Source organism: Methylobacterium iners, assembly GCF_022179305.1.
In the GTDB taxonomy this organism is placed as follows: Bacteria; Pseudomonadota; Alphaproteobacteria; order Rhizobiales; family Beijerinckiaceae; genus Methylobacterium; species Methylobacterium iners.
This window is the reverse complement of sequence record NZ_BPQP01000033.1, coordinates 55,289-110,205: the sequence shown is the minus strand read 5'-3', so window position 1 is coordinate 110,205 and position 54,917 is coordinate 55,289. Positions and strand designations below refer to the sequence as shown.

Genomic DNA, 54,917 nt, shown 5'->3' with positions numbered 1-54,917 from the left:
GAGCGTCACCATCTACGTTCCCCGCGACGCAGTCGCTCTCGGGCTCGGCGCCAACCGGGTCGCCAGGGCCATCTTCGCCGGCGCCGAGCGCCGCGGCCTCGACGTGGAGATCATCCGCACGGGGTCGCGCGGCCTGCTCTGGCTGGAGCCGATGGTCGAGGTCGCGACGCCGGAGGGACGCATCGCCTACGGGCCCGTGACCCCGGGCGACGTCGAGGCGCTGCTCAATGCCGGCCTGGCGGAGGGCGGCGCCCATGCGCTCCGCCTCGGCAAGCCGGAAGACATCCCCTACCTCGCCCGCCAGCATCGACTAACCTTCCAGCGCTGCGGCGTCGTCGATCCGGTCTCCGTGGTCGATTATCGCGAGCATGGCGGCTATCGCGGCCTCGAAGCGGCGCTCAAGCTCGACGCCGAAGGCATCGTCGCGGCGGTGCGCGAGTCCGGCCTGCGCGGCCGCGGCGGCGCCGGCTTCCCGGCGGGCATCAAGTGGAACACGGTGATGCTCGCCAAGAGTGAGCAGAAATACGTGGTCTGCAACGCCGACGAGGGCGATTCCGGCACCTTCGCCGACCGGATGATGATGGAGGGCGACCCCTTCAACCTCATCGAGGGCATGACCATCGCCGGCATCGCGACCGGCGCGACGCGGGGCTACATCTACCTGCGCTCGGAATATCCCCAAGCCTTCGAGACCCTGAAGGAGGCCATCGCCAACGGCGTAAAGGCCGGGGTGCTCGGCGCTAATGTCTTAGGGTCCAGCAAAGCGTTCCATCTGGAAGTCCGGCTGGGGGCCGGCGCCTATATCTGCGGCGAGGAGACCTCGCTCCTGGAGAGCCTGGAGGGCAAGCGCGGCATCGTCCGCGCGAAGCCTCCGATCCCAGCGCTCAAGGGCTTCCTGGGCCAGCCGACGCTGGTCAACAACGTCATGACCTTCACCGCCGTGCCCTACATCCTAGAGCACGGTGCCAAGGCCTATGCGGATTACGGCATGGGCCGCTCGCTCGGCACGCTGGCGATCCAGCTCGCCGGCAACATCAAGCGGGGCGGCCTCATCGAGTACGCCTTCGGTATCACGCTTCGCGAGATCATCGAGGATTTCGGCGGCGGCACGGCCTCCGGCCGGCCGGTGCGCGCGGTGCAGGTCGGCGGGCCGCTCGGCGCCTATTTCCCCGATCACCTCCTCGACACGCCCCTCGATTACGAGGCCATGGCGGCCAAGAAGGGCCTCGTGGGGCACGGCGGCATCGTGGTGTTCGACGACACCGTGGACATGGCGAAGCAGGCCCGGTTCGCCTTTGAGTTCTGCGCGGTCGAATCCTGCGGCAAGTGCACGCCCTGCCGCATCGGTGCGACCCGCGGCGTCGAGACCATGGACAAGGTCATCGCCGGCATCCGCCCGGCCGAGAACCTCGCCGTCGTCGCCGACCTCTGCGAGGTCATGACTGACGGCTCGCTCTGCGCCATGGGCGGGCTGACGCCGATGCCGGTGATGAGCGCGATCACCCATTTCCCGGAAGATTTCCAGCGGCGCGGACCGATGTCCGTGGCGGCTGAGTGAGAGGCGCGGCGCCATGGCCCTGATCAAAGAGATCGACTACGGCACCCCGATCCGGGTGTCCGAGCAGAACGTGACGCTCACCATCGACGGCGTCAGCGTCACGGTCCCGGCCGGCACCTCCGTCATGGCGGCGGCCATGCAGATGGGCACGCAGATCCCCAAGCTCTGCGCCACGGATTCCCTGGAGCCCTTCGGCTCCTGCCGGCTCTGCCTCGTCGAGATCGAGGGACGGCGCGGCACGCCTGCCTCCTGCACCACGCCGGCCGAGAACGGCATGGTGGTCTCGACCCAGTCGGACAAGCTCGCCAAGCTCCGCAAGGGCGTGATGGAGCTCTACATCTCCGACCACCCGCTCGACTGCCTGACCTGCGCGGCGAACGGCGATTGCGAGCTGCAGGACATGGCAGGCAGCGTGGGCCTGCGCGACGTGCGCTACGGCTATGACGGCGCCAACCACGTCAAGCCGGATTCCGACCTCTACCTCTCGAAGGACACCTCGAACCCGTACTTCACCTACGATCCGTCGAAGTGCATCGTCTGCAACCGCTGCGTCCGCGCCTGCGAGGAGGTGCAGGGCACCTTCGCGCTGACGATCGCCGGCCGCGGCTTCGACAGCCGCGTGGCCGCGGGCCCGACCGACTTCTTCAACTCGGAATGCGTCTCCTGCGGCGCCTGCGTCCAGGCCTGCCCGACGGCGACGCTCCAGGAGAAGTCGATCATCGAGCACGGCCAGCCCGATCATTCCGAGATCACCACCTGCGCCTATTGTGGTGTCGGCTGCTCGTTCAAGGCCGAGATGCAGGGCATCCGCATCGTGCGCATGGTGCCCTACAAGGGCGGCAAGGCGAATGAGGGCCATTCCTGCGTCAAGGGCCGCTTCGCCTACGGCTACGCCACCCACAAGGACCGCATCACCAAGCCGATGATCCGCGAGAAGATCACGGACCCGTGGCGCGAGGTGACCTGGGAGGAGGCGATCAGTCGCGCGGCCTCCGAGTTCAAGCGCATCCAGGCCAGGTACGGCAGGGATTCGGTCGGCGGCATCACCTCCTCGCGCTGCACCAACGAGGAGGCCTACCTCGTCCAGAAGCTGGTCCGCACCGCCTTCGGCAACAACAACGTCGATACCTGCGCCCGCGTCTGCCACTCGCCGACGGGCTACGGCCTGATGTCGACGCTCGGCACCTCGGCCGGCACGCAGGACTTCGCCTCCGTGGCGCATTCCGACGTGATCCTCGTCATCGGCGCCAACCCGACCGACGGCCACCCGGTCTTCGGCTCGCGGATGAAGCGGCGTCTGCGCGAGGGCGCCAAGCTCATCGTTGCGGACCCGCGCAAGATCGACCTCGTGAAGTCGCCTCACATCAAGGCCGATCATCACCTGCCGCTGAAGCCCGGCTCGAACGTCGCCTTCATCAACGCGATGGCCCACGTCATCGTGACGGAAGGCCTCGTCGACGAGGCCTATGTCCGCGAGCGATGCGACCTCGGCGACTTCGAGTCCTGGGCCCGCTTCGTCGCGGAAGAGCGGCACTCTCCCGAAGCGCAGGCCGCGCAGATCGGCGTGGACCCGACGCAGATCCGCGAGGCCGCGCGCCTCTACGCCAAGGGCGGCGCCGCGGCCATCTATTACGGCCTCGGCGTCACCGAGCACAGCCAGGGCTCGACCATGGTCATGGGCATGGCCAACCTCGCCATGGCCACCGGCAACATCGGCATGCTCGGCGCCGGCGTGAATCCGCTGCGCGGCCAGAACAACGTCCAGGGCTCCTGCGACATGGGCTCGTTCCCGCACGAGCTGCCGGGCTACCGGCACGTCTCGGACGACGCCACCCGCGAGACCTTCGAGTCGCTCTGGGGCGTGCCGCTCAACGGCGACCCGGGCCTGCGCATCACGAACATGCTCGACGAGGCCGTCGATGGCGCCTTCAAGGGCCTGTACATCCAGGGCGAGGACATCGCGCAGTCGGACCCCGACACGCACCACGTCACCGCCGGCCTCATGGCGATGGAATGCATCGTCGTCCAGGACCTCTTCCTGAACGAGACGGCGAAATACGCCCACGTCTTCCTGCCCGGAGCCTCGTTCCTGGAGAAGGACGGCACCTTCACCAACGCCGAGCGCCGCATCAGCCGCGTGCGCAAGGTGATGCCCCCGATGGGCGGCTACGGCGACTGGGAGGGCACGATGCTGCTCTCGAACGCGCTGGGCTACCCGATGAACTACGCGCACCCCTCCGAGATCATGGACGAGATCGCGGCGCTCACCCCGAGCTTCAAGGGCGTGAGCTTTGCCAAGCTCGAGGAACTCGGCTCGATCCAGTGGCCCTGCAACGACGCGGCCCCGCGGGGCACGCCGATGATGCACGTCGACCGTTTCGTGCGGGGGCTGGGCAAGTTCATGATCACGGAGTACGTCGCCACCGAGGAGCGGCCGGGGCCGCGCTTCCCGCTAATCCTGACCACGGGGCGCATCCTCTCGCAGTACAATGTCGGCGCGCAGACGCGGCGCACCGAGAACTCGCGCTGGCACGAGGAGGACGTTCTGGAGATCCACCCGTTCGACGCGGAGGTGCGCGGCATCGTCGACGGCGATCTCGTGGCGCTGGAGAGCCGCTCGGGCGACATCGCCCTGAAGGCCCGCGTCTCGGAGCGGATGCAGCCCGGCGTGGTCTACACGACCTTCCACCACGCCAAGACCGGCGCCAACGTCATCACCACCGACTACTCCGACTGGGCCACGAACTGCCCCGAGTACAAGGTGACGGCGGTGCAGGTGCGGCGAACCAACCGGCCTTCCGATTGGCAGGCGAAGTTCTACGAGGAGGATTTCTCGCTGACCCGCATCGCGACGCAGTTGAATGCAGCCGAGTAGCCTGCCCGGACCCGAACGACCCGAGAGCGCGCCGGCCGAGACGGCCCGGCGCGTTCCGACCTCCGTCATTGCCTATGACGATCCGAACCCTCGGGAGGGGGAGCGTCCCCTCGCCGTCGAGATGCCGGTCAACCTCGTCTACGGCAGCGTGCCCTACGCCGTGATGATGACGACGCCCGCCGACCTCGTCGATTTCGCCTACGGCTTCAGCCTGACCGAGGGAATCGTCGCCTCGGCCGACGAGATCCGCGGTGCGGCCGTCGAGGAAGGTGACGGCGGCCTGCGGCTCCTCGTCGACCTCGTTCCCGGGCGCCTGCGCGAGCACCTCGCCCGCAAGCGCGCCATCAGCGGTCGCACCGGCTGCGGCGTCTGCGGCATCGACGATCTCGCGGCCCTGCCCAAGGCCGAGCCCCGCACCGATGTCGGGCAGCAGGTCTCGCTCGCCGCGATCCGGACGGCGCTGACGGCGCTCAGTGACGCCCAGGTGCTGAACCAGGAGACCCGCGCGGTCCATGCCGCGGCCTGGGCCGATCTCGACGGGTCGCTCGTCGCCGTGCGCGAGGATGTCGGCCGCCACAACGCCCTCGACAAGCTGATCGGCGCGCTCCTGCGCGCCAGGATCGATCCGAGTCAGGGCTTCCTCGTCATCACGAGCCGGTGCTCGTTCGAGATGGTGGAGAAGGCCGCCTCGTTCGGGGCGGCGGTGCTCGTCGCGATCTCGGCGCCGACCTCGCTGGCCATCGACCGGGCGGCCTTGCACGCCATGACGCTGTGCGCGATCGCCCGGTCCGACACCCTGACGGTCTTCACGGGCGGCGAGCGCCTGATCCTGACCGCGGAAGCGCAGTCTCACGCCAGCCCTCAGAGCACCGACCGATGAGCGCCACATCCAGCAACGACAAGCTCGTCCGCATGGCGAACCAGATCGCGACGTTCTTCCGCTCCTACCCGGAGGACGAGGCGGTGGCCGGCATCCACAAGCACATCGTGGCGTTCTGGACGCCGAAGATGCGCCACGCGCTGGTCGCCTACGGTCCGACGGCGGGCAGCGGGCTCGATCCGCTGGTCATGCAGGCGTTCCGCGGACAGCCGCAGGCCGAGAGCCCGATCCGCGCGGCCGCCCGCGATCCGCACTTGCTCGGGGCGGGTGCGAGCGACGCCGGCTGATAACGCTTCCGTTTGTCGCCCCCGTTCGGTGCGCGTCGCCCTCTCCCCGCCCGGCGGAGAGAGGGTCGCATGGACCTCGTCGTCCATGCGACGAGCGGAGCGAGGGTGAGGGGGTCCCTCCGCGTGTGGCACTTTCAGAAACGCCCCCTCACCCTCGGCTGCCGCCTCGCTTTGCCGACGACAAGGTCGGCAAAGCCCTCTCCCCGCGAGCAGGGCGAGGGGATGCGCACGACCGTTGAAACCGGTCGGAACCGCAGGAAGCGTCACCTTTCAAGCGTCCAGCCGCAGGCTTCGAGAGCTTGGTGGAGATGGGCTGGCACCGGCGCCTCGGCAGTGATCGCCGGCTTCTTCGGGTAGAGCGGCAGACTCAGGCTGCGGGCGTGCAGGTGCAGGCTCGGCTCCGATCCGCGCCGGGCGCTGCCGTAGATCGGGTCGCCGAGGATCGGCCAGCCCATGGCCGCGCAATGAACGCGAAGCTGGTGGGTGCGTCCGGTGACGGGCTCCAGGCCGAGCCAGGTCCGCCCCCGGTTGGGCGTGCGGCCGAGCACCCTCCAATGCGTCAGCGCCGGGTCGCCGGCGGGGTCGGCCTTCATCCACCAGCTTCGTGGGTCGTCCGAACGGCGCGCGAGGGGAAGGTCGATGCTGCCGGTCTCCGCCTCCGGGCCGCCCTCGACGAGGGCCCAGTAGGCCTTCCTCGCCGCCCCGGTGGCGAAGAGGCGGTTCAGGCGGGCGAGCGCCTTGGCGTGGCGGCCGAGCGCGAGGCAGCCCGAGGTGTCGCGATCGAGGCGGTGGGCCGCCTCGGGGCGACGAGGCAGCCCGAAGCGCAGGGCATCGAGATGGTCGGTCAGGGTCTCGCCGCCCTTCGGGCCCGGATGCACGGGAAGCCCCGCCGGCTTGTCGATGACGAGCACGAGGGCATCGCGGTAGAGCAGGCGCGCGCCTATGTCTGTGGGAGTGACGTCCGACGGCATGGTCGCCGGGGTTAGAGCATGATGCGGAAAACGGGAAACCGGTTTTCCGGACACATCGTGCGGCCGCGAAGAGATTGAGCGCAGCGTCCGGGAGCGAGTGCCGCATGAGCGACGACGACAAGCCGGGCTGGTTCGGCCGCCTGTTCGGACGAAAGGGCGAGGCCGCCCCGAAATCCGAGCCCGAGGCGGTGCCGCCCGTCGCGCCGGCCTCGCCCTCCGAGGGAAAGCCGGACTTCGCGACCGCCGCCGACGACGTCGCTCACGTGCCGGCGCCGTCGACCGAAGGCGCGGCCGAGGCACCGGACCGGAACCAGGTTCCCGACGAGCTCGAGGGCGCGGATCTTCAGCCCATCGAGGGTCAGACCGAGCTGCCGCCGGCCGGCACGGCCGGCGATCCCCCGGAGCGCGGCGCCGAGCCCGCCCACACGACGACCCAGGCCTTCGCCCCCGAACTCGCGCCCGTCGAGACCCCGCCCGCCCGGCCCGACCCCGACATCCAGCCCATCGATGCGGCGGCCGCGCTCGCCAGCGACGCCGCCAAGGCGCCGGGGCAGCGCGGCTGGTGGAGCCGCCTCACCGGCGGGATGAAGCGAACCTCCTCCGCCCTGACCGAGCGGGTCACGGGGTTGTTCACCAAGCGCAAGCTCGATGCGACGACGCTGGAGGACCTGGAGGACGCGCTGATCCAGGCCGATTTCGGGATCGAGACGGCGACGCGGATCTCCGAGGCGGTGGGCCACGGCCGCTACGAGAAGGGCATCTCGCCCGACGAGGTCCGGGCCATCCTGGCGGCGGAAGTGGAGCGGGCGCTCGCACCCGTCGCCGTGCCGCTGACGATCGACGCGGCGAAAAGGCCCTTCGTGATCCTCACCGTCGGGGTCAACGGCGCCGGCAAGACCACGACGATCGGCAAGCTCGCCCTGAAGCTCAAGGCGGAAGGGCGCAGCGTCATGCTGGCGGCCGGCGACACCTTCCGAGCGGCGGCGATCGAGCAGCTCAAGGTCTGGGGCGAGCGCACCGACACGCCTGTGATCGCCCGCCCGCAAGGGTCGGACGCAGCGGGGCTCGCCTTCGACGCGCTTGAGGCCGCCAAGGCGAAGGGCAGCGACGTGCTCCTGATCGACACCGCCGGGCGGCTTCAGAACAAGACCGGCCTCATGGCCGAGCTCGAAAAGATCATCCGCGTCATGCGCAAGGTCGACCCCGAGGCGCCCCACGCCGTCCTGCTCGTCCTCGACGCCACCGTGGGCCAGAACGCGATCAGCCAGGTCGAGCTCTTCTCGAAGGCGGCCGACGTCACCGGCCTCGTCATGACGAAGCTCGACGGCACCGCGCGGGGCGGCATCCTGGTGGCGCTGGCCGCCAAGTTCGGCCTGCCGGTCCACTTCATCGGCGTGGGCGAGGGGATCGAGGATCTGGAGCCCTTCACGGCCCGCGACTTCGCCCGTGCCATCGCGGGGCTCGATGCCGATTAAATGGCTGGGCCTGCGACCTCGTCGCCCGGATCGCACCGGCTTCCTTGGGCCCGAAGTTGGCTGATATGATCGCGACGCGGCGGAAGGCCAGGAGGGCCGACCTTGTTCCGAGACGGGCCTTCGGGCCATGACGTCGCTGCCATCCGACCGCTCCGGTCGGCCGCATCGCGCGAGGCGAAGCGAGTTCCCATGATGCAGATCGAAACCGTTCCCCCGCACCGCCACCTCGCACCCCTGCCCAAGCTCGTCCTTGAGCTCGGGCCGCTGGTGCTGTTCTTCCTCGCCAACGCCTATTCCGAGCGCTTCGGCGTGGCGGCCGAGCAGAAGCTCTTCGTGGCGACGGGCGTGTTCGTGGTCGCGACGGTGATCGCGCTCGCCATCCATTACGGGTTGGTGCGCCGGCTTCCCGTCATGCCGCTCGTCTCCGGGGTGGTGGTCGTCGTCTTCGGCGGCCTGACGCTCGCGCTGCAGGACAAGACCTTCATCATGATGAAGCCGACGATCGTGAACACGCTGTTCGGCCTCGTGCTGCTCGGCGGTCTCGCCTTCGGCAAGCCGCTCCTGTCCGTCGTCCTCGACAGCATGTTCGCGCTCACCGACGAGGGCTGGCGCAAGCTCACCCTGCGCTGGGCGCTGTTCTTCCTGTTCCTCGCCGTGGTGAACGAGGTGGTCTGGCGCACGCAGACGGAGGATTTCTGGGTCAATTTCAAGGTGTTCGGCATCATGCCGATCACCGTGATCTTCGCCCTGTCGCAGACGCCGCTGCTGATGCGCTACGAGCGCAAGGACGCGCCAGGGGCCTGACGGTCAGGGCTTCGCGGCCACCCCTCCGGCGGCGCGGATCTTGTCGAGCACCTGGCCGTAGTTCTCGTTCGTCAGGATGCCGACGAGCTTGTCGCGGATGATCCCGTCGGGCCCGATGATGAAGGTCTCGGGCACGCCGTAGACGCCGAAATCGATGCCCGTGCGCCCCGTCTGATCGACGCCGAGCGCCGCGAAGGGCACCCCGTTGCGGGTCAGGAAGCGGCGCCCGTTCTCGGGCGCGTCCTTGTAGTCGATGCCGACGAGGGTCAGGCCGGGTTCCCGGGCCAGCCGCGTCAGGAGCGGGTGCTCGATCTGGCAGGGCGCGCACCACGACGCCCAGAAGTTGATCACCGTGACCCGTCCCTTGAGATCGGCGCTGGAGAGGCCGGGCACGGGCTTTCCCTCCCGCTCGATCCCGGGCAGCGGTTCGAGGCTGAACGCCGGCGCCGGCTTCCCGATCAGGGCCGAGGGCACGGCGGCGGGATCGACCCCGGAGCGCAGGCGCACGAAGAAGATCGCGGCGAGGACCGCGAAGGCCACGAGCGGAAGGACGACGAGGAGCGAGCGGCGGGCAGGCTCGGGCGTCGATCCCTGAGCAGGGTTCGTCACCGGCCCTCCCCGGTCTCACCCTGCAGGGTGGCGAGAGTCCGCTTCTGCGCCCGGTGATCGCGCAGGGCGTTCAGGATCAGTCCGCCCACCACGAGGGTGGTGAAGGCGTAGGCCGCGACGATGAAGCCGGCGTGAGGTCCGAGATCCATGGGTGCTCAGAAGCCCTGCACGGCTTGGCCGACCGGCAGGGAGCCGGTGGAGGCCGGTCTTGCATCGAGCCGCTCCGCCTCGCGGATCGTCAGCGCCCGCACGCGGCGGCGCAGGATCTCCGTGCGCATCCCGTAGAGATGCAGCGTCACCCCGAGCAGGGTGAAGGCGAGGATCATCAGCAGCAGCGGGTAGAGCATGCTCGGGTCGATCGAGGAACCGCCCATGCGCAGGATCGAGGCCGGCTGGTGGAGGGTCGACCACCAGTTCACCGAGAACTTGATGATCGGCAGGTTCACGGCGCCGACCAGGGTGAGGATGGCGATGGCGCGGGCCGCCCGGTTGGGGTCCTCGATCGTCCGCCACAGGGCGATGATCCCGCAATAGATGAGGAACAGCACCAGCATCGAGGTCAGGCGGGCATCCCAGACCCAGTAGGTGCCCCACATCGGCTTGCCCCAGAGCGAGCCGGTGACGAGGCAGATGATGGTGAAGGCCGCCCCGATCGGCGCCGCGGCGCGCTGCGCCACGTCGGCGAGCGGATGGCGCCAGACCAGCGTTCCGATAGCCGAGAACGCCATCGATCCGTAGAAGAACACCCCGAGCCAGGCCGCCGGAACGTGGATGTACATGATCCGCACGGTCTCGCCCTGCTGGTAGTCGGGCGGCACCACGAACCAGGTCAGGTACAGCCCGATGCCGAGCAGCAGCGCCGAGAGCCCGGCGAGCCAGGGCATCAGCGGGCCGGTCCAGCGCATGAAGTGGCCGGGATGGGCGATGCGGTTCCACATGGTTCTTCGGAAATAGCCCAGGGTGCGGTGCAGCAGCAATGCGGGTGTTGCGCGCAGGATCGCGTCCTCAACTACTCCGACCACCGCAAGGCCGCCGCCGCCGCGAAGGTGCCGATCACGGCCGCGATCAGGCTCAAGGCGCCGAGGATCATCAGCGGGGTCGCGAAGGGCACCGTTCCGCTCGAGGCCGCCTCGCTCGCCGAGACGCCGAAGATCAGCGTCGGGATCATGAGGGGCAGCACCAGCACGGCGAGGATGAGGCCGCCGCGGCGGATCGAGGCCGTGAGCGCGGCGCCGACCGCGCCGACGAAGGTGAGCGCCGGCGTGCCCACGAGGAGGGTGAGCGCCGTGGCGAGCATCGCGGTGCCGTCGAGGGCGAGCAGCAGGCCGAACAGGGGGGAGACCAGGGCAAGCGGCAGGCCGGTCGTGAGCCAATGCGCGAGGACCTTGGCGAGCACCACCCCTTCGAGGGGGACGGGAGCGCCCGTCATCAGGTCGAGGGAGCCGTCCTCCTCGTCGGCCTGGAACAGCCGGTCGAGGCCGATGAGCGTCGCGAGCACAGCCGCGAGCCACAGGATCGCCGGCCCGATCCGCGAAAGGAGGTTGAGGTCCGGCCCAAGAGCGAAGGGGACCAGCACCACGATCATCAGGAAGAAGACGAGCGAGAGCGCGCCCGAGCCGCCGACGCGGGCGGCGAGGGTCAGGTCCCGGACGAGGAGGGCGAGGAGCGCGCGGGTCACCACCAGGCCTCTGCGGTGACCGGAGCCTCGGGCGCGGACGCGGTCTCACCGATGCGGAGCTCGCGCGCATCGTCGAGGCCGAGGCTCTGATGGGTGGCGGCGATGATCAGGCCGCCCTCCGCGCGGTGGCGGGCCATCAGGCCGGCGAGCACCGCCTGCGACGCAGTGTCGAGCGCCGCCGTCGGTTCGTCGAGGAGCCAGAGCGGCCGTCGGCAGACGAGGAGGCGGGCCAGCGCCACCCGGCGGCGCTGGCCGGCCGAGAGGTAGGCGACGGGGAGCTTGAGGGCATGGCCCAGGCCGAGCTCGGCCAGCGCCTCGCCCGGGCTCATGCGCGCCGCGCCGAGGAGGTCGCGGGCGAAGGCGAGGTTCTCTTCCGCCGTGAGCGGGCTCTTGAGGCCGTCGCGGTGCCCGACGACGTGGAGGCATTCGGGCAGCGTCGCCTCGCCGACCTCGGTGACTGCGATGGTGCCGGCATCCGGCTTCAGCCGGCCGGCAAGGAGGGCGAGCAGGGTGGATTTCCCGGCGCCGTTCCGCCCCGTCACCATCAGGGCTTCGCCGGGCTCGAGGGCGAAGGAGAGCCGAGAGAAGATGCGGCGGCCGGAACGGCGGGCGGCAAGGTCGTCGACGGTCAGCCGCACGCGTTCGCTCGAGCCAAAGCTTGTGTCCCTGTCGCAAGGGGCATGACACCTCGCCCCAGCCCTGCCCAGCTAGCAGGCAGTTTCGAAGTGTTCTATACCCAGGTCAGGCTGCGCCGCGCGACTCCAGGGCGTCCAATTCGCCCCTCGCGCAACATCCTGTCCGGGCACCCCCGGAGCGGCGTGCGACCGATCAGGCGCTACCAGCCGAACACGAATCCGTGGCGCAGGTTATGCCTGCGCGTGTTCGACAAACGCTCGCGAGGACGAACCCGTGGCATCCATCGACAGCTTCCGCTCCCGCCAGACCCTCACCGTCGGGGACAAGTCCTACACCTATTACGCCATTCCGCATGCCGAGAAGGCCGGCCTCGCCGACGCGACGGCGCTGCCCTTCTCGATGAAGGTGCTGCTGGAGAACCTGCTGCGCTACGAGGACGACCGTTCGGTCAAGAAAGCCGACATCGAGGCCACCGTCGCCTGGCTCGGCAATCGCGGCAAGGTCGAGACCGAGATCGCCTTCCGCCCCTCGCGCGTGCTGATGCAGGACTTCACCGGCGTGCCGGCGGTCGTCGATCTGGCCGCGATGCGCGACGCCATGGTCGCGCTCGGCGGCGACCCGCAGAAGATCAACCCGCTGGTGCCGGTCGACCTCGTCATTGATCACTCGGTGATCGTCGACGAGTTCGGCACCCCCAAGGCGCTCGCCGACAACGTCGCGCTCGAGTACGAGCGCAACGGCGAGCGCTACACCTTCCTGAAATGGGGCCAGTCCGCCTTCGACAACTTCTCCGTCGTGCCGCCCGGCACCGGCATCTGCCACCAGGTGAATCTGGAATTCCTCTCCCAGACGATCTGGACCAAGACGGAAGACGGCGCCGAGCTCGCCTATCCCGACAGCCTCGTCGGCACCGATTCGCATACGACCATGGTCAATGGACTCGCCGTGCTCGGCTGGGGCGTGGGCGGCATCGAGGCCGAGGCGGCCATGCTCGGCCAGCCGCTCTCGATGCTGATCCCCGAGGTCGTCGGCTTCAAGCTCTCGGGCAAGCTGCCGGAGGGCACCACCGCCACCGACCTCGTCCTCACCGTCACGCAGATGCTGCGCAAGAAGGGCGTGGTGGGCAAGTTCGTGGAGTTCTACGGCCCCGGCCTCGACGACATGGCGGTCGCCGACCGCGCCACGATCTCGAACATGGCCCCCGAATACGGCGCCACCTGCGGCTTCTTCCCGATCGACCAGAAGACCATCGACTTCCTGCGCGTCACCGGCCGCGCGGACGAGCGCATCGCTCTCGTCGAGGCCTATGCCAAGGCGCAAGGCATGTGGCGCGACGCGGCGACGCCGGACCCCGTCTTCACCGACACCCTCGAACTCGACATGGGCGACGTACGCCCCTCGCTCGCCGGCCCGAAGCGTCCGCAGGACCGGGTGCTGCTCGATGCCGCCAAGCCCGGCTTCGCGCAGTCCATGGAGACCGAGTTCCGGCGCGCCGCCGACATCGCCAAGCGCTATCCCGTCGAGGGCGCGAACTACGATATCGGCCACGGCGACGTGGTCATCGCCGCGATCACGAGCTGCACCAACACCTCGAACCCGAGCGTCATGATCGGCGCGGGCCTGCTCGCCCGCAACGCGGTCGCCAAGGGCCTGCGCTCGAAGCCCTGGGTCAAGACCTCGCTGGCGCCCGGCTCCCAAGTCGTCGCCGAGTACCTGGAGAAGGCCGGCCTGCAGCAGCCGCTCGACGCGCTCGGCTTCAACCTCGTCGGCTTCGGCTGCACCACCTGCATCGGCAATTCCGGGCCGCTGCCGGCGCCGATCTCGAAGGCGATCAACGACAACGACGTGGTCGCGGCGGCCGTGCTCTCGGGCAACCGCAACTTCGAGGGCCGGGTGAACCCGGATGTCCGCGCCAACTACCTGGCCTCGCCGCCGCTGGTGGTGGCCTACGCGCTCGCCGGCTCGATGCAGGTCGACATCACGAAGGAGCCGCTGGGCACGGGCTCCGACGGCAAGCCGGTCTACCTCGCCGACATCTGGCCTTCGAGCGCGGAGGTCCAGTCCTTCATCGAGGCCAACATCACCTCGACCCTGTTCAAGTCGCGCTACGCCGACGTGTTCGGCGGCGACCATTACTGGAAAGCCGTCGAGGTGACGGAGGCCGAGACCTTCGCCTGGGACTCGACCTCGACCTACGTGCAGAACCCGCCCTATTTCGAGGGCATGCAGAAGACGCCCGCACCCGTCACCGACATCGTCGATGCGCGCATCCTCGGGCTCTTCCTCGACTCGATCACCACCGACCACATCTCGCCGGCCGGCAACATCCGGGCGAACTCGCCGGCTGGCGCCTACCTGCAGGAGCATCAGGTCCGGGTGCAGGACTTCAACCAGTACGGCACGCGGCGCGGCAACCACGAGGTCATGATGCGGGGCACCTTCGCCAATATCCGCATCAAGAACCAGATGGTCCGCGACGAATCCGGACAGGTCGTCGAGGGCGGCTGGACGCTGTTCCAACCGTCGGGCGAGCGGATGTTCATCTACGACGCCGCGCAGAAATATGCGGAACAGGGCACCCCGCTCGTGGTCTTCGCCGGCAAGGAATACGGGACCGGCTCGTCCCGCGACTGGGCGGCCAAGGGCACGAAGCTGCTCGGCGTGCGCGCCGTGGTGGCCGAGAGTTTCGAGCGCATCCACCGTTCGAACCTCGTCGGCATGGGCATCGTGCCGCTGGTGTTCCAGGGCGAGACCTCCTGGGCCTCCCTCGGGCTCAAGGGCGACGAGACCGTCAGCCTTCGGGGGCTCTCGGGCGAGCTCAAGCCGCGCCAGACGCTGATCGCGGAGATCACCTCGGCGGACGGTGTGAGGCAGGAGGTGCCGCTCACCTGCCGCATCGATACGCTCGACGAACTCGAATACTTCCGCAACGGCGGCATCCTGCCCTACGTGCTGCGCTCGCTCGCGGCCTGACGGTCGGCCCGACTGGATGGGGTCCCGAGCCCGAGGTGCGGCCCAGCCGAGCACCTCGGGGAAGCGTCGGTTTGGACGTGGTCGGACCCCCTTGGCTGAGCCGGCTCGGCGGAGCGCAGGCATCACTTCATTGTGCACAAGCCTGTTTCCGCGGGGCCGCCGCTCCATTCTCCCCGGCGACAGCACAGGGAGAAACCCATGACACGCTCGGTCCCGCTCGCTTTGGCGAGTCTCGTCCTCTTCGTAGGTACGGTTTACGCCGCGCCGCGGCCCGAGCGCCTGCGCGGGACGATCGAGAGCGTCGACGCAGGATCCGTGACGATTCGGACGAGGGACGGAAAGTCCGAGACGGTATCGATCGGCGGGACCAGACTCGTCTCGGTGGTCCCTTCGAGTCTCGACGCGGTCAAGGACGGCGCGTTCATCGGAACGGCGACGAAGGGGGAGAACCCGATGACGGCCCTTGAAGTGGTCGTCTTCCCCGAATCCATGCGCGGCACGGCCGAGGGCTATTACGGCTGGGACACGATCCCGGACACGCTCGCCGGCGGTACCGCGGTGGAGAGCGCGATGACCAACGGCACCGTCAAGGCGGGCCCGCCAGTGGTGGAGAGCGCGATGACCAACGGGACGGTTGCGGGGAGTGCGGACGCGGGCGGCGAGAAGACCTTGACGGTGACGTTCGGCAAGGAAGGTTCGAAGACGATCGTCGTCCCGCGCCAAGCGCCGATCGTGGCCTTCGAGCCGGCCGATGCGGCGATCCTCAAGCCCGGCTCGAAGGTGTTCGCGGTGGGCACGCGGGACGGCTCGACCTTTCAGGCCCGGATGGTTGCGGTGGGCAAGGACGGTCTGACCCCGCCCATGTGAGCGACGCCCCGGGAATGCGGCGCGGGCCTACGTGATGGGCCCGGTCTCCGCGTCTCCTGGCGCTTCGACGAATTCCCGCCAGAGCAGCACCAGCGCGGCCATCACGGCCGGCCCGAGAAAGAGTCCGAGCAGGCCGAAACTCTCGACCCCGCCGAGGATGCCGAGCAGGACCCAGAGGAAGGGGAGGCGTGTCGTGCCGCCGATCAGTGCCGGGCGGACGAAGTGGTCGGCGACGAAGGTGACGGCCAGCCCCGCCGCGACGACGATGGCCGCGGGCACCAATGCGCCCGCCGCGGCGAGGATCAGCGCCGCGACGCCGAACACGAGGGGCGCGCCGAACGGGATCATCGCGGCGATTCCGGTCAGCGCCCCGAGCAGGACCGGATGCGGCACGCCGGTAGCGAAGTAGACGATCCCGAGCACGAACCCCTCGCCGAGTCCAACGAGCACGAGGCCGTCCACCGTGCCGTGGACCGAGGCGGCCATCTGCCGGGCGACGCGCTCCCCGCGCGGACCGAATAGCCGCTTGCTCGCGATACGGGCCTGTGCGGTCACCGCACGACCGTCGCGGAACAGGAAGAACAGGGCGAGCAGGGTGAAGCCGAACTGCACGACGCGACGGACGATCTGCGTGCCGAGGCTTCGGCTCAGGCCGATCAGGGTGGAATTGTCGAGCCGGTGCAGCAGCGCGGGCCCTGCCTCCGAATGGCTGAGATTCGCCTTCCACCACGCGGCCGCCTGCGCGGCGCCGAAGGGCAGGTGCGCCAGAACCTCGGGCACCGGGAGGCCGGTGCGCTCGAACGACCGCGCCCAGGTCAGCACGTCGTGCGCCTCGCGCGCCGCCTAAAACCGAGCACCACGAGCGGCGCCAGGAAGACCAGGGCGATCGCCCCGGTGAACAGGAGCGGCAGAAGCAGGTTGTGCCGGCCCGGCGGCCAGCGCCGCGCCGCGCGACGATAGAGCGGCCATAGGGCGATCGCGAGGATGATGGCCCAGACCAGGGCCGGCAGGAACGGCCTCAGGATCCAGAGCCCGAGGACAGTGAGGATTGCGACGAGCAGCAGGCGGGCGATCGCCTGGGCACGCGCGGGAGCCGTTGGAAGTCCAGGATCGTTGAGCGGCCGCGGGCCCTGGTCCATCGCAACCTCCTCGCGTTCGACCTTCGGGGAAGCTAGGGCAGTGCTCGGTCGAGAAAGGACGGGGCAGCTCCGCGACGCCCAAGGTTGCCCCCCTTTCACCCCTCATGTATGGAACCGCGGTCGTTCGATGGCGCCCGCGTGTCCTCTGCGCGGCGCATGGGGCGCGACCGGGGGCACCGGGCGCCATGCGCGCAGGCCCGGGATCGCCGATATCGGCGCGGACGGGCCCGGCGCGACACCCGAGACAATGCGAGAGTTCATGTCCGATCAGCCCACCGACGCCGCGAGCAGCACGACCTTCGACCGCGTCGCCGACATCATCGCCGATACCGCTGACATCCCGCGCGAGACCGTGACGCCCGAGAGCCACGCGATCGACGATCTCGGCATCGATTCGCTCGCGTTCCTCGACATCGCGTTCGCCGTCGACAAGGCCTTCGGGATCAAGCTGCCGCTCGAGCGCTGGACCCAGGAGGTCAACGAAGGCAAGGTCCCGGCCGAGGAATACTTCGTCCTCAAGAATCTCTGCGCCCGCATCGACGCGCTCGTGGCCGAGAAGGCCGCCAAGGCCTGAGGCCATGACGCCCTGAAGCCTCAAGCCTGGACGGCCGCTGCTTCCGCGAAGCGGTGCCGTGATAAGCTCCGGGCGCAGGTTCGTCCCGACGAACTGCACTCGAACGTCGCTCGAACCAAAGCCGGACCCATGCGCCTCGAATATTTCGAGATGATCGATTCCGTCTCGCAGCTCGACCGCGCGGCCGGCCGGATCGAGACGGTTGCGCTGGTGCCGATGGAAAGCCCCGTCTTCGAGGGGCATTTCCCGAGCTACCCCCTGGTGCCGGGCGTGCTCCTCACCGAGACGATGGCCCAGGCCTCCGGATACCTCCTGCTCGCCCATCTCGATTTCCGGCTGATGCCGTTCCTGATCGCCGTCGAGAAGGCGCGGTTCCGGGCCTTCGTCGGGCCGGGCACCCGGCTCGACGTCGAGGCGAGCCTCGAACATGACGGCTCGGGCTACGCCGTGACCAAGGCGGCGATCCGGCGCGAGGGCAAGCTCGTCGCCGATGCCGAACTGCGCTTCCGGACCATGCCGTTCCCCCCGGAGCTCGAACCGCCGATGCGCGCGCGGGCCGCGCAGATCGGACTGACCGGGCTGATGCAGCCGGTGCCGACCGAGTCGGCACCGGCATGAGCGGGCGCGACGTCGTCGTCACCGGGATCGGTCTCGTCTCCTGCGCCGGAGAGGGCATCGAGGCCCATCGCGCGGCGTTCCACGCTGGCGTCCCGGCGCGCACCGACGCGACGAGCTTCGCGCCCTATCCGGTTCACCCGGTGGCGCCGCTCGTCCTCGATGGGCAGATCCCGAAGAAATCCGACCAGCGCCAGATGGAGCCCTGGCAGCGGCTCGGCGTCTTCGCCGCCGGGCTCGCCCTCGACTCGGCCGGCGTGAAGTCCGACGCCGCCTTCAAGGCGAACCTGCACCTCGTCGTCGCGGCGGGCGGGGGCGAGCGCGACTACGCGGTCGACGGCGCCATCCTCACGGGCCTGCGCGATGCGGCCGATCCAGGCGCCTACCTCAACGAGCGCCTGCAGAACGACCTGCGCCCGACCCTGTTCCTCGCGCAGCTCTCCAACCTTCTCGCGGGCAACATCGCCATCGTCCACGGTGTCACCGGCGCCTCGCGCACCTTCATGGGCGAGGAGGCCTGCGGCACCGATGCCCTGCGGATTGCGCAGGCGCGCATCGCCTCGAACCAGATCGATGCCATGCTGGTCGGCGGCTCCTACAGCGCGGAACGTCCGGACGTTCTCGTCGTCCACGAGATGGGCGGATACCTGCGCAAGGGCGATTACCGGCCGGTCTTCGGCCGGGCCGGGGAGGGCGAGGCCGGCTTCATCCTCGGCAGCGCCGCCGCCTTCCTCGTGCTCGAAGCGGCCGCGCATGCCGCGGCGCGGGGTGCGAAGGCGCTGGCCACGATCGAGCCGGTGGCGAGCGATCGCACCCGGCGTGGCCCCGACAGCACCGCCGCCAGCCTGGAAAAGCTCTGGCAGACGAGCGGCATGACGGGACCAGACCGCGTGATCTCGGGCGCCACCGGCGTCGCCCCGATCACCACCGAGGAGGCGGAGGCGCTGGCGCGGCTCGCGCCCGGCAGTCCCGTCACGGCGCTCGGCGACGTGATCGGCCACCCCCTCGAGATCGTGGCGCCGTTCGGCGCGGCGCTCGCCGCCGCCCTCGTCGCGGAGGAGGGCGCGCGCGAGGTCGCGGTCACGACGATCGGCCATCGCCGCGGCGAGGGCCTGATCCGGGTCACGGCGGCCGGGTGACGCGGGTTCCGCGCCGCAAGCCGGCCGACATCGCGATGCACCCGGGCGCAAAATCATCTATGACGGCGCCATGACGAAGCTTTCCCACCGCGATCCGAAGGGCCGGCCGCTGGTCGCGGTCACCGGCCTCGGGATCGTCACCTCGCTCGGCCAGGGGCAGGCCGACAACTGGGCGGCGCTGACGGCCGGCCGCTCCGGCATCCATGCGATCGAGCGGTTCCCGACCACGGGCCTGCGCACGCGCATCGCGGGCACCGTCGATTTCCTCGACACCGAACCGCTGGTGGCGCCCGCCCTCTCGCAGCGCTTCGCCGAGGAGGCGGCCGAGGAGGCCATCGCGCAGTCGGGCATCGGTACCAAGGGCGACTTTCCCGGCGCCCTGTTCATCGCGGTGCCCCCGGTCGAGATGGAATGGCCGCAGCGGCAGGCCCTCGCCGAGGCGGCGGCGGAGAATGGCGATGTCACTTACGCGGGCCTTCAGCGCGCCGCCGCGACGCGCCGGTTCGATCCCTGGCACGACCTCTTCATCTTCGGCACGGTGGCCGATCACATCGCCGAACGCTTCGGCACGAAGGGCTCGCCGATCTCCCTGTCCACCGCCTGCTCGTCGGGCGCCACCGCGATCCAGCTCGGTGTCGAGGCGATCCGCCGGGGGGAGACGAAAGCCGCCTTGTGCATCGGCACCGACGGCTCGGTGAATCCGGAATCGCTGATCCGCTTCTCGCTGCTCTCGGCGCTCTCCACCCAGAACGACCCGCCCGAGGCCGCCTCCAAGCCGTTCTCGAAGAACCGCGACGGCTTCGTGATGGGGGAGGGCGCCGCGGCCCTCGTCCTCGAAGATGCGGAGGCCGCGACGGCGCGCGGCGCGAAGATCCTCGGCTACGTGCTCGGCTGCGGCGAGAAGGGCGACGGCTTCCACCGTACCCGGTCGAGCCCGGACGGCGCGCCGATCATCGCGGCGATCCGCGCGGCGCTCGACGATGCCGACACGCTTCCGCAAGCGATCAACACTATCAACGCGCACGGCACCTCAACGCCGGAGAACGACAAGATGGAGGCGATGGGCTGCATGGCCGTGTTCGGCGCGCAGATGGGCACCGTGCCGATTTCGTCGAACAAGTCGATGATCGGACACACGCTGACGGCCGCGGGCGCGGTCGAGGCCGTGATCTCGCTCCTGACCATCGCGAACGGCCGCATCCCGCCGACCATCAACTATGCGGTCCCCGACCCCGGCATCCCCCTCGACGTCGTGACCGAGGCGCGCGACGCGAGCGTCTCGCGGGTCCTGTCGAACTCCTTCGGCTTCGGCGGGCAGAACACTTGCCTCGTCCTCGCGGACGAGCCGGCGTGAGCGGACGGATTCTCGTCACCGGCGGCGCCTCCGGGCTCGGCGCCGCGATCGTGCGGGCGCTTGCGGGCCAGGGCTACGACGTCCTCTTCACCTATCGGTCCTCGGAGGAGGCCGCCTCCGGCCTCGTCGCCGAGCTAGCCCAGACACATCCGGAGCGTGGGATCGCGGCGAAAGCCCTCGACCTCGCCGACCGGGCGGCGCTCGACGGGTTCTGCGACGAGATCGAGGACGAAGGCTTCCACGGCCTCGTCCACAATGCCGGCCAATCCTACGACGCCCTGGCGGCGATGCTCGCGCAGGACCGCGCCGAGACGGCGATGCAGATCAATTTCTGGTCGCTGACCCGCCTCGCCAAGGCGCTCGTGCGGGGCATGATCCGCGCGCGTTCGGGCCGCATCGTCGCGATCGGCTCCGTGGCGGCGTCCCAGGCCAATCCGGGGAACGCGGCCTACGCCGCGACCAAGGGCGCCCTCGAATCCTATTGTCGGACGCTGGCGATCGAGACGGCCAAGCGCGGCATCACCGTCAACGTGATCGCTCCGGGCTTCATCGATACCGGCATGATGGCGCCCTACGCCGCCTACCGCGCGGGGATGGAGCGCCAGATCCCGCTTGGGCGCTTCGCACAGACCGACGAGGTCGCGGCGCTGGCGGCCTTCCTGATGGGGAAGGGCGCGGCCTACATCACGGGGGCGACGCTACCCGTCGATGGTGGTCTCACCGCAATGATGGGCGTTCACCGTGGCTGAGAGGCGGGACGCCTGATGCGCGCGACCCTGGCCGCCCTGCTCCTCGCAGGCTTCATCGGCGGGGCGGCGCACGCCCAGCCGCAATCCTTCCGCGTCGACGATCTGCCGCCGGGGGAGACGCTGACGATCCGCGAGGCGCCGGATGCCGAGGCTCCCGCCGTCGCGGAGGTGCCGCTCGGACGCCGCCTCCTCGCCTTCGGCTGCACGACGGACACCCCGAGCGGCCGGACCTGGTGCCGCGTGAAGTACGGAAGCAGCCTCGGCTGGGCGCGACGACGCTACCTGGCGCCGGATTGAGACCCCAGCCCGCGATCGAACTGGATACGTCATGCAAGCCCTCCAACTCTTCGGCGACCGCGACCTGCGCGTCAGTGAGGTCGACGCCCCGCCCGCGCCCGGCCCCGGCGAGGTTCAGGTGCGGGTCCGGGCCGTCGGGCTCAACTTCATCGACGTCTGGGGCTTTCGCGGCATGGCCTTCGCCAAGCGCAAGCTGCCGCTGACGGTGGGCGCCGAGGCCTCCGGCGAGATCGTCTGCGTAGGGGAGGGCATCGAGGGACTGGCGCCCGGCGACGCCGTGGTGATGTACGGCGCCCAGACCTGCGGCCATTGCCGTGCTTGCCGCGAAGGTCGCGACAACCTCTGCGAGGACGTCGCCGGCGTCATGGGCTTCCATATCGACGGCTTCGCCCGCGAGACGGTGACGATGCCGGCCCGCCTCATCGTCAAGGTGCCTGAGGGGGTCAGCTTCACGGACGCGGCCTGCGCGCCCATCGCCTTCGGCACCGTGCAGCACATGCTCTTCGACAACGCGCGCCTGGAGCCCGGCGAGAGCATCCTCGTCCATGCCGGCGGGTCGGGCATCGGCACGGCGGCGATCAAGATGGCCAAGGCCATCGGCTGCACGGTGTTCACGACCGTCGGCGACGACGCGAAGGGCGAGAAGGCGGCGACGCTCGGCGCCGACCACGTCATCAACTACCGGGACGAGCGCTTCGAGGGCGAGGTCCGCCGGCTGACGAAGCGCAAAGGGGTCGATGTCGTGTTCGAGCATGTCGGGCCGGAGACCTGGAACGGCTCGCTGCTCTGCCTGAAGCGCGGCGGCCGGCTCGTGACCTGCGGCTCGACCTCGGGCGTTTCGACGACGATGAACCTGATGCAGCTCTTCCAGCAGCAGTACCGCATCACCGGCTCGTTCGGCTGCTCGATGGCGAATATCCGCGACGCCCTCGCCAAGATGGCGGACGGCCTGACGCCGGTGGTCGACACGGTCCTGCCGCTCGCGGATTTCGGGCAAGGGCTGGAGCGCCTGGAATCCCGTAAGGTCTTCGGAAAGATCCTCGTCACCTTGTGAGCGCAGGGTGCTCCTGAGGGAAAAATGAACTAAGCGGGGCGGGCAGCCGCGTCCCCGATGGCCGTGCGCGCCGTCGCGAGACCCCCTTGCTCCGCCTTGCCCTGATCCTCAACCGACACCTGCCCCGGATCGCGGGGCTCGCGATGATCCCCCTGATCCGCGGCCTGTTCTGGCTGGCCCGGCGGCTTGGCACCGAGCGGGCGAGCCGGATCGGTGGAGGGATCACCCGCCGGATCGGGCCCTGGCTCCCGGCGCATCGCACCGCGACGGCGAACCTGCGCGCGGCCTATCCGGAATTTGGAGAGGACCGGGTTCAGGCCCTCGCCCGCGAGGCGTGGGACAATCTCGGCCGCACCGGCGCCGAATACGCGCACCTGAACACGCTGTTCGATCTCAGCGAGACCGACCCTGCGAGCCAGCGCATGGAGGTCGAGGGCGTCGAGCATTTCGAGGCGCTGCGCGACGACGGGAAGCCCGGCCTCATCTTCTCGGCGCATCTCGCGAACTGGGAGTTGCCCGCGATCTGCGCGGCGAAGTACGGCCTCGATGCCACCGCGATCTTCCGCCCGCCGAACGACCTCGCGGTCGCCCGCCTCGTGCAGGAGGTGCGCCGCGAGACGATGGGCGGTCTCGCCGCGTCGGGGCAGGGCGCGGTGTTCTCGATGCAGGGCGTGGTCGAGCGCGGCGGCCATCTCGGGCAGCTCATCGACCAGCACTTCACCCGAGGCGTCGTCGTCGAGTTCTTCGGGCGGCCGGTGCTGGTGAACCCGCTGCTCGGCAAGCTCGCGCGGCACTACGAGTGCCCCGTTCATGGCGTACGCGTGATCCGCCGCCCGGATGCCCGCTTTCGCCTGGAACTGACGCCGCCCCTCGACCTGCCGCGCGACGCCAAGGGCGAGATCGACGTGCAGGGTGCGATGCAGGCGATGACGCGGGTCATCGAGGATTGGGTGCGCGAGAACCCGGGCCAGTGGCTCTGGATGCACCGCCGCTGGCGGCCGAACATGCTGCCGAAGGTGAAGCCGAAGCCAAAATCGGAGCGTGCGACGACCGTCGTCGGTGCGCGCTGACCCCTCTTCCATAGGCTACGGATTTACACATCGTTGGTCGAACGATCGCGGGAGGCGCAAGTGGGCTCCCTCTCCTGGAAGGAGAGGGTTGGGGTGAGGTGTGGGACCTCTCTGGACGGATCACCCGATCTCCGCCGCCCTTTCCCGGACGCCTGGAGCGTCAGCGGAAGGCGGTCCGGGATCCAGCCAATGACCAGCCGCGGCAGCGGCTCTCCATGGATAGCGCCAAGGTTCGGCCGCTTCGCGGCTTCCCGCGCTGGGCCCCGGATCGGGTTACGCTGCGCTCCACCCGTCCGAGGAAGGGCGCCTTCTCTGGAAAACTCACACACCTCACCCTGTCCCTCTCCTTCCAGGCGAGGGGACCCGCGCTTCGACCGGCTGCGACAGCGCCGTCAGACACCGGTGTGTGAATCCAGTAGTCTCCGCGAGAGAGGATGGAGGCCGGTTTACCCCACCCACTCGCCGGCGCGCATCACGGGCACAGCTTCGCCCTCGGCGGTCAGCCCGTCGACGTCGACCTCGGCTGAGCCGATCATCCAGTCGATGTGGATCAGGCTCCGGTTGGCCCCCCGAGCGGCCAAGTCGTCCTCGCTCAAGCCCGCGCCGCCATCGCGAAAACACTTGCTGTAGGCTTGACCGAGCGCGATGTGGCTGGCGGCGTTCTCGTCGTAGAGGGTGTTGTAGAACAGGAGGCCCGAGGCCGAGATCGCGGAGGAGGCCGGCACCAGGGCGACCTCGCCGAGGCGGCGTGCGCCCTCGTCGGTGTCGAGCACGCGGGAAAGAACCTCCTCGCCGGCGCGGGCAGAGGCCTCGACGATGCGTCCCTCCTCGAACCGGACGCGAATGCCCTCGATGAGCGTGCCCTGGTAGGAGAGCGGCTTGGTGCTGGCCACATGACCGTGCACCCGCGCCTTGTGGGGCGTGGTGAAGACCTCCTCGGTCGGGATGTTGGCGTTGCAGGTGATGCCGTTGCGGGCGGTCGAGGCGCCGCCGCACCATTCGTGGTCGTCGGCGAGCCCCACCGTCAGGTCTGTGTCCGGGCCCCGGAAGCGCAGGGCCGCAAAGCGGTGGGCGTTCAGCTTGCCCATGCGGGCGTGAAGGGCGGCATTGTGCGCCTCCCATTCTCCGACCGGATCGGGTCCGTTCACCCGTGACGCGGAGAAGATCGCGTCCCAGAGGCGGGCGAGCGCGATGTCGTCCGGCTCGCCCGGAAACACGGCCCGCGCCCAAGGCACCGTCGCGGCCGAGACAATCGTCCAGTTCGTGGCGAAGTTCGCGATCAGCTCGAGCGCGGGCACATAGGCCTTGGAGCGGGCACGGTTAGCACGCGCCACCTTGCCCGTATCCTGGCCTGCGAGGAGCGAGGGATCATCGCCGGAGATCGCGAGCCGCGCCGCGCCGTTGCGGAAGGCCTCCGCCATGCCGGCGTAGAGCCAGCCCGCGGCCTTGTCGAAGGCGTCGTCCGGAGCGTGAGCGAAGCGGGCGAGCGTCGCGACGTCGTCCGAGAACAGCGTGGTCACGAGCGAGGCGCCGGCCCTGTAGGCTTCTGCCGTGATCGCCCGGGCGAGGGCGACCGACTCCAGCGGTGCCGTCATCACGAGTTCCTGACCCGGCCTCAGGCCGAGCCCGACCCGCACCGCCACCTCGGCAAGCCGGGCGAGCCGCTCGTCGTGCGAGGGGATTGCGTCGATCCGTGCCAGTCCATTCATCCCGGTGCCTTCCCGATCCTGCGTTCCTGCAAGATCGCTCCCGGGCGGGTCAGGTCAAGCGGCGCGCGACCAGCGGATCTCGCCGAGATTCTCGCGGAAGGCGAAGCGCATCAGGTGATCCGAGACCACGTTCTCGAGGCGGGTGAGGGCGGCCGGATCGGGCGTCGCGACCCGCATCAGCAGGGCGTCGGGCTCCGCCTCGAAGGTGCAGACCCGGTCCTCGCCGAAGGGGACGCCGCCGTGATCGTCGCTGGCCTCGACCGGGAACTTGTGGCTCCAGTGCCGGCAGAGCTGTTTGAGATAGCGGCTCGCTTCCGCCGTGGGCACCCGGGCCTGGGAGGTCGGCATCGCTTCAAGTCTCCGTTACGCGCGGTCCGCTGGCAGCGAGGCCGGTTTCGCCGCATCGCGAAACGCCTGGCCGCCGCCCTCGAAAGAAGCGCTGGAATGGTTAAGGCGCGGATAACGCACGGTCTTGCTCCCACGCATCGGCGGCGCGGACGGCCCGTTCGTCGGAACGATCCGACCGATTCCAGCCCTGCGCGTCCCACATCCTCGCGCGGTTTTGTGCGTTGCACAATACCCGGCGAAACAAGTCTTCTGGTCGGATCGCGGTTTCCTCAGCCTGCTGGGAGCGCGGCGGGCGGGTTGGCGGAGAGCGCGACGACCTTTCCCGGATTGAGGATGTCGTGGGGGTCGAGGGCCGCCTTGATCCGGCGCATCAGGTCGAGGCCGACCGGGTCGCCGTAGAGCCCCAGCTCGTCGCGCTTGATCAGGCCGATGCCATGTTCCGCCGCGATCGAGCCGCCCATACCGTGGACGATGTCGTGGACGATCCGGTTGAAGCGTCCCCACTCGGCGAGGAAGGCGGCCTTGTCCATGCCGAGGGGCTGGCTCAGGTTGAAATGGACGTTGCCGTCGCCGAAATGCCCGAAGGCGCAGACCCGGAGGCCCGGCATGGCCGCCTCGCAGGCCGCTGTCGCCGTCTCCAGGAAATCCGCGAGGCGCGAGAGCGGGACGGAGACGTCGTGCTTGATCGAGCCGCCCTCCAGGCTCTGGACGTCGGAGAGGTTTTCGCGCAGCGCCCACAGGGCCGCGTTTTGCGCCTCGCTCGCGGCGATGGTCGCGTCCTCGGCGAGCCCCTCTTCCAGGGCTTCACCCAGCATGGTCTCGAGGTCGGATGCCGTGTCGGCGCCAGGCCGTGCCGTGGAGATCTCGACCAGCGCGTAGCAGCCATGGGCGCCCGCGAGCGGCGGCAGCGCGCCGGAGAGGTGCTTCAGGACGATCTCGAGTCCGAAGCGGGGCAGGAACTCGAAGGCGGTGAGGCTCGGTCCGGCGGCGGCCCGGAGGCGCTCGAACAGGGCGAGCGCCGCCCGGGGCGAGGCGAGCCCGACGAAGCCCACGCTGCGTGAGACGGGCTTCGGGAAGAGCTTCAGCACGGCGCCGGTGATGATGCCGAGTGTCCCCTCCGCGCCGATGAACAGGTGCTTGAGGTCGTAGCCGGCATTGTCCTTGCGCAGGCCCTTGAGGCCGTCCCAGACCCTCCCGTCGGCGAGCACAACCTCCAGGCCGAGCACGAGGTCGCGGGCGTTACCATAGGCCAGAACGCCGGTGCCGCCGGCATTGGTCGCGAGATTGCCGCCGATCCGGCAGGAGCCCTCGGAGGCGAGCGAGAGGGGAAAGTGCATCCCCGCGGCGTCGGCCGCCGCCTGCACGTCGGCCAGGATCGCGCCGGCCTCCACGGTGATCGTGGCGTTGACGGGATCGATGGCGCGAATGTCTGACAGGCGGGTCAGCGACAGGACGATGCCGCCGGTCGGTACCCCGCCGCCGACGAGCCCCGTATTGCCCCCATGCGCGACGACGGGCACGCCGGCCTGCGCGCAGGCCGCGACCGCGAAGGCGACCTCGGCGGTGTCGGCCGGGCGTACCAGGGCGAGCGCGCTGCCCTTGTAGAGGCCCCGCCACTCGACGAGGTGGGGCGCCAAGTCCTCAGGACTCGTGAGGACATGCGCCGTGCCCAACCGCTCGGCGAGGGTAGCGAGGAGGGCGGGCGCCGCGTCGTGCTGTGTCATGGGCTGGCATTTCGAAGGTGGCGGGATCGTGGGCGCGACCCCTATGATAGGGGGTGCGGCCCTGACTTTGCAGGGCGGATCACCCCGGCCCTTGGCCTTAGGGGTTCGAGGAGGGGTTTCTCACGTGCTGTCCGTCATTCCCAATCCGCCTCGGGTGGCTCTGCCAATCGTCGGAAGCGACGACCTCTTTCCGGTGCGTCGCGTCTATTGCATCGGCCGCAACTATGCGGCCCACGCCCGCGAAATGGGGTCCGATCCGGACCGCGAGCCGCCGTTCTTCTTCATGAAGCCGGCGGATGCCCTGCAGGTCGTGGCGGGCTCGGAGACGGCCGAGCATGTCTATCCGCCGCGCACCGAGAACTACCATTTCGAGGTCGAGCTCGTGGCGGCGCTGGGCCGCGGCGGGCGCGACATCCCGGCGGAGGGCGCCCTCGAGCATGTCTACGGCTACGCCATCGGCCTCGACATGACCCGACGCGACCTGCAGGACGAGGCCAAGCGCCTGTCGCGTCCTTGGGACCTCGGCAAGGCCGCCGACGGCTCGGGGCCGGTCGGGCCCCTGCACCGTGCCGAGACGATCGGTCACGTGGCGAAGGGCGCGATCACGCTCTCCGTCGACGGCGAGACGCGGCAGCAAGGCGACCTCTCCGACATGATCTGGTCGGTTTCCGAGCAGATCGCGCTGCTCTCCACCTATTTCGAGCTCCAGCCCGGCGACGTCATCTTCACCGGAACGCCTTCGGGCGTGGGGCCCGTCCGGCGCGGGCAGACCATGCGAGCGGAGATCGCGGGGCTCGGCGCCATCACCCTGGCGGTGGTCTGAGCCGGATGCTCTTCGACCGGCCGCTCCTGCGGCGCCTGTTCCACCTCGGGGCGCTCGCCGCGCGTGGCATGACGCTGGGCGTCCGCGGCGCGGCCTTCGACGCGGAGGGCCGGATCTGCCTCGTCCGCCACACCTACGTGGGCGGCTGGCACCTGCCGGGCGGCGGCGTCGACGGCGGCGAGAACGCGCCCGAGGCCATGGCCCGGGAGTTCCGCGAGGAGGCCGAGATCGCCGTCGACCCCGCGAGCCTTCAGCTGCACGGGTTCTACCACAACGCCGCGGCCGCCGGCCGCGACCACGTCGCGCTCTACCGCACGACTACCTTCTCGGTTCTCCGTCCCAAGCTGCCGGATCGCGAGATCGCCGAATGCGGTTTCTTCGCCCTCGAGAGCCTGCCCGAGGGAACGACCCGTGCCACGCGCGAACGCCTGCGCGAGATCCGGGAAGGTCTGCCGCCGGCCACGCTCTGGTAGGGACGGGCGACGCCTCGCCGGCTCAAGAAGCCGCCCGATCGCGCTTGCAAGGGCCGGCGGAATGGTGTTTAGAGAGCGCCGTCCGGGACCGCCGGGCCTTCTCGGGGCAGGCGGCGCGGCTGTGAGCGGGTGTAGCTCAGGGGTAGAGCACAACCTTGCCAAGGTTGGGGTCGAGGGTTCGAATCCCTTCGCCCGCTCCAATATCGCCCGGATGTGATGAACGAGGAACCGCCGCGAGGCGGTTTTTTCGTTTCGCGTCTCGTGGCTCGAAACCTGCTCGGGCGCGATGCGGCCATTGATTGGCCCCGCGCCGGACCGACATACCCGAATGCAACGCCCGGCCGAGCGCCGGCCGTCTTCGCTACCTGATAGCGGCCGGTCGATCGGCGGGATGACACGAGCTTGAGGGCTCCGCATGACCGAGATCCGTTCCGAGATCGCCGCCGTCACCAATCGCATCGTCGCGCGGTCCCGCGAGTCGCGCCGGGCCTATCTCGACCTGATCGCGCGGGAGCGGGAATCCGGCGTCCATCGCCCGATGCTGAATTGCGGCAACCTGGCCCACGGCTTCGCCGCGGCGGGCGAGGACAAGCCGGCGATCAAGGCCGGGCGTTCGATGAACATCGGCATCGTCACGGCCTACAACGACATGCTCTCGGCCCATCAGCCCTACGGACGCTATCCCGAGCAGATCAAGCTCTTTGCCCGGGAGGTCGGCGCGACCGCCCAGGTCGCGGGCGGCGTGCCGGCCATGTGCGACGGGGTCACGCAGGGCCAGCGCGGCATGGAGCTGTCTCTGTTCTCCCGCGACACCATCGCGCTCTCGACCGCGGTGGCGCTCAGCCACGGCATGTTCGACGGCGCGGCGCTGCTCGGCATCTGCGACAAGATCGTGCCGGGCCTGCTCATCGGCGCGCTGCGCTTCGGCCACCTGCCGATGATCCTGATCCCGGCCGGCCCCATGCCCTCGGGACTTGCCAACAAGGAGAAGCAGCGCATCCGCCAGCTCTACGCGGAGGGCAAGGTCGGGCGCGAGGAACTGCTCGAATCCGAGTCCGCCTCCTATCACGGAGCGGGGACCTGCACCTTCTACGGCACCGCCAATTCCAACCAGATGATGATGGACGTGATGGGCCTGCACATGCCCGGCGCCTCCTTCATCAACCCAGGCACCAAGCTGCGCCAAGCGGTGACGCGCGCTGCCGTGCACCGGCTCGCCGAGATCGGGTGGTCTGGCAACGATTACAGGCCGCTGGGCCGCTGCGTCGACGAGAAGGCGATCGTCAACGCGGTCGTGGGCTTGCTCGCCACGGGCGGCTCGACCAACCACGCGATCCACCTGCCGGCGATCGCCCGGGCGGCGGGCATCCTCCTCGATTGGGAGGATTTCGACCGGCTCTCGGCGGTGGTGCCGATGATCGCCCGCGTCTACCCCAACGGCTCCGGAGACGTGAACCACTTCCACGCGGCGGGCGGCATGTCCTACGTCATCGCCAGCCTGATCGATGCCGGGCTCCTGCACGACGACATCCTGACGGTCGGGGGCACCCGCCTGCGCGATCACGCCCGCGACCCCAAGCTGCCGGGCGAGGACCTCGTCTTCGAGGAGGCGCCGGCGGCGCCCCTCGACGAGACCATCCTGCGCTCGCCGGAGAACCCTTTCCAGCCGGACGGAGGCATGCGCCTCGTCAAGGGCAATCTCGGACGGGCGACCTTCAAGACGAGCGCCGTCGATCCCGTCCGGTGGACGGTCGAAGCTCCGGCTCGCGTCTTCGACGATCAGGACGAGGTCATGGCGGCCTTCAAGGCAGGCGAATTGGAGCGCGACGTCGTCGTCGTGGTGCGCTTCCAGGGACCGCGGGCCAACGGCATGCCCGAGCTGCATAAGCTGACGCCGCAGCTCGGCGTCCTCCAGGATCGGGGCCATCGCGTGGCGCTCGTCACCGACGGGCGGATGTCGGGCGCCTCGGGCAAGGTGCCGGCCGCGATCCATCTGAGCCCCGAGGCCCTGGGCGGCGGCCCGCTCGCCCGCATCCGCGACGGCGACATCGTGCGGCTCAGCGCCGAGGAGGGCTCGCTCGAAGTGCTGGTCGATCCGGAGGATTGGGCCTCGCGCGACGAGGCGGCTGCGCCGCCTGCGGCCTCCGGCACCGGCCGCGAGCTCTTCGCCTTCATGCGCCACGGCGCGGACGGCGCCGAGCAGGGCGCCTCCGCCATGCTGGCGGCCGCGGGGCTTTAGTTTGCGTCTCTCCTCCCCCTCGTGGGGAGGGGTTGGAGGTGGGGTGGGCTGGGTGACCCTCAACTGAGCCAGGCGGAACCACCCCCGCCCTCGATCCCTCCCTACATGGGGGAGGGAAGAGCTTTTTTCTGAGAGGCTGTTCCAGCGACTCCCTCGGCGAGGAACCCTTCATGACCAGCATCGACGCGCTGATGCGCTCCGTCCCCGTGATCCCGGTCCTCGTCGTCGAGGATGTCCGCGATGCCGAGCCGATCGCCCGCGCCCTGGTGGAGGGCGGTCTCACGGCGCTCGAAGTGACCCTGCGGACGCCGGCGGCCCTCGACGTGATCCGGGCGATGTCGCGGGTCGAAGGCGCGGTGGTCGGCGCCGGAACGGTGCTCAACGTCAAGGATCTCGATGCCGCGATCGGTGCGGGCGCGAAGTTCATCGTGAGCCCGGGCCTGACGCGGCCGCTCACCGAGGCGGCGATCGCCAGCGGCATCCCCTACCTGCCCGGCGTGGCCACGGCCGCCGACATCATGCGCGGCCTCGATTTCGGCCTCGACCGCTTCAAGTTCTTTCCCGCCGAGTCCTCCGGCGGGATCAAGGCTCTGAAGGCGCTGGCGGGTCCCTTCGGGCAGGTCCGCTTCTGCCCCACCGGCGGCATCACCGAGGTGACCGCGCCGGACTGGCTGGCGCTGAAGCCGGTCCTCTGCGTCGGCGGAAGCTGGGTTGTGCCGGCCGGTCATCCGCAGCCCGACGCCATCCGTCACCTCGCGCAGGCGGCAGCCAAACTTCGTCCCGCCTGAGCCTCCGCACATCGCCCCGCTGGTCTCGGCCCATGGGATGCCACGGGCATTCGCGCCGGGTGGTGCGGTTCTGCCACATCGGCCGAGATTGCTGTGACCGCAGCGGCGCTGCTCCGCGCCGGACGGATCGACTTGGCACGGTATTCGCCCCTCTTCTTCTCAGCGGCGCGGCATGCGCGACCGCTTGTTCTCAGCCTGCCGGCCCATCGGCATGATCTCGGAGCGAAGCTTGCCGCCTGCTCACGTGTCCCTGCCAACCCGGCGGCATCACGCCCGACTATTCCTCTCGGCGCCGACCCGCGACGTCTTTCGCGAAACGTGGGACAGGGCCCTGCGCTCCATTGCGGAGCCGTGCGCCCCTGCTAAGTTGTCGCCGGCAAGACCGAATGCCCCAGTGGCGAACCCGTCACCAGAACCGAGGCGTCCTATGCATCCGAGCCACCAGCGATCAATCCGCACGTTCGCCGCGACCTTCTTAGGCATTTCTACCCTGATCACCGTGTCGACCGCCGGCGCCCAGGAGCTGACGGGCACTCTGAAGAAGGTCAAGGACACCGGCGCGATCACCATCGCCTACCGCGACTCCTCGGTACCGTTCTCCTACCTCGACGGGGACCAGAAGCCGACGGGCTACGCCTTCGAGATCTGCCAGAAGGTCGCCGAGGCCGTGAAGGCGCACCTGAAGCTGACCAACTTCGAGGTGAAGCTGAACCCGGTAACCTCGGCGACGCGCATCCCGCTGATCGCCAACGGTACCGTCGACCTCGAATGCGGCTCGACCACCAACAACCTCGACCGCCAGAAGCAGGTCGCCTTCACCAACACCCACTTCCTGACCGCGACCCGCTTCGTTTCGAAGAAGTCGTCCAAGCTCGACAAGGTCGAGGACCTGAAGGGCAAGACCGTCGTCTCGACCTCGGGCACCACCAACATCCGTCAGATCAACGAGGTCAACACGGCCAAGAGCCTCGGCCTGACCATCCTGCCGGCCAAGGATCACGCCGAAGCCTTCCTGATGGTCGAGACCGGCCGCGCCGTCGCCTTCGTCATGGACGACGTGCTGCTCGCCTCGCTGGCCGCCGGCTCCAAGGATCCCGCCGCCTACGCGATCTCCTCCGAGGCGATCTCGGCGCCCGAGCCCTACGGGATCATGCTGCGCAAGGACGACGAACCCTTCAAGAAGGTCGTCGATGCCGCCACCGCGGCGATCTACAAGAGCCCCGAGGGCAAGGCGCTCTACGAGAAGTGGTTCACGAAGCCGATCCCGCCGCGCGGCATCAACCTGAACCTGCCGATGAGCGAGGCGATGGTGAAAGCCTTCGCCAACCCGAGCGACAGCGCCGACCCGGCCGCCTACTGACGAGACCCCGAAGCCGCTCCCGCCACTGGCCGGGGCGGCTTTAAGCTTCCTTGACCCCGCTTCCCCGCATCCGAAGAACCCGCCGCCGATGAACTACAACTGGAACTGGGGTGTCTTCTTCGATCCCTCGCCCGAGGGCGTCGGAACCTATGCCGACATGCTCCTGTCGGGGCTGCTCTGGACGCTGGCCACCGCGCTCTGCTCCTGGATCATCGCCTTCGCGCTGGGCTCGATCATCGGCGTGATGCGGACCCTGCCGAGCAAGCTCGCGAACGCGATCGGCACCGGCTACGTCGAATTGTTCCGCAACATCCCTCTGCTGGTGCAGATGTTCCTCTGGTACTCGGTGGTGCCCGAGATCCTGCCGCAGGCCTGGGGCGACTGGCTGAAGCAGCTGCCCAACGCCTCCTTCTACACGGCGGTGGTGTGCCTCGGCTTCTTCACCGCCTCCCGCGTCGCCGAGCAGGTGCGCACCGGCATCGAGACCCTGGCGCGCGGCCAGCGGATGGCCGGCACGGCGCTGGGTCTCACCACGGCGCAGACCTACCGCTACGTGCTCCTGCCCAACGCCTACCGCATCATCCTGCCGCCGCTGACCTCCGAGTTCCTCAACAACATGAAGAACACCTCGGTGGCGCTCACCATCGGCCTGCTCGAACTCACGGCCCGGGCCCGCTCCATGCAGGAATTCTCCTCGCAGGTGTTCGAGGCCTTCACGGCCGCGACCGTGATCTACCTGCTGATCAGCCTCGTCGTCGTGACCCTGTCGGGCCTGCTCGAGCGCCGCGTCGCGGTGCCGGGATCACGGTGATCGATATGCCGTTCCGCCACCCGACGGTCCCCCAAGCCTCAAGCGCACGGAACTAGGCGGCCGATGTTCTCGGATTTCGACCTCAAGGTCATCCTCTCCTCGCTGCCCTACCTGTTCGGCACGGGCATGGTCTTCACCCTGACCCTGACGGCGCTCGCGGCGTCCGGCGGCATAGTGATCGGGACGCTGCTCGCGCTGATGCGGCTGTCGGGCATCGCCGTGCTGGCCTGGCCGGCCAAGGCCTACGTCAACGTCATGCGATCGCTGCCGCTGGTGCTCGTGATCTTCTGGTTCTACTTCCTCGTCCCCTACATGGGCCAGTGGCTGACGGGGGCGTCCGCGCCCATCTCGGTCGGTGCCTTCACCTCGGCGCTCGTCACCTTCACACTGTTCGAGGCGGCCTATTTCTCCGAGATCATGCGGGCCGGCATCCAGGCGATCCCGAAGGGGCAGACCGCTGCGGCTCAGGCGATCGGACTCAATTACCGGCAGACGATGGCGACCGTCGTCCTGCCCCAGGCCTTCCGGAACATGCTGCCGCTGCTGCTGACGCAGACGATCGTGCTCTTCCAGGACACCTCGCTCGTCTACGTCATCTCGCTGACCGACTTCCTCGGCGCGGCCTCCAAGGTGGCACAGCGCGACGGCCGCCTCGTCGAGATGTACCTGTTCGCGGCCGTCATCTACCTCCTGATCTGCATCGTCGCCTCGACCCTCGTTCGGCGCCTGCAGCGCCGCATCGCCATCATCCGCTGAGGATCAGCCATGTCCGCCACCGCCGCGCCGGCCGCCGTGAAGCCGATGATCTCCATCGACAGCATCAGCAAATGGTACGGGCCGGTGCAGGTTCTGAAGGATTGCACCACGCAGGTCACCAAGGGTGAGGTGGTGGTGGTCTGCGGGCCCTCGGGCTCAGGCAAGTCGACCCTGATCAAGACCGTGAACGCCCTGGAGCCGATCCAGAAGGGGTCGATCACGGTCGATGGCATCGGCGTCCAGGCCAAGGGCACCAACCTGCCCAAGCTCCGCTCGCGGGTGGGCATGGTGTTCCAGCATTTCGAGCTGTTCCCGCACCTGTCGATCACCGACAACCTGACGCTCGGGCAGCGCAAGGTGCTCGGCCGCTCGAACGAGGATGCGCGGACCCGCGGCCTCAAGCTCCTCGACCGGGTCGGCCTCTCCGCCCACGCTCACAAGTATCCGGGCCAGCTCTCGGGCGGCCAGCAGCAGCGCGTGGCGATCGCCCGGGCGCTGTCCATGGATCCGATCGTGATGCTGTTCGACGAGCCCACCTCCGCCCTCGACCCGGAGATGGTCGGCGAGGTGCTGGACGTGATGGTCAATCTCGCCCGCGAGGGAATGACCATGATGGTGGTGACCCACGAGATGGGCTTCGCCCGCAAGGTCGCCAACCGCGTCGTCTTCATGGACCGCGGCGAGATCGTCGAGGACGCGACCAAGGACGATTTCTTCGACAAGCCCCGCTCGGACCGCGCCCAGACCTTCCTGTCCAAGATCCTGGCGCATTGAGCCTCAGGGCGGGGCGTAGCCGCACGTCTCGCCCGCCCGCCGCGCCAGGTCCTCAAGGATCGCTTCGAGGCGTGAGGGATCTTCCGCCCTTCGCTGCGCGAGGAAGTAGGTCTCTTCCCCTAGCGGCAGGAAGCTGAGGCCGAAGCGCTCCGCTGCAGCCCGCGTTCCCATGCCGGTATCTGCGGCACCCGAGGCGATCAGGGCGGCCACGGCCTGATGCGTGAACTCCTCCGTCTCGTAGCCGAGGATCGTCTTGGGGCGGATGCCGGCCTGCGCGCAGAGCCGGTCGAACCAGATCCTGGTCCCCGCGCCCGCCTGCCGGTTGACGAAGCGGGCCCGGCGCGGCGGGAGATCGGCGACGGAGCGGATGCCGAGCGGGTTGCCGGGGGCGACCATCAGTCCCTGCTCGCGCCGGAAGGCGGGGCGGATGTGCAGGGTCAGGTCCTCGAACAGCGCGGCGAAGACCGAGCCCGGCTCCGCCTGATGACTCCCGAAATGGAAACCCGCGACCTCGACGGCGCCGGCAGCGAGGCGGGCGACCGCGTCCGTGCTGCCGAGGATCGCGACCGCGTGGCCGGCCAGCGCCTGCATCAGCAGGGCGTCGTTGCTCACGGCGAAGCGTAGTAGCGGCGCGGGCGTGGGGAGCAGGGCGGCGAGCCTGGCATCGAGGACCGGCGCCTCCGCGTCGAGCAGCGCCTGGCAGCGCTCCGCCGTGACGCGCAGCGCCACCGCGAATTCCGCCCCGAAGGCGGTCAGCACGCTGCCGTGCCCCTTGGTCTTGACCGTGACGGCTCTGCCGAGGGTCTTCTCCAAGGCCGCGATGCGGCCCCAGGCCGAACGGTACGAAATTCCCACGCCGCGGGCCGCGCCCTGGACGGACCCTTCCTCGGCCAAGGCGTCCAAGAGCGCCAAGGCCGGTGCGATCGCGATCTCGCCGCCGGCGACGTGCAGGACGCCGCTGAACTGCAGGACAGAGTGCATATGCAACGCGATGCCTATTGAACTGGATGGCCTGCACATAGCATGTGGCCGGAACGGCGGTCACCCATTGGAGTCATGGTCGAGACATTTCAGGAGACGCTCTGGCGGCTTGCGACGCTCGATCCCGAGGTCGTGGCGATCGCTTGGCTTTCCCTGCGGGTCAGTCTCACCGCGGTCGCGATCGGCACGCTGCTGGGCGTTCCCGCCGGCGCGCTGCTGGGCGTGGCCGCCTTTCACGGGCGCGGGCCGCTCGTCGGCCTTCTGAACGCCCTGATGGGCCTTCCCCCGGTGGTGATCGGCCTGATCCTCTACCTCCTGCTGTCCCGCTCCGGACCACTCGGAAGCTTCGGCCTGCTCTTCACCCCGGGCGCCATGATCGCGGCGCAGGCCGTCCTCGTGACGCCGCTCATCGCCGCCCTGAGCCGGCAGGTGGTGGCCGATGCGGAGGGGCATCTCGGCGAGCAGCTTCGCTCGCTGCGGCTGCCGGCTTGGCGCCGCGCCGCGACCCTCGTCTACGACGTGCGCTTCTCCCTCGTGACGGCGCTGCTCGCCGCCTTCGGCCGGGCGATCTCGGAGATCGGTGCCGTGCTCGTGGTGGGCGGCAACATCGCCGGCCACACGCGCACGATGACGACGGCGATCTCCCTTGAGACCCAGAAGGGCGACCTCTCCCTGGCGCTGGCGCTGGGGCTTGTCCTGATCGGCCTCGTCGTCGCCGTCAACGCCGCCGCCGCCGCCCTGCGCGCCTACGCGATGCGGGCCTACGGATGAGCGGCGTGCCGATCCTCATCGCGGGGCTCCGCTTCGCGACCGGCGGCATCACCATCCTCGATGGCGTCGATGCGACTCTTCCCGGCACCGGCATCACCGCGCTCGTCGGCCCGAACGGCGCGGGCAAGAGCGTGCTGCTGCGCCTCGTCGACGACCTGCTCGCGCCGAGTGCCGGGACGATCCGGATCGGCCTGCCCGGCGCTCCCCCCGTCCGGCGCGCCTTCGTCTTCCAGCGGCCGGGCTTCGTGCGGGCGAGCGCCGCCCGCAACGTCGCCCTCGCCCTGGCGCCCCTGCACTTGCGCCGCCGCGAGCGCGACGCCCGAACCGCCGCGGCGCTCGCCCGCGCCGGCCTGGAGGGGCGAGGCGGCGAACCGGCGACCCGGCTCTCCGGCGGCGAGCAACAGCGGCTCGCGCTTTCGCGGGCCTGGGCCACGCAACCGGACCTCCTCCTGCTCGACGAGCCGACCGCCAACCTCGATCCCACAGCCACCGAGCGCGTCGAGCGCATGATCGCGGCGATCGCCGAGGCCGGCACCAAGGTCGTCCTCGTCTCGCACAATCTCGGTCAGGTCGCCCGGCTCGCGGACGACATCCTCGTCCTGAGCGCCGGCCGGGCCGTCGAGCACGGGCCGACCCGCCAGGTCATCTCGCGCCCCAGCACGCCGGAAGCGCGGGCCTACCTCACCGGAGAATTGCCGTGGACCTCCTTCGCCGCAGCCTGCTGATCCTCGGGCTCCTCGCCCTCGGTCCCGTGCCGGGCGTCGCCCAGCCGGAGACCATCACGGTGGCCTCGACCACCTCGACCGAGCAATCGGGCCTGTTCCAATGGCTGCTGCCGAGGTTCACGGAGGCGAGCGGCATCGCCGTCAAGGTCGTGGCACTCGGCAGCGGACAGGCGCTGAACACCGCGCGCCGCGGCGATGCGGATGTCGTCCTGGTCCACGACAGGGCGGCGGAGGAGGCCTTCGTTGCCGAGGGCTTCGGGGTGAAGCGCCTTTCCCTGATGTACAACGACTTCGTCATCGTCGGCCCGGCCTCCGACCCCGCGGGCATCGCAGGCCGCGGGGTCATCGAGGCGCTGAAGGGGATCGCGGCGGCCAGGGCCTCCTTTATCTCCCGTGGCGACCGCTCCGGCACCCATGCGGCGGAGCTGCGCTACTGGAAGGAGGCCGGCCTCGATCTCGGGTCTGTGCGCGGCGAGTGGTACAGGGAGGTCGGCCAGGGCATGGGGCCGGCCCTGAACACCGCCGCAGCCGCCGACGCCTATCTCCTCGCCGACCGGGGCACCTGGCTCTCGTTCAAGAACCGCGGCCCGCTGAAGATCCTGGTCGAGGGCGACAGGCGCCTGTTCAACCAATACGGACTCATGCTGGTGAACCCGGAGAAGCACCCGCACGTGCGGGCGAGGGCAGGCCAGGCCTTCATCGACTGGCTCGTCTCGGCGCCGGGTCAATCCGCGATCGCGGGCTACAGGATCGGCGGCGAGCAGCTGTTCTTCCCCAATGCAGGGGTGCCCGGCGGGCTGTGAGACCATGAAAGCCGGGTCGCCGCCTTGACGCCCCCTCGCTTCGCGCGTGACATATTGGAAAGGCGCGCCCGGTTCAGGCGCCGCGTTCGGGAGAAGCGTGTCATGAGAGGTTTCGGCGTCGCGGCGCTGTTCGCGTCGGTTGCCCTGCTGCCGGGGCTTGCGTCGGCTCAAGAGGCGGCGCGGTCGGGCAAGCCGGCGAACGTCTGCACGGAGCTCACCGCCTTCCTGCATCCTCCACCGCCCCAGCCAGCCGCGGCGACGCCGCCGACGCCGACCGCCGTCCAGGCTCCGTCGCCGAATGCCGCAGCTCCGAAGCCGCCTGCGGCCGGCGAGCCTCAGCAGAGTTCCGGCCTGAGCGGGCCGGTTCCGAACTCGGGCCCCGGCGCGGCGGGTCCGCAGGGCGCGACCCAGAATACCGCGGCGCCTTCCGGTGCCGGCGCGCCTCAGGCCGCCGCACCGCCGGCCCAGCCACCCGCACCGCCGGCCCAGGCGGCCGCGCCCGCGGCTCCCGCCGCGCCGGCCGCTCCGCCGCCGAAGAAGCCGACGCCTGAATCGATCGAGCGGGCCGATGCCGCCGCCCGCAGCAACGACATCGCGGCCTGTCAGGGCGTCGCACGTGAGATCCGGCGTGCCGGCGTGCCCATGCCTGCGCCGCTGATGGCGCTGGCCGCCATGGACCTCAAGCTGCTCGAAGCCGCCAAGTAGCGGCGCGGTCCTACAGCCGCGCCAGAAGCTCCGCCTTCTTGGCGGTGAATTCCTGCTCAGTCAGCACGCCCTTGCGGTGAAGTTCCGCGAGCCGCTCCAGCGTGGACAGGATGTCGCCCTGGACGGTGGGCGGCGTCGGCACATCGGCGGGAGGGGAGGGCATCGAGGGCGGCGACGGCCTGCTCGGCTCCGCAGGTACCGGTGCCACCGCGGGACCGGACCCGTCGAGTTGCGTCAAGGCGGCGAGGTCCACGGCGCCGCCCCGCCCGGTGAAGCGGAGGCTCTGGCCGCCGCCCTGCGCCTGGGACACGCCGCTGATTTCGTGCTCGCCGGTATCGTAGACGGCGAGCCGGCCGTCGATCTCCACGGCGAGCCTGCGGTGCCGCGGGAAGTAGGCGTAGCGCATAGCGTTCTGGGCGCCCGAGGTCGCCGGCTGCCCGAGTTCGGGCGGCCACCAGCCTCCGCCCCTGGCCTCGCCCCAGGCGGCGACGGGCAGGGAGCGGGAAAGCTCATCGCACAGGGCGGCCACCCGCGCCTTGAGCCCGGAATCGAACATCTGGCCGATCATGATCATGCCGCCCGCCGACCACTGGCCAAAGCCGCCGAGATCGGGATGGTCGAACTGCGCCATGGTGCCGTGGCCGGCCTCCAGGGCGCGGAGGAGGTGACGGACCGCCTCCAGGCTGACGCCGTGCCGATCGGCCACGGCCCGCAATCCGGCGGCGGGGCGGTCGGGATCTTCGTCGGTCATGGCCTTCGCTCCTTGGGCTTCGGTCGGCGACAAGCACTGTCCGCGGAACGCTGATCACCCACAGGCTCTGTCGCGAACGCCGCGCGTCCGCGGCCGTTCCGGCCGGGCCGCGGCGACCGCCCGCCCAGCGCACCGCGGCAAAAATTTCCCGGCGCCCGGACCTTCCGCGCAAGCGTAAGCGTTCCGTCAGCCGTGGGAGTACGACGCCCCTCGCGGCGATCCCAACACATCAACCGGCAACCGGAGCGAACATGGCCGACGACACGGGCTTCGAGACGCAGACGACTTCGCTGGTCCGCGCCGCGCGCTCGCGCATCCGGGAGGGCCTGCCCTATCCTCTGGGCGCCAATTGGGACGGGCTCGGCGTCAACTTCGCCCTGTTCTCCGCTCACGCGACCAAGGTCGAGCTCTGCCTGTTCGACGATGCCGGCGAGCGCGAGATCGAGCGGATCCCGCTGCCCGAATACACCGACGAGATCTGGCACGGCTACCTGCCCGACGCGCGGCCCGGCACGATCTACGGCTACCGCGTGCACGGTCCCTACGAGCCGCGTGCCGGTCATCGCTTCAACCCGAACAAGCTCCTCATCGACCCCTACGCCAAGGGTCTCGTCGGTTCGATCACCTGGAACCCGGCCCTCTTCGGTTACCAGATGGAGAGCGGCGACGACCTCACCTTCGACGAGCGGGATTCGGCACCCTTCACCCGGCGCTCGCGCGTGATCGATCCGGCCTTCACCTGGGGGCGGGACCGCAAGCCGCATATCCCGTGGGAGAAGACGATCTTCTACGAGACCCACGTGAAGGGGTTCACCAAGCTGCACCCCGCCGTGCCCGAGCGCCTGCGCGGCACCTATGCGGGCCTGAGCAACCCGGCGGTGCTCGACTACATCAAGAGCCTCGGCGTAACCTCCGTGGAGCTCCTGCCGGTCCACGCCTTCGTGCAGGACGATTACCTGCAGCAGAAGGACCTCGTGAACTACTGGGGCTACAACACGATCTCGTTCTTTACCCCCGCCCGCCGCTACGCCGCCGTGCCGGACTTCGCCTTCTCGGAGTTCAAGGAGATGGTGGCCCGCATGCACGGGGCCGGCCTCGAGGTGATCCTCGACGTCGTCTACAATCACACCGCGGAGGGCAACGAGCGCGGGCCGACGCTGTCCTTCAAGGGCGTCGACAACACCTCCTACTACCGGCTGCTGCCGGGCGATGCGCGCTACTACATCAACGACACCGGCACCGGGAACACCTTCAACCTGTCCCATCCGCGCGTGCTGCAGCTCGTGACGGACAGCTTGCGCTACTGGGCCACCGAGATGCGGGTCGACGGCTTCCGCTTCGACCTCGCCACCATCCTGGGGCGCGAGCCGCACGGCTTCGACGAGGGCGGCGGCTTCCTCGATACCTGCCGGCAGGACCCGGTGCTGAACGGCGTCAAGCTCATCGCCGAGCCCTGGGATTGCGGCCCCGGCGGCTACCAGGTCGGCGGCTTCCCGCCGGGCTGGGCGGAGTGGAACGACCGCTTTCGCGACGACGTGCGCGGCTATTGGCGGGGTGACGCCGGCCTCTTGCCGTCGCTCGCCGCGCGCATCACGGGCTCGGCCGACAAGTTCGACAAGCGCGGGCGCAAGCCCTGGGCCTCGGTCAACTTCATCACGGCCCACGACGGCTTCACGCTGAACGACACGGTTTCGTACAACGAGAAGCACAACCTCGCGAACGGCGAGGAGGGACGCGACGGGCACTCGCACAACCTGTCCTACAATTACGGCGTCGAGGGACCGACCGACGATCCCGAGATCCGCGCCGTGCGACTGCGCCAGATGCGCAACATGCTGGCGACCCTGTTCCTGTCGCGGGGCACGCCGATGCTGCTGGCCGGCGACGAGTTCGCGCGCAGCCAGGGCGGCAACAACAACGCCTATTGCCAGGACAACGAGGTCTCCTGGGTCGACTGGGGTGCGATCGGCCACGACGAGCGCGACCTCGCCGCCTTCACGCAGCGGCTGATGCACCTGCGCGCGGCGCTGCCGATCCTCACCCGCGGACGCTTCCTCACGGGCGCCTTCGACGAGGATCTCGGGGTCAAGGACGTGACCTGGCTGTCGCCGACGGGCGAGGAGATGACGCCGGAGAACTGGGGCCAGGGTGAGGCGCGCTCGATCGCCGTCCTGCTCGATGGGCGGGCGCAGGCCACCGGCATCCAGCGCCGCGGCAGCGATGCGACGCTCCTGCTTCTCTACAACGCCTATCACGACATGGTCTCGTTCACGCTTCCCGCCTCCCTCGGCGGCGCGGCCTGGACCCGGCTCCTCGACACCAACCTGCCCGACGACCAGAAGGCAGCCGATGTCGGGATCAGCGAGCGCTACGACGTCACCGGCCGCTCGATGCTGATGTTCGTGCTCCGTCCGGAATCGACCAAGGGCGAGGCGGTGAGCGAGGGGGAGCGCTCCTACCAGCACGTCATGCAGGCTTTCGAACGGGCCAACATCGACAGCGTGCGCTTCGGCGTGGCGGAGGAGTGACCTGAGGCGTCGCTCTCCGACGGCGCCGATGCGGCGCTTCGACGGGATGCGTCGACCGCGAACCGGTGCCAAGGATCGGCGGTTGACGTCCCGAACAAGCCTCGCCCGCCTGCCGGGCCGTTCAGCCGCGCCGACGCTCGTCTTGGCGGCTGAGCCGGCGTGAGCCGGAGTGGGGGCGTCAGAGGGAGGGCGGCATGCCCCAGGGCGACAAGTCGAAATACACGGACAAGCAGGTGCGCAAGGCCGAGCACATCATGGACTCGTACGTGGAGCGCGGCGTGCCGGAGAAGGAGGCCGAGTCGCGCGCCTGGGCCACGGTCAACAAGGACGACGGCGGCGGCAAGCATCCCGGCGGGTCTGGCCGGGGCAAATCTACTGGCCACCCCGTCGCGCATCGTGGCGGCGCCGTCGGCGGCAAGGCGTCTGCTTCGCGGACGGCGGAGCAGCGCTCGGCTTCCGCGAGGAAGGCGGCGGAGACGCGGAAACGCAACGCGGCGAAGGGTTAGCGCGGAACCTTCCCTCCCCCGCAAAGGGGGGAGGGTTCGGCGAACCCTTACGCCATCGCGGTCTTCAGGTGCTCGTCCACCTTGTCGAGGAAGCCCGTGGTCGAGAGCCACTTCTGGTCGGGGCCGACGAGGAGGGCGAGGTCCTTGGTCATGAAGCCCTTCTCGACCGTGTCGACGCAGACCGTCTCGAGGGTGTTGGCGAACTTCGCCAGGTCCGCGTTGTCGTCGAGCTTGGCCCGGTGCGCGAGGCCGCGGCTCCAGGCGAAGATCGAGGCGATGGAGTTCGTGCTCGTCTCCTTGCCCTTCTGGTGCTCGCGGTAGTGGCGCGTCACCGTGCCGTGGGCGGCCTCGGCCTCCACGGTCCGGCCGTCGGGGGTGAGCAGCACCGAGGTCATCAGGCCGAGCGAGCCGAAGCCCTGTGCGACCGTGTCGGACTGGACGTCGCCGTCGTAGTTCTTGCAGGCCCAGACGTAGCCGCCCGACCATTTCAGGGCCGAGGCGACCATGTCGTCGATGAGCCGATGCTCGTAGACGATCCCGAGGGCGTCGAAGCGCGACTTGAACTCGTTGTCGAACACCTCCTGGAACAGGTCCTTGAAGCGGCCGTCATAGGCCTTGAGGATGGTGTTCTTGGTCGAGAGATAGACCGGATACTTGCGGTTGAGACCGTAGTTCAGCGAGGCCCGGGCGAAGTCGCGGATCGAGTCGTCGAGGTTGTACATCGCCATCGCGACGCCGGCCTCGGGGAACTTGAAGACCTCCTTCTCGATCACGGTGCCGTCCTCGCCCTCGAACTTGATCGAGAGACGGCCCTTGCCCGGCACCTTGAAGTCGGTGGCGCGGTACTGGTCGCCGTAGGCGTGGCGTCCGACCACGATCGGCTGCGTCCAGCCCGGCACCAGGCGCGGCACGTTCTTGCAGATGATCGGCTCGCGGAAGATGACGCCGCCGAGGATGTTGCGGATGGTGCCGTTGGGCGACTTCCACATCTCCTTCAGGCCAAATTCCTTCACCCGCTGCTCGTCGGGCGTGATCGTGGCGCATTTCACGCCGACGCCGTGGCGCTTGATCGCGTTGGCCGCATCGATCGTGACCTGGTCGCCCGTTGCGTCCCGGTGCTCGACGCCGAGGTCGTAATATTCGAGGTCGACGTCGAGATAGGGATGGATGAGCTTGTCCTTGATCTCGGCCCAGATGATCCGGGTCATCTCGTCGCCGTCGAGCTCGACGACCGGGTTCGCCACCTTGATCTTCGACATGGTGCTCACAAGCCTTTCTCGAACCGCGCGGTCGAGGGAGGGGCCGCGCCGCGTGCGGGCGTCATAGCGCGGTGCACAACGACGCGAAAGGCGTGCCTGCGGCCCACGACCTGTGAGCGGAAAATCCTGGCCGAGGCTAGACATCCGCGCCACTGACGGGAATCTGCGCCCTCCTTCACGAAGAACGGCGGATATCATGAGCGAGCGCATCATCCTGCGGGCCGGCGAGGCTCTGGTCGCGGGCGGACCGCCCAACACCGCTTCCGAGCCCGAGGTGATCATCGGAGAGCTCGACGGGCCGGTCGGCACTGCGCTCGCCACGCTAACGGGCGATCAGGTCGTCGGCCACAGCCGCGTCTTCGCGCTCCTCAACACCGACATCATGGTGCGGCCGGTGACGCTCTGCGTCTCGAAGGTCAGCGTCGAGACCTCGAAATACACCTCGATCCTGATGGGCACGGTCCAGTTCGCGATCGCCAACGGCGTGCTCGACGCGGTGCGCGCCGGCTACATCCCGAAGGACCGCGCCAACGATCTCGGGATCATCTGCTCGGTCTGGCTCAGCCCCGGCGTGATCGAGGCCGAGAGCGTCGATCACAAGGCTTTGTTCGAGATCCAGCGCAAGGGCATGACCGAGGCGATCCGCAAGGCCATGGCCAACGAGCCCTCGATCGACTGGCTCCTCGAGAACCAGGACAGGATCGTCCACAAGTACTACCAGATGGGCCTCGACGGAAAGATCTGAGCGCGGGCCGATGCCCCCTCCGAGCGCCGCGCCCGTCGTCATCCTGGTCGAGCCGCAGCTTGCCGAGAACATCGGCATGACGGCTCGCGCCATGGCGAATTTCGGCCTGTCCGAATTGCGGCTCGTGGCGCCCAAGAACGGCTGGCCGAAGAAGGGCGTGCGCGAGGCGGCCTCGGGCGCGACGCATGTCCTCGACGGCGCGGCGATCTACGCCACCGTGCCGGAGGCCATCGCGGACCTCCACCGCGTGCTGGCGACGACGGCACGTGAGCGCGGGCAGATGAAGCGGGTCTTCGCGCCGGACGAGGCGATGGCGGATGTCGGGGCCCGAGCCGGCCAGCGGGTCGGCATCCTGTTCGGCCGCGAGCGGGTGGGGCTGACGAACGAGGAGGTCTCGCTTGCCGACGCCATCATCACCTTCCCCGTCTCGCCGGATTTTCCCTCGCTCAACCTCGCCCAGGCGGTGCTGCTGGTGGGATACGAGTGGCGCCGCACGGCCGGCCTCGCCCGGCTGCCCTTCACGGGCGAGATGCTGTCGCCCCCGGCCACGCGCGAGGCGCTGCTCTCGCTGTTCGCGAGCCTCGAAGAGGCGCTGGATGATGCCGGGTTCTACCCCCCGGAGAAGCGCGACGTCATCGCCCGCAACATGCGCGACATGCTCCACCGCATGGCGATGACGGAGCAGGATGTGCGCACCTTCCGGGGCGCTCTGCGTACCCTTCGGCGCAAGCGCGGCGATCCGGCAGCGTCTTAACCCGGATCATACACATTGCCGTGATTGTCGGGCGGCATGTGCTCCGACCGACTCAGCATCATAGGCGGCGAGTTCGCCGCGCCCGAGCGGGAAGCGGCGTTTCAGGCCGAGCGCCTGCCGGAGACGCGGCGCCACGCCCGGCTGATCTTCGCCGCCGGGGCGTTCCTCTACGCGCTGATCATCGGGTCTGACTGGTACTACGCCGATCGTGGAGGGTTCTGGGAGACGTTTCCGCTCCGGCTCGCGATCATGGCGACCTCGATGGCTTCGTTCCTCGCAGCCCGTAGCGTCGCAACCTTCCCGCGCCTCCAGGGCATCCTGCTCGCCTGGGCGCTCGTCACGACCGTGGCCGTCGCCGCCCTCTGCACGCTGCGCCCCACGATCGACCCCTTCGTCACCTTGATCCTTCCCGCGATCTACCTGCTCGTCATTCCGATGAGCTTCCGGTGGACGTCGCTCAGCGCCCTGTTCTGTGCGGTGGCCCTGCTCACGGTGCACGTCCTGCGGTCGATGCCCGCGATGCCGGTGGCGCTCGTCGCGTCCGTCGCCGTGGTCAACACCGCGCTGGTGCTTCTCCTCGTCCGCGGGAACAGGCTGCGGCGGATGGAATGGATGGCGGCCGAGGCCGGACGCCGCGCCAATGACGAACTGGCGGAGAACCGCCGCCTGTTCGAGACGATGTTCAAGGCGGTACCGATTCCGATCGTGGTCTCCTCCGCGGCGACAGGCCGGATCGCGAGCATGAACGATGCCGCTCTGCGCTTCTTCGGGATTGATGGGAGCGAGGCCCTAGGGACCATCACCACGCGCGACCTGACGCCGATCCAGGCACGTCGGCGGGTCCAGGCCGAGATCGAGCGGGAAGGCACCGTCCGCGATCTGGAGATCCCGGTTCATTCGGCCGGGGGCGTGGAAAGCGACGTTCTGATCTCGGCCGAGGAGGTGGAACTGGGCGGGGAGCTCTGCGTCGTGTCGAGCCTCGTCGACATTACGAACCGTAAGCGCGCCGAACAGGCGGTCCGCGAGGCCGCGCACCACGATGCGTTGACGGGTCTGCCGAACCGGGCCCTGTTCCAAGTCACCCTCGATGCCGCCCTGGCCTCGGCCGAGGCTGCGGGCTCGCATGTCGGCCTCGTTCTGATTGATCTCGACGCCTTCAAGGAGGTCAACGACACCCTGGGGCACGAGGCCGGCGACACCCTGCTCAAGGAGGTCGCACGCCGTCTCGCCGGCACCTTGCGGCCGGGCGAACTCGTTGCACGGCTGGGGGGCGACGAGTTCGTGGTCATCTCACCCTGTGAGGTTGACGCGGAACAACCGTCCTGTCGACTTCACGCGCTCGCTGAGGAGATCCACGCGGTGCTGAGCCTCGGCTTGCCGATCGCCGGCCGGACCGTGGTGCCGCAGGCAAGCCTCGGGCTCGCGCTGTTTCCCGAGCATGCCGGCAACGCGGCGGACCTCTTCACGAACGCCGACCTCGCCCTTTACGCGGCGAAGGGCGCTGGCCGAAACCGTGCCACGATGTTCACGCCCGTCCTGCGAGTACGCATCGAGGAGCGGGTCACCGTGATCCGGGAGATGCGCATCGCGCTCCAGGAGGGCGGCCTCCTCCCGCATTATCAGCCGAAGGTCGACCTGCAGACGAACGACATCGTCGGCTTCGAGGCGCTGGCGCGCTGGTGCCATCCCACGCGCGGCCTGCTCGCGCCCTTCGCCTTCGCCGACGCGTTCGACGATCCCGAGATCGGCGCCGCCCTGGGCCGGTGTCTGATGCGGCAGATCTTCGCCGATGTCGCGGGCTGGGTCGGGGCGGGTCTCGATCCCGGCCGCGTGTTCATCAACCTGTCCTCGGCGCAGTTCGCCGAAGCCGACTTTGCGGAGAGCCTGCTCGCCGATCTGGCGAGCGCCGGCCTCGACCGCGATCGGATCGGTGTGGAGGTGACGGAGACCGTCCTGCTCGGCGGCCACGGCGACCGGGTCGCGCCCGTCCTGGAGACGCTCCACCGGGCCGGGATCCGCGTCGCGCTCGACGATTTCGGCACGGGCTACGCCTCGCTGACCCACCTGAAGCAGTACCCGGTCGACGAGATCAAGATCGACCGCAGCTTCGTGCGCGACCTCGAGCGCGACGCCGACGACGCGGCCATCGTCGCGGCCGTGCTGCAGCTCGGTCTCAGCCTCGGCCTCGCCGTCACGGCCGAGGGCGTCGAGACACCGGCCCAGGCCCGCTTCCTGAAGGGTCAGGGTTGCGCCTGTGCGCAGGGCTATCTCTACAGCAAGCCGATGCCGCCGAGCCGGGTGCCGTGGTTCCTGGCGAACCGCCCCGACCTCGCCTTCGATACGTCGTTGCCGACGGGCGAGCTGAAGATCGCCTGAGGCTCAGCCGACCTGCGCCAGCGCCTGGGCGATGTCGGCGATGAGGTCTTCCACGTTCTCCAGCCCGACCGAGAGGCGGACCGCCTCCGGTCCGACGCAGGCCGCGCGCTTGTCCGCGTCGTCGAGCTGCCGGTGCGTCGTCGTCGCGGGGTGGATCGCCAGCGACTTGATCTCGCCGATGTTCACGAGGTGGGAGATCAGCTCCAGGGACATGATGAACTTCACCGCGGCCGGCTCGCCGCCCTTCAGGGCGAAGGTGAAGATCGAGCCCGGACCCTGCGGGACGTAGCGGGCGGCGAGCGCCTCGCCGGGCTGGCCGGGCAGGGCGGGGTAGCTCACCCATTCGACCGCGGGATGGTCCTTCAGGTAGGCCGCCACCGCCTTGGCATTCGCGCAGTGGCGCTCCATCCGCAGGGGCAGCGTCTCGATGCCGGTCAGCGTCAGGAAGGCGTTCATCGGCGAGAGGCCGGGGCCGAGGTCGCGCAGGCCGAACAGGCGACAGGCGACGGCGAAGCTGATCTCCGGAAAGCGCTCCGTGATCACCAGGCCGTCGTAATCGGGCCAGGGCTCGTTGATGAGATTGTAGCGCGAACCTGCCGCCTTCCAGTCGAAGCGGCCGGCGTCGCAGATCATGCCGCCGATGGTCTGGCCGGCGCCGCCCAGGAACTTCGAGGTGGAATGCACCACGATGTCGGCGCCGTGCTCGATCGGCCTGATGAGAGCCGGGGAGGCGAGGGTGTTGTCGACGACGAGCGGCAGGTTGTGGCGGCGCGCCACCTCGGCGATGCCCTCGAGGTCCATCACGGTGGCGCAAGGGTTGACGATCGACTCGCAGATGATCGCCTTGGTGTCCGGCGTGATCGCCGCCTCGAAGTCTGCCGGCGTCAATCCTTTCGCGAATTGCGGCTTGAGATCGTAGCGCCCGTCTAGGCGGCGCATCAGGCCGAGCGAGCCGCCGAACAGACGGGACGACGCGACGTAGGCGTCGCCGCTCTTCATCAGCGTCATCAGGACGAGCAGCACCGCGGATTGCCCGGAGGAGACGGCCACGGCCGCCTTGGCACCCTCCAGCGCGGCGACGCGGCGCTCAAGCGCGGCGACCGTCGGGTTCGAGCCGCGGGAATAGGAGAAGCCGGTGCGGCGCATCGCGAAGATGTCCGCCGCCTGCTCCGTCGACTCGAACACGAAGCCGTTCGTGAAGTAGATCGGCTGCACCCGCGCGCCGGTCGCCGGATCGGGCGCGGCGCCGGCATGGACGGCCTGCGTCGCGAAGCGGTGGGTCGTTGTCTCGGTGGCCATCGGGGGCCTTCCGTCAGGAGAAAGGGATCAGGCGGCGCGCCGGGTGAAGGCCCGCAAGGTCCGCACCAGTGTCGTCGGCTCGTAGGGCTTGGGGATGAAGCGGGCGCCGTCCGGCATGTCGTGCGGCCCGGGCGTGCCCATGCCGGAGACGACGAGGACGGGTATCGCCGGCCAGCGATGCGCCACGAGGCGGGCCAGCGCGAAGCCGTCCATCGAGCCCTGCGGCATGTCCACGTCGGTCATCAGGACCTCGACGTCGTCGCGGTTCTCCAGAACCTTCAAGGCCTTGTCGGCATGGGAGGCCTCGACCACCGTGAAGCCCGCCTCGCTCAGCGTATCCGAGGCTTCCATCAGAAGCAGGCCGTCGTCTTCGACGAGGAGGACGACGGGCGGTTCGGGAGGCTGCTGCGTCATCGGTGGCGTGTCGATCTCTCAGGTGCCGTTTGGCGGGGCCTATTCCCCGTGGCCGGACGCGTCAAGAACGGGGCCCGGCCCTGGGGTCGCAGGCGCCCCGGCGCGTGCGCCGAGCGCCCAGCCCGTGATGAAGATTCCCGCGATCACCGCGCAGCCGACAAGGCCGTCGCTGAGATACGCCGCCCATTCGAAACCCGACATTCCCGCCCCTCCGGTGACGGTGGGGAGCTTGGAGGCGTCATGGTAAATGGCCGGTTAACGCGAACGATCTCAGGCGCTTAGCGCTGAATTCAGGTCGTCGATCAGGTCCGCGGGGTCCTCGATGCCGATGGACAGCCGGACGACCTCCGGCCCGGCGCCCGCGGCCGTCTTCTGCGCGTCGGTGAGCTGGCGGTGGGTCGTCGAGGCGGGATGGATCACCAGGGAGCGGGTGTCGCCGATATTGGCCAGGTGCGAGAAGAGCTGCAGGTTCGAGACGAGCTTGACGCCCGCCTCGTAACCGCCTTTCAGGCCGAAGGTGAAGACCGCGCCGGCTCCGTTGGGCGTGTAGCGCCGAGCGAGCTGGTGGTAGCGGTCGGTCTCGAGGCCCGGATAGCTGACCCAGGAAACGGCCTCGTGGCCCTGAAGATGGGTGGCCACGACGAGGGCGTTGTCCGAGTGGCGCTGCATGCGCAGGGGCAGGGTCTCGATGCCGGTCAGGATCATGAAGGCGTTGAAGGGCGAGAGGGCCGGCCCGAGGTCGCGCAGGCCCAGCACCCGGATCGCGATGGCGAAGCCGAAATTGCCGAAGGTCTCGGACAGGACCATGCCGCCGTATTCCGGCCGCGGCCCCGACAGCATCGGGTAGCGGTCGTCCCCCGCCCAGGGGAAGGTGCCGCCGTCGACGACGAGCCCGCCGATCGAATTGCCGTGGCCGCCCAGGAACTTGGTGGCCGAGTGCACGACGATGTCGGCGCCGTGCTCGAAGGGGCGGATGAGGTAGGGAGTCGCCATCGTGTTGTCGACGATGAGTGGGATGTTGTGGCGCCGCGCGATCTGCGCGATCGCCGCGATATCGGTGATGACGCCGCCCGGATTGGCGATGCTCTCGATGAAGATCGCCTTCGTGCGCGCCGTGATCGCCCGCTCGAACGACGACGGATCGTCGGTGTCGGCCCAGACCACGTTCCAGCCGAAGTTCTTGTAGGAATGGTTGAACTGGTTGATCGAGCCGCCGTAGAGCTTGTTGGCGGCCACGAACTCGTCGCCCGGCTGCATCAGGGCGTGCATGGTCAGGAACTCGGCCGCGTGGCCCGAGGCGACCGCCACCGCGGCCGTGCCGCCTTCGAGCGCCGCGATGCGCTCCTCCAGCACGGCGTTGGTCGGGTTGGTGATGCGGGAATAGATGTTGCCGAAGGCCTGCAGCCCGAACAGCGAGGCGGCGTGGTCGACGTCGTCGAACACGAAGGACGTCGTCTGATAGATCGGCGTCGCCCGTGCCCCCGTCGTCGCATCGGGCGCCGCGCCGGCATGGATCGCCAGAGTGTTGAAGCCGGGGAGACGGTCGGTCATGGGCTGCTCCTGGGAACCGTCATCCGCTCGCTCGCGGCGCACGGCCCGTCCATCATCCGCTGAAAAGAACGAGGGTTCTTTATGGCGGACGCGTGATGGGCGTCAAGGTAACGCCTCGTCGCTGCGGAGGATATCGCAAAGCGGCGTGACAACCCCCGCTTTGTCATCCCGGGGCGCACTAGGCGAGTTTGGGACCTGGAACCATCGGTGGTTCTTCAGTTTGCCGCGTCGGCGGCTCTAGATCCCAGCCTCCACTGCCCGGCCCCGGGACGACAAGTGGGGTGGCGCGAGGAAGCCGCTCACAGACGCCCCCGTGCGTCCACGCACACATTTCCGCCCCAATTCCTTTACGACCGGAACCACATCGCTGCGGCCAAGTTTACGCAGCAATCAAGGGGTCACGCAGCGCCGAAGGGCGCGCGAAAGGTCAAGGACATCAGGACCATGCGCCAGTCGCTCACCGTTTTCGCCGCCATCGTCGCCGCATCCCTCGTCGCGACGCCGCTGGTGATCAGCGCCTCGAACGCGCTCGCCACGCCCGACCGCGTCGAGACCGTTCAGATGCCCGCCGCCGTGACGCCGATCGAGATCGCTCCGGTCGCAGCGCCCCAGGGCGAGACCTGTGTGCGCAAGGTTCGCGTCGTCTATGCCGGCTATGCCGCCGCCGGCTGCTCGCCGGCCCGCTGATCCCGGCTCAAAGACCGTAGCGAGCCCAGGCCGCCCGCTCCGCGATCGCGGCCAGCGCCTCCTCGGCGAGTCCCGTGCTGCCCGGATTGGCACGCCGCAGCAGCCGCGCCACCAGCGAGCCCTGCTTCTCGGCGACGACCTTGAGCGCCACCTTCTCCCCGAACCGGGACCGCAGGACCGAACGCACGTCGCCGAGGCCGTCGACGAGACCGAGGCCGAGCGCCTGCCGGCCGGTCCAGACGGCGCCGGTGAACAGCTTCTCCTCGGGATCGAGCTTGGGCCTGCGTGCCGTGACGAGGGCCGTGAACAGCTCCTGGACGTCGGCCTGGATCACCTTGAGCCGGGCGACATCGGCCGGGTCCTCCGGGCGGAAGGGATCGAGCATGGCCTTGGCCTCGCCCTGCGTGTGGACGCGCCGCTCGACGCCGATGCGCTCGATCAGCCGGTCGAAGCCGAAACCCGCCGAGACGACGCCGATCGATCCGACGAGGGAGGCCGGATCGGCGTGGATCTCGTCGGCCGCGCAGGCGATCATATAGCCGCCCGACGCGGCGACATCCTCGACGAAGGCAAGGACCGGCAGCCCCTTCTCCGCAGCAAGCGACCGGATGCGCTGATGGATGAGGTGCGACTGCGCCGCCGAGCCGCCCGGCGAGTTGATGACGAGGGCGACCGCCGCGACACCCGGCATGGTGAAGCCGCGCTCCAGGCTGCCCGCGACCCCTGCCATCGAGAGCCCCGAGCGGAAGGGGGAGACCGCGCCGATCGCGCCGCTGAGCCGGATCACCGCGACCCGCGGCGGTCGCTCGCGCCAGCGGCGGGGCAGGAGGGCGCGAAGGCGGGCCGGGATCTCGATCGGCATGGGTGGTGTCAGCTCGGGCTCATGATCGAGGCTCGCGGCCCCGCCCTCCGAAACTCTGGTGCTGGGGAGTAGGAATCAAGGCGGCGGGACGATTTGCACCGGCGGACCTGATCAGGTTCGTCATCGCCTCAGGCGCGCACCACGGGCTTCGCCTTCACGGCGGCGGCGAGCGCCTTGAGGTGACGGTTGAGTTCGGCGATCTCGTTCAGCGCAATGGTCTTGTGGCCGTCCTTCACCGCCCGCTCGATGTCGCCGACATGGGCGGTGGCGATGCGCTTCAGTTCGGCGGCGAGTTGGTCCCGGGTCATCGGCGCTCCTGTCACGGCTCGGGGTACTCGGGTCGTGATAGGGCAGCATGCTTAACCGGCCGTTGTCGCAAGCCGCGGCGAGGCCACGCCCGCGCCGCGGCCGATGCCGCATTCGTGACCGGCCGTCCCGGGCCGATGCGGAGCTTCGATTCATCGCTGTGTCCCTCGCGTGACAGGCAAGAGCGGGCCTCTCCGCTACCGTGCGGCCGGGTCGGGGGACCTCGGGACGGACACGCCATCATGATCGCCAAGCTTCTCATTGCCGGCGCCGCATCGGCGCTCCTCGCCGGGACCGCCGCGGCCGCGGACCTGCCGCGCCGCGCTGCGCCGCCGCCGGCCTTCGTCCCGGTGCCCGTCTTCACCTGGACCGGCTTCCACATCGGGACGCACAGCTCCTACGCCTTCAGCGACCGCCAGACGATCCGCACCGTCGGCAACAACAACGGCGCCGGCGGCATCACCAACACGCAGCTGAACGTGGCGCAGGGCCGCCGCCCCGGCGCTTTCCGCTCGGAGCAGGACGGCTTCGGCAATATCGGCGGCGGGCTCGGCTACACCTACCAGTTCACCCCGGGGTCCGGCTTCGTGGTCGGCCTCGACGCCAACGTGACCTGGACGGACATCAGCAAGAGCTACGCCTATTTCGGGCCCGTCATCCCAGGCGTGAACGTGGCGCCGGACCCGAGCAACCTGCGCCAGCGCCTCGATTATCTCGGCACCGTGCAGGGCCGGCTCGGCTACGCCTTCGACCGCGTCCTCGTCTACGGAACCGGCGGCTTCGCTTACGGCAACGTCGCCTACGCCGCGAACTTCCTCAACCCGGCCGGGACGCTGGCCTATGCGGGCCGCTTCGACGGCATGGAGACGGGCTACGTCTACGGCGGCGGCATCGAGTACGCGATTCCCACCGACAGCTTCCTGGCACGGTTCAACTTCATCGGCAGCCTCATCGGCGCGCAGGCGATCACCCTGAAGGCCGAGTACCTGCGCTACGACCTCGGCAGCCGCAACGTGCTCGTGAACAGCACCGGCCTCACCGCAGCCACCGGCTCCTACACCTCGCGCTTCACGACCGAGGGCAGCATCGTGAAGGCCGGCTTCACCTATCGGTTCGGCAGCTTCTAGGGCCGCAAAGGTCCGCTAGGATCGCGGTCGAAAGAAAAAGCCCTGCTCGCGAGAGCAGGGCTTTTTCGTGCCGAACTCCTCGTGCTCAGCACACGACCCGGTTCAGGTCCGCCAGGGATGGGCCGGCAGCGCCGTGGTGCCGATCGCCCGGGCGCCGGCCTCGGCGACCGCGTGATCGTTCTCGACGCTCGAGCCGCTGACGCCGATGGCACCCGACATCACGCCGTCCTCGTCGACGATCGGGATGCCGCCCGGGAAGGTGATGAGGCCCTGGTTCGAGTGCTCGATCCCGTAGAGCGAGCCGCCGGGCTGCGAGAGCTTGCCGATCTCGCCCGTCGGCATGCCGAAGAACACGGCC

55 protein-coding genes, 1 tRNA gene and 1 pseudogene (3 of these 57 only partly in view) are annotated in these 54,917 nt (G+C 69.4%); 37 read left to right on the top strand and 20 right to left on the bottom strand.

The genetic code is table 11. The features are described from left to right. Positions 1-2, top strand: a 2-nt sliver of a protein-coding gene (locus tag MFF55_RS11925) for a formate dehydrogenase subunit gamma (protein WP_238244305.1). Its footprint begins 472 nt before the window's first position; a 2-nt sliver of its 474-nt coding sequence is all that appears in the window; the start codon falls outside the window, past its left edge; only part of the stop codon is in view: it crosses the left edge, with 2 bases visible at positions 1-2. Further along, positions 1-1,558: the 3' portion of a formate dehydrogenase beta subunit gene (locus MFF55_RS11920; protein ID WP_238244304.1), read on the top strand. Its footprint begins 2 nt before the window's first position; only the last 1,558 of its 1,560 coding nucleotides appear in the window; the start codon is cut by the window's left edge — 1 of its three bases falls inside, at position 1; it ends in the stop codon at positions 1,556-1,558. The genes MFF55_RS11925 and MFF55_RS11920 overlap by 4 nt, the downstream gene beginning before the upstream one ends. Positions 1,559-1,571: 13 nt before the next feature. Next, complete coding sequence (fdhF, locus tag MFF55_RS11915; RefSeq protein ID WP_238244303.1) at positions 1,572-4,433, top strand: formate dehydrogenase subunit alpha; 2,862 nt, start codon at positions 1,572-1,574, stop codon at positions 4,431-4,433. Further along, the gene (gene fdhD, locus MFF55_RS11910; RefSeq protein WP_238244302.1) at positions 4,420-5,313 is read left to right on the top strand and encodes a formate dehydrogenase accessory sulfurtransferase FdhD; all 894 of its coding nucleotides are present in this window, start codon (positions 4,420-4,422) and stop codon (positions 5,311-5,313) included. The genes fdhF and fdhD overlap by 14 nt, the downstream gene beginning before the upstream one ends. Further along, the gene (locus MFF55_RS11905) at positions 5,310-5,600 is read left to right on the top strand and encodes a formate dehydrogenase subunit delta (RefSeq protein ID WP_238244301.1); all 291 of its coding nucleotides are present in this window, start codon (positions 5,310-5,312) and stop codon (positions 5,598-5,600) included. The genes fdhD and MFF55_RS11905 overlap by 4 nt, the downstream gene beginning before the upstream one ends. A gap of 263 nt (positions 5,601-5,863) precedes the next feature. Here the strand turns inward: MFF55_RS11905 and MFF55_RS11900 are convergent, their stop codons facing one another. Further along, positions 5,864-6,571, bottom strand: a complete 708-nt coding sequence (locus MFF55_RS11900) for an RluA family pseudouridine synthase (protein WP_238244300.1) — start codon at positions 6,569-6,571, stop codon at positions 5,864-5,866. Between the two features lie 104 nt (positions 6,572-6,675). Between MFF55_RS11900 and ftsY the strand changes: the two genes are divergently transcribed. Together ftsY and MFF55_RS11890 are read left to right on the top strand one after the other, a co-directional pair. Then, entirely contained in the window at positions 6,676-8,046 is a 1,371-nt protein-coding gene (gene ftsY / locus MFF55_RS11895; protein WP_238244299.1) for a signal recognition particle-docking protein FtsY, read from the top strand. Between the two features lie 192 nt (positions 8,047-8,238). Next, positions 8,239-8,850: a septation protein A gene (locus tag MFF55_RS11890; RefSeq protein WP_238244358.1), complete on the top strand. Its 612-nt coding sequence runs from the start codon at positions 8,239-8,241 to the stop codon at positions 8,848-8,850. A 3-nt stretch (positions 8,851-8,853) separates the two neighbouring features. On the opposite strand, the gene MFF55_RS11885 is transcribed toward MFF55_RS11890, so the two are convergent. From MFF55_RS11885 to ccmA, 5 genes are all read right to left on the bottom strand, one after another. Further along, complete coding sequence (locus tag MFF55_RS11885) at positions 8,854-9,459, bottom strand: DsbE family thiol:disulfide interchange protein (protein ID WP_238244298.1); 606 nt, start codon at positions 9,457-9,459, stop codon at positions 8,854-8,856. Continuing rightward, on the bottom strand, positions 9,456-9,608 hold the full coding sequence (ccmD, locus tag MFF55_RS11880; RefSeq protein ID WP_238244297.1) for a heme exporter protein CcmD: 153 nt from the start codon (positions 9,606-9,608) through the stop codon (positions 9,456-9,458). Before ccmD ends, MFF55_RS11885 begins: the two co-directional genes overlap by 4 nt. A 6-nt stretch (positions 9,609-9,614) precedes the next feature. Then, the gene (locus tag MFF55_RS11875; protein WP_238244357.1) at positions 9,615-10,397 is read right to left on the bottom strand and encodes a heme ABC transporter permease; all 783 of its coding nucleotides are present in this window, start codon (positions 10,395-10,397) and stop codon (positions 9,615-9,617) included. Positions 10,398-10,468: 71 nt separating this feature from the next. Then, on the bottom strand, positions 10,469-11,137 hold the full coding sequence (ccmB, locus tag MFF55_RS11870; protein WP_238244296.1) for a heme exporter protein CcmB: 669 nt from the start codon (positions 11,135-11,137) through the stop codon (positions 10,469-10,471). Then, entirely contained in the window at positions 11,134-11,775 is a 642-nt protein-coding gene (gene ccmA, locus MFF55_RS11865; RefSeq protein ID WP_238244295.1) for a heme ABC exporter ATP-binding protein CcmA, read from the bottom strand. The genes ccmB and ccmA overlap by 4 nt, the downstream gene beginning before the upstream one ends. 271 nt (positions 11,776-12,046) lie before the next feature. On the opposite strand from ccmA, the gene acnA reads away from it, so the two are divergent. Continuing rightward, positions 12,047-14,746 carry an aconitate hydratase AcnA gene (acnA, locus tag MFF55_RS11860; RefSeq protein ID WP_238244294.1) on the top strand — a complete coding sequence of 900 codons (2,700 nt, stop codon included), beginning with the start codon at positions 12,047-12,049 and terminating at the stop codon, positions 14,744-14,746. A 198-nt stretch (positions 14,747-14,944) separates the two neighbouring features. After that, entirely contained in the window at positions 14,945-15,613 is a 669-nt protein-coding gene (locus MFF55_RS11855) for a metal ABC transporter permease (RefSeq protein ID WP_238244293.1), read from the top strand. A gap of 27 nt (positions 15,614-15,640) precedes the next feature. Here the strand turns inward: MFF55_RS11855 and MFF55_RS11850 are convergent. Further along, a pseudogene (locus tag MFF55_RS11850) lies at positions 15,641-16,752 on the bottom strand (AI-2E family transporter). Positions 16,753-17,011: 259 nt separating this feature from the next. On the opposite strand from MFF55_RS11850, the gene MFF55_RS11845 reads away from it, so the two are divergent. From MFF55_RS11845 to MFF55_RS11810, 8 genes are all read left to right on the top strand, one after another. Next, positions 17,012-17,326 carry an acyl carrier protein gene (locus MFF55_RS11845; protein ID WP_238244292.1) on the top strand — a complete coding sequence of 105 codons (315 nt, stop codon included), beginning with the start codon at positions 17,012-17,014 and terminating at the stop codon, positions 17,324-17,326. A gap of 129 nt (positions 17,327-17,455) precedes the next feature. Then, positions 17,456-17,944, top strand: a complete 489-nt coding sequence (locus tag MFF55_RS11840) for a 3-hydroxyacyl-ACP dehydratase FabZ family protein (RefSeq protein ID WP_238244291.1) — start codon at positions 17,456-17,458, stop codon at positions 17,942-17,944. After that, positions 17,941-19,080, top strand: a complete 1,140-nt coding sequence (locus tag MFF55_RS11835) for a beta-ketoacyl-ACP synthase (RefSeq protein ID WP_238244290.1) — start codon at positions 17,941-17,943, stop codon at positions 19,078-19,080. The genes MFF55_RS11840 and MFF55_RS11835 overlap by 4 nt, the downstream gene beginning before the upstream one ends. Positions 19,081-19,150: 70 nt before the next feature. Beyond that, positions 19,151-20,434 carry a beta-ketoacyl-ACP synthase gene (locus tag MFF55_RS11830; protein ID WP_238244289.1) on the top strand — a complete coding sequence of 428 codons (1,284 nt, stop codon included), beginning with the start codon at positions 19,151-19,153 and terminating at the stop codon, positions 20,432-20,434. Then, complete coding sequence (locus tag MFF55_RS11825; protein ID WP_238244288.1) at positions 20,431-21,183, top strand: SDR family NAD(P)-dependent oxidoreductase; 753 nt, start codon at positions 20,431-20,433, stop codon at positions 21,181-21,183. The genes MFF55_RS11830 and MFF55_RS11825 overlap by 4 nt, the downstream gene beginning before the upstream one ends. Positions 21,184-21,198: 15 nt before the next feature. Continuing rightward, positions 21,199-21,480 (top strand): SH3 domain-containing protein, encoded by a 282-nt coding sequence (locus MFF55_RS11820; RefSeq protein ID WP_238244287.1) that lies wholly within the window; start codon positions 21,199-21,201, stop codon positions 21,478-21,480. 31 nt (positions 21,481-21,511) lie between these two features. Beyond that, entirely contained in the window at positions 21,512-22,534 is a 1,023-nt protein-coding gene (locus MFF55_RS11815; protein WP_238244286.1) for a zinc-binding dehydrogenase, read from the top strand. A gap of 86 nt (positions 22,535-22,620) precedes the next feature. Further along, the gene (locus tag MFF55_RS11810; RefSeq protein ID WP_238244285.1) at positions 22,621-23,604 is read left to right on the top strand and encodes a lipid A biosynthesis lauroyl acyltransferase; all 984 of its coding nucleotides are present in this window, start codon (positions 22,621-22,623) and stop codon (positions 23,602-23,604) included. Positions 23,605-24,050: 446 nt separating this feature from the next. On the opposite strand, the gene MFF55_RS11805 is transcribed toward MFF55_RS11810, so the two are convergent. The 3 genes from MFF55_RS11805 to MFF55_RS11795 form a co-directional block, all read right to left on the bottom strand. Further along, complete coding sequence (locus MFF55_RS11805) at positions 24,051-25,313, bottom strand: aminopeptidase (protein ID WP_238244284.1); 1,263 nt, start codon at positions 25,311-25,313, stop codon at positions 24,051-24,053. A 54-nt stretch (positions 25,314-25,367) separates the two neighbouring features. Then, positions 25,368-25,661, bottom strand: coding sequence for a DUF2218 domain-containing protein (locus MFF55_RS11800; RefSeq protein WP_238244283.1), 294 nt, complete (start codon positions 25,659-25,661; stop codon positions 25,368-25,370). 269 nt (positions 25,662-25,930) lie between these two features. Beyond that, entirely contained in the window at positions 25,931-27,385 is a 1,455-nt protein-coding gene (locus MFF55_RS11795) for an FAD-binding oxidoreductase (RefSeq protein ID WP_238244282.1), read from the bottom strand. Between the two features lie 124 nt (positions 27,386-27,509). Between MFF55_RS11795 and MFF55_RS11790 the strand changes: the two genes are divergently transcribed. The 9 genes from MFF55_RS11790 (at position 27,510) to MFF55_RS11750 (ending at position 35,409) form a co-directional block, all read left to right on the top strand. Beyond that, complete coding sequence (locus MFF55_RS11790) at positions 27,510-28,208, top strand: fumarylacetoacetate hydrolase family protein (RefSeq protein ID WP_238244281.1); 699 nt, start codon at positions 27,510-27,512, stop codon at positions 28,206-28,208. A gap of 5 nt (positions 28,209-28,213) precedes the next feature. Beyond that, a complete protein-coding gene (locus MFF55_RS11785; protein ID WP_238244280.1) occupies positions 28,214-28,681 on the top strand; it encodes an NUDIX domain-containing protein in 468 nt (155 codons plus the stop codon). A 125-nt stretch (positions 28,682-28,806) separates the two neighbouring features. Further along, positions 28,807-28,881 (top strand) — tRNA-Gly (locus tag MFF55_RS11780). Between the two features lie 215 nt (positions 28,882-29,096). After that, positions 29,097-30,920, top strand: a complete 1,824-nt coding sequence (edd, locus tag MFF55_RS11775) for a phosphogluconate dehydratase (protein ID WP_238244279.1) — start codon at positions 29,097-29,099, stop codon at positions 30,918-30,920. Between the two features lie 170 nt (positions 30,921-31,090). Beyond that, a complete protein-coding gene (gene eda / locus MFF55_RS11770; RefSeq protein ID WP_238244278.1) occupies positions 31,091-31,708 on the top strand; it encodes a bifunctional 4-hydroxy-2-oxoglutarate aldolase/2-dehydro-3-deoxy-phosphogluconate aldolase in 618 nt (205 codons plus the stop codon). A 427-nt stretch (positions 31,709-32,135) separates the two neighbouring features. Further along, positions 32,136-33,068 carry an amino acid ABC transporter substrate-binding protein gene (locus MFF55_RS11765; RefSeq protein ID WP_238244277.1) on the top strand — a complete coding sequence of 311 codons (933 nt, stop codon included), beginning with the start codon at positions 32,136-32,138 and terminating at the stop codon, positions 33,066-33,068. 88 nt (positions 33,069-33,156) lie between these two features. Beyond that, positions 33,157-33,879, top strand: coding sequence for an amino acid ABC transporter permease (locus MFF55_RS11760; protein WP_238244276.1), 723 nt, complete (start codon positions 33,157-33,159; stop codon positions 33,877-33,879). A 63-nt stretch (positions 33,880-33,942) separates the two neighbouring features. Further along, positions 33,943-34,635, top strand: a complete 693-nt coding sequence (locus MFF55_RS11755; protein WP_238244275.1) for an amino acid ABC transporter permease — start codon at positions 33,943-33,945, stop codon at positions 34,633-34,635. Positions 34,636-34,680: 45 nt separating this feature from the next. After that, a complete protein-coding gene (locus tag MFF55_RS11750) occupies positions 34,681-35,409 on the top strand; it encodes an amino acid ABC transporter ATP-binding protein (RefSeq protein WP_238244356.1) in 729 nt (242 codons plus the stop codon). Between the two features lie 3 nt (positions 35,410-35,412). Here the strand turns inward: MFF55_RS11750 and MFF55_RS11745 are convergent, their stop codons facing one another. Beyond that, positions 35,413-36,390 (bottom strand): substrate-binding domain-containing protein, encoded by a 978-nt coding sequence (locus MFF55_RS11745; RefSeq protein ID WP_238244274.1) that lies wholly within the window; start codon positions 36,388-36,390, stop codon positions 35,413-35,415. 75 nt (positions 36,391-36,465) lie between these two features. Between MFF55_RS11745 and MFF55_RS11740 the strand changes: the two genes are divergently transcribed. The 4 genes from MFF55_RS11740 to MFF55_RS11725 all read left to right on the top strand — a co-directional run bounded on the left by MFF55_RS11740 (position 36,466) and on the right by MFF55_RS11725 (position 39,394). Continuing rightward, entirely contained in the window at positions 36,466-37,161 is a 696-nt protein-coding gene (locus MFF55_RS11740) for an ABC transporter permease (RefSeq protein WP_238244273.1), read from the top strand. Then, positions 37,158-37,886 carry an ATP-binding cassette domain-containing protein gene (locus MFF55_RS11735; protein ID WP_238244272.1) on the top strand — a complete coding sequence of 243 codons (729 nt, stop codon included), beginning with the start codon at positions 37,158-37,160 and terminating at the stop codon, positions 37,884-37,886. Before MFF55_RS11740 ends, MFF55_RS11735 begins: the two co-directional genes overlap by 4 nt. Further along, positions 37,859-38,689: an ABC transporter substrate-binding protein gene (locus tag MFF55_RS11730; RefSeq protein ID WP_238244271.1), complete on the top strand. Its 831-nt coding sequence runs from the start codon at positions 37,859-37,861 to the stop codon at positions 38,687-38,689. Before MFF55_RS11735 ends, MFF55_RS11730 begins: the two co-directional genes overlap by 28 nt. Positions 38,690-38,791: 102 nt before the next feature. After that, complete coding sequence (locus MFF55_RS11725) at positions 38,792-39,394, top strand: hypothetical protein (protein ID WP_238244270.1); 603 nt, start codon at positions 38,792-38,794, stop codon at positions 39,392-39,394. A 10-nt stretch (positions 39,395-39,404) separates the two neighbouring features. On the opposite strand, the gene MFF55_RS11720 is transcribed toward MFF55_RS11725, so the two are convergent. Beyond that, positions 39,405-40,145, bottom strand: a complete 741-nt coding sequence (locus tag MFF55_RS11720; RefSeq protein WP_238244269.1) for an SHOCT domain-containing protein — start codon at positions 40,143-40,145, stop codon at positions 39,405-39,407. Between the two features lie 251 nt (positions 40,146-40,396). Here MFF55_RS11720 and glgX point away from each other — a divergent pair, with 251 nt between their 5' ends. Beyond that, positions 40,397-42,673 (top strand): glycogen debranching protein GlgX, encoded by a 2,277-nt coding sequence (gene glgX, locus MFF55_RS11715; RefSeq protein WP_238244268.1) that lies wholly within the window; start codon positions 40,397-40,399, stop codon positions 42,671-42,673. Between the two features lie 194 nt (positions 42,674-42,867). Further along, positions 42,868-43,179 carry a plasmid stabilization protein gene (locus MFF55_RS11710; protein WP_238244267.1) on the top strand — a complete coding sequence of 104 codons (312 nt, stop codon included), beginning with the start codon at positions 42,868-42,870 and terminating at the stop codon, positions 43,177-43,179. Positions 43,180-43,226: 47 nt separating this feature from the next. Here the strand turns inward: MFF55_RS11710 and MFF55_RS11705 are convergent, their stop codons facing one another. Then, a complete protein-coding gene (locus MFF55_RS11705; protein WP_238244266.1) occupies positions 43,227-44,438 on the bottom strand; it encodes an NADP-dependent isocitrate dehydrogenase in 1,212 nt (403 codons plus the stop codon). Between the two features lie 196 nt (positions 44,439-44,634). On the opposite strand from MFF55_RS11705, the gene MFF55_RS11700 reads away from it, so the two are divergent. From MFF55_RS11700 to MFF55_RS26810, 3 genes are read left to right on the top strand one after another with little or no spacing between them, the layout of a single operon-like run. Continuing rightward, positions 44,635-45,183, top strand: coding sequence for a formaldehyde-activating enzyme (locus tag MFF55_RS11700; RefSeq protein WP_238244265.1), 549 nt, complete (start codon positions 44,635-44,637; stop codon positions 45,181-45,183). A gap of 10 nt (positions 45,184-45,193) precedes the next feature. Next, positions 45,194-45,937, top strand: a complete 744-nt coding sequence (locus MFF55_RS11695) for an RNA methyltransferase (protein WP_238244264.1) — start codon at positions 45,194-45,196, stop codon at positions 45,935-45,937. Positions 45,938-45,973: 36 nt separating this feature from the next. Continuing rightward, positions 45,974-48,313 (top strand): putative bifunctional diguanylate cyclase/phosphodiesterase, encoded by a 2,340-nt coding sequence (locus MFF55_RS26810; RefSeq protein WP_283206730.1) that lies wholly within the window; start codon positions 45,974-45,976, stop codon positions 48,311-48,313. 3 nt (positions 48,314-48,316) lie between these two features. Here MFF55_RS26810 and MFF55_RS11675 read toward each other — a convergent pair whose 3' ends face one another. The 4 genes from MFF55_RS11675 to MFF55_RS11660 form a co-directional block, all read right to left on the bottom strand. Then, positions 48,317-49,612 (bottom strand): O-acetylhomoserine aminocarboxypropyltransferase/cysteine synthase family protein, encoded by a 1,296-nt coding sequence (locus MFF55_RS11675; protein WP_238244263.1) that lies wholly within the window; start codon positions 49,610-49,612, stop codon positions 48,317-48,319. A gap of 27 nt (positions 49,613-49,639) precedes the next feature. Beyond that, positions 49,640-50,026 (bottom strand): response regulator, encoded by a 387-nt coding sequence (locus tag MFF55_RS11670; RefSeq protein WP_238244262.1) that lies wholly within the window; start codon positions 50,024-50,026, stop codon positions 49,640-49,642. Between the two features lie 39 nt (positions 50,027-50,065). Further along, on the bottom strand, positions 50,066-50,227 hold the full coding sequence (locus tag MFF55_RS11665; RefSeq protein ID WP_238244261.1) for a hypothetical protein: 162 nt from the start codon (positions 50,225-50,227) through the stop codon (positions 50,066-50,068). Positions 50,228-50,296: 69 nt separating this feature from the next. Then, positions 50,297-51,577 carry an O-acetylhomoserine aminocarboxypropyltransferase gene (locus MFF55_RS11660; RefSeq protein ID WP_238244260.1) on the bottom strand — a complete coding sequence of 427 codons (1,281 nt, stop codon included), beginning with the start codon at positions 51,575-51,577 and terminating at the stop codon, positions 50,297-50,299. Between the two features lie 444 nt (positions 51,578-52,021). Here MFF55_RS11660 and MFF55_RS11655 point away from each other — a divergent pair, with 444 nt between their 5' ends. Further along, entirely contained in the window at positions 52,022-52,264 is a 243-nt protein-coding gene (locus tag MFF55_RS11655) for a hypothetical protein (RefSeq protein ID WP_238244259.1), read from the top strand. Positions 52,265-52,271: 7 nt separating this feature from the next. Here the strand turns inward: MFF55_RS11655 and MFF55_RS11650 are convergent, their stop codons facing one another. After that, on the bottom strand, positions 52,272-53,126 hold the full coding sequence (locus MFF55_RS11650) for a S49 family peptidase (RefSeq protein WP_238244258.1): 855 nt from the start codon (positions 53,124-53,126) through the stop codon (positions 52,272-52,274). 128 nt (positions 53,127-53,254) lie between these two features. Further along, entirely contained in the window at positions 53,255-53,434 is a 180-nt protein-coding gene (locus MFF55_RS11645; protein ID WP_238244257.1) for a hypothetical protein, read from the bottom strand. A gap of 240 nt (positions 53,435-53,674) precedes the next feature. On the opposite strand from MFF55_RS11645, the gene MFF55_RS11640 reads away from it, so the two are divergent. After that, complete coding sequence (locus tag MFF55_RS11640) at positions 53,675-54,559, top strand: outer membrane protein (protein WP_238244256.1); 885 nt, start codon at positions 53,675-53,677, stop codon at positions 54,557-54,559. 102 nt (positions 54,560-54,661) lie between these two features. Here the strand turns inward: MFF55_RS11640 and MFF55_RS11635 are convergent, their stop codons facing one another. After that, positions 54,662-54,917: the 3' portion of a GlcG/HbpS family heme-binding protein gene (locus MFF55_RS11635; RefSeq protein WP_238244255.1), read on the bottom strand. The gene runs 179 nt beyond the window's last position; 256 of the gene's 435 nt are visible here — the last part of the coding sequence; its start codon lies beyond the right edge, outside the window; its stop codon occupies positions 54,662-54,664.

What these genes read in the sequence shown, in the direction of transcription:
- fdhF (WP_238244303.1), top strand. Translation starts at nt 1,572, where the DNA reads ATGGCCCTGATCAAAGAGATCGACTACGGCACCCCGATCCGGGTGTCC.
- fdhD (WP_238244302.1), top strand. Translation starts at nt 4,420, where the DNA reads ATGCAGCCGAGTAGCCTGCCCGGACCCGAACGACCCGAGAGCGCGCCG.
- MFF55_RS11905 (WP_238244301.1), top strand. Translation starts at nt 5,310, where the DNA reads ATGAGCGCCACATCCAGCAACGACAAGCTCGTCCGCATGGCGAACCAG.
- MFF55_RS11900 (WP_238244300.1), bottom strand. Translation starts at nt 6,571, where the DNA reads ATGCCGTCGGACGTCACTCCCACAGACATAGGCGCGCGCCTGCTCTAC.
- ftsY (WP_238244299.1), top strand. Translation starts at nt 6,676, where the DNA reads ATGAGCGACGACGACAAGCCGGGCTGGTTCGGCCGCCTGTTCGGACGA.
- MFF55_RS11890 (WP_238244358.1), top strand. Translation starts at nt 8,239, where the DNA reads ATGCAGATCGAAACCGTTCCCCCGCACCGCCACCTCGCACCCCTGCCC.
- ccmD (WP_238244297.1), bottom strand. Translation starts at nt 9,608, where the DNA reads ATGGATCTCGGACCTCACGCCGGCTTCATCGTCGCGGCCTACGCCTTC.
- MFF55_RS11875 (WP_238244357.1), bottom strand. Translation starts at nt 10,397, where the DNA reads ATGTGGAACCGCATCGCCCATCCCGGCCACTTCATGCGCTGGACCGGC.
- MFF55_RS11855 (WP_238244293.1), top strand. Translation starts at nt 14,945, where the DNA reads ATGACACGCTCGGTCCCGCTCGCTTTGGCGAGTCTCGTCCTCTTCGTA.
- MFF55_RS11845 (WP_238244292.1), top strand. Translation starts at nt 17,012, where the DNA reads ATGTCCGATCAGCCCACCGACGCCGCGAGCAGCACGACCTTCGACCGC.
- MFF55_RS11840 (WP_238244291.1), top strand. Translation starts at nt 17,456, where the DNA reads ATGCGCCTCGAATATTTCGAGATGATCGATTCCGTCTCGCAGCTCGAC.
- MFF55_RS11835 (WP_238244290.1), top strand. Translation starts at nt 17,941, where the DNA reads ATGAGCGGGCGCGACGTCGTCGTCACCGGGATCGGTCTCGTCTCCTGC.
- MFF55_RS11830 (WP_238244289.1), top strand. Translation starts at nt 19,151, where the DNA reads ATGACGAAGCTTTCCCACCGCGATCCGAAGGGCCGGCCGCTGGTCGCG.
- MFF55_RS11820 (WP_238244287.1), top strand. Translation starts at nt 21,199, where the DNA reads ATGCGCGCGACCCTGGCCGCCCTGCTCCTCGCAGGCTTCATCGGCGGG.
- MFF55_RS11815 (WP_238244286.1), top strand. Translation starts at nt 21,512, where the DNA reads ATGCAAGCCCTCCAACTCTTCGGCGACCGCGACCTGCGCGTCAGTGAG.
- MFF55_RS11805 (WP_238244284.1), bottom strand. Translation starts at nt 25,313, where the DNA reads ATGAATGGACTGGCACGGATCGACGCAATCCCCTCGCACGACGAGCGG.
- MFF55_RS11800 (WP_238244283.1), bottom strand. Translation starts at nt 25,661, where the DNA reads ATGCCGACCTCCCAGGCCCGGGTGCCCACGGCGGAAGCGAGCCGCTAT.
- MFF55_RS11795 (WP_238244282.1), bottom strand. Translation starts at nt 27,385, where the DNA reads ATGACACAGCACGACGCGGCGCCCGCCCTCCTCGCTACCCTCGCCGAG.
- MFF55_RS11785 (WP_238244280.1), top strand. Translation starts at nt 28,214, where the DNA reads ATGCTCTTCGACCGGCCGCTCCTGCGGCGCCTGTTCCACCTCGGGGCG.
- edd (WP_238244279.1), top strand. Translation starts at nt 29,097, where the DNA reads ATGACCGAGATCCGTTCCGAGATCGCCGCCGTCACCAATCGCATCGTC.
- eda (WP_238244278.1), top strand. Translation starts at nt 31,091, where the DNA reads ATGACCAGCATCGACGCGCTGATGCGCTCCGTCCCCGTGATCCCGGTC.
- MFF55_RS11765 (WP_238244277.1), top strand. Translation starts at nt 32,136, where the DNA reads ATGCATCCGAGCCACCAGCGATCAATCCGCACGTTCGCCGCGACCTTC.
- MFF55_RS11760 (WP_238244276.1), top strand. Translation starts at nt 33,157, where the DNA reads ATGAACTACAACTGGAACTGGGGTGTCTTCTTCGATCCCTCGCCCGAG.
- MFF55_RS11755 (WP_238244275.1), top strand. Translation starts at nt 33,943, where the DNA reads ATGTTCTCGGATTTCGACCTCAAGGTCATCCTCTCCTCGCTGCCCTAC.
- MFF55_RS11750 (WP_238244356.1), top strand. Translation starts at nt 34,681, where the DNA reads ATGATCTCCATCGACAGCATCAGCAAATGGTACGGGCCGGTGCAGGTT.
- MFF55_RS11745 (WP_238244274.1), bottom strand. Translation starts at nt 36,390, where the DNA reads ATGCACTCTGTCCTGCAGTTCAGCGGCGTCCTGCACGTCGCCGGCGGC.
- MFF55_RS11740 (WP_238244273.1), top strand. Translation starts at nt 36,466, where the DNA reads ATGGTCGAGACATTTCAGGAGACGCTCTGGCGGCTTGCGACGCTCGAT.
- MFF55_RS11735 (WP_238244272.1), top strand. Translation starts at nt 37,158, where the DNA reads ATGAGCGGCGTGCCGATCCTCATCGCGGGGCTCCGCTTCGCGACCGGC.
- MFF55_RS11725 (WP_238244270.1), top strand. Translation starts at nt 38,792, where the DNA reads ATGAGAGGTTTCGGCGTCGCGGCGCTGTTCGCGTCGGTTGCCCTGCTG.
- MFF55_RS11720 (WP_238244269.1), bottom strand. Translation starts at nt 40,145, where the DNA reads ATGACCGACGAAGATCCCGACCGCCCCGCCGCCGGATTGCGGGCCGTG.
- glgX (WP_238244268.1), top strand. Translation starts at nt 40,397, where the DNA reads ATGGCCGACGACACGGGCTTCGAGACGCAGACGACTTCGCTGGTCCGC.
- MFF55_RS11710 (WP_238244267.1), top strand. Translation starts at nt 42,868, where the DNA reads ATGCCCCAGGGCGACAAGTCGAAATACACGGACAAGCAGGTGCGCAAG.
- MFF55_RS11705 (WP_238244266.1), bottom strand. Translation starts at nt 44,438, where the DNA reads ATGTCGAAGATCAAGGTGGCGAACCCGGTCGTCGAGCTCGACGGCGAC.
- MFF55_RS11700 (WP_238244265.1), top strand. Translation starts at nt 44,635, where the DNA reads ATGAGCGAGCGCATCATCCTGCGGGCCGGCGAGGCTCTGGTCGCGGGC.
- MFF55_RS11695 (WP_238244264.1), top strand. Translation starts at nt 45,194, where the DNA reads ATGCCCCCTCCGAGCGCCGCGCCCGTCGTCATCCTGGTCGAGCCGCAG.
- MFF55_RS26810 (WP_283206730.1), top strand. Translation starts at nt 45,974, where the DNA reads ATGTGCTCCGACCGACTCAGCATCATAGGCGGCGAGTTCGCCGCGCCC.
- MFF55_RS11675 (WP_238244263.1), bottom strand. Translation starts at nt 49,612, where the DNA reads ATGGCCACCGAGACAACGACCCACCGCTTCGCGACGCAGGCCGTCCAT.
- MFF55_RS11670 (WP_238244262.1), bottom strand. Translation starts at nt 50,026, where the DNA reads ATGACGCAGCAGCCTCCCGAACCGCCCGTCGTCCTCCTCGTCGAAGAC.
- MFF55_RS11665 (WP_238244261.1), bottom strand. Translation starts at nt 50,227, where the DNA reads ATGTCGGGTTTCGAATGGGCGGCGTATCTCAGCGACGGCCTTGTCGGC.
- MFF55_RS11660 (WP_238244260.1), bottom strand. Translation starts at nt 51,577, where the DNA reads ATGACCGACCGTCTCCCCGGCTTCAACACTCTGGCGATCCATGCCGGC.
- MFF55_RS11655 (WP_238244259.1), top strand. Translation starts at nt 52,022, where the DNA reads ATGCGCCAGTCGCTCACCGTTTTCGCCGCCATCGTCGCCGCATCCCTC.
- MFF55_RS11650 (WP_238244258.1), bottom strand. Translation starts at nt 53,126, where the DNA reads ATGCCGATCGAGATCCCGGCCCGCCTTCGCGCCCTCCTGCCCCGCCGC.
- MFF55_RS11645 (WP_238244257.1), bottom strand. Translation starts at nt 53,434, where the DNA reads ATGACCCGGGACCAACTCGCCGCCGAACTGAAGCGCATCGCCACCGCC.
- MFF55_RS11640 (WP_238244256.1), top strand. Translation starts at nt 53,675, where the DNA reads ATGATCGCCAAGCTTCTCATTGCCGGCGCCGCATCGGCGCTCCTCGCC.